Source organism: Stenotrophomonas sp. STEN083, assembly GCF_056759195.1.
The window spans coordinates 62672-112558 of sequence record NZ_JBRRCU010000006.1; the positions used below are offsets into that span (position 1 = coordinate 62672).

At 62.8% G+C, this 49887-nt stretch carries 36 protein-coding genes; 25 read left to right on the top strand and 11 right to left on the bottom strand.

The annotated features are described in order from the left end of the window. Positions 1-34: 34 nt before the first annotated feature. Positions 35-175, bottom strand: coding sequence for a 50S ribosomal protein L34 (gene rpmH / locus ACVOK8_RS03505; RefSeq protein ID WP_006404565.1), 141 nt, complete (start codon positions 173-175; stop codon positions 35-37). Between the two features lie 252 nt (positions 176-427). Here rpmH and dnaA point away from each other — a divergent pair, with 252 nt between their 5' ends. The 11 genes from dnaA to ACVOK8_RS03560 all read left to right on the top strand — a co-directional run bounded on the left by dnaA (position 428) and on the right by ACVOK8_RS03560 (position 13732). Continuing rightward, on the top strand, positions 428-1756 hold the full coding sequence (gene dnaA / locus ACVOK8_RS03510; RefSeq protein ID WP_481565595.1) for a chromosomal replication initiator protein DnaA: 1329 nt from the start codon (positions 428-430) through the stop codon (positions 1754-1756). Positions 1757-2123: 367 nt separating this feature from the next. Further along, positions 2124-3224 (top strand): DNA polymerase III subunit beta, encoded by a 1101-nt coding sequence (gene dnaN, locus ACVOK8_RS03515; protein ID WP_057629944.1) that lies wholly within the window; start codon positions 2124-2126, stop codon positions 3222-3224. Between the two features lie 1200 nt (positions 3225-4424). Further along, positions 4425-5525, top strand: coding sequence for a DNA replication/repair protein RecF (gene recF / locus ACVOK8_RS03520; RefSeq protein WP_481565596.1), 1101 nt, complete (start codon positions 4425-4427; stop codon positions 5523-5525). A gap of 109 nt (positions 5526-5634) precedes the next feature. After that, on the top strand, positions 5635-8094 hold the full coding sequence (gene gyrB / locus ACVOK8_RS03525; RefSeq protein ID WP_481565597.1) for a DNA topoisomerase (ATP-hydrolyzing) subunit B: 2460 nt from the start codon (positions 5635-5637) through the stop codon (positions 8092-8094). Positions 8095-8166: 72 nt separating this feature from the next. Then, on the top strand, positions 8167-9000 hold the full coding sequence (locus ACVOK8_RS03530; RefSeq protein ID WP_481565598.1) for a CPBP family intramembrane glutamic endopeptidase: 834 nt from the start codon (positions 8167-8169) through the stop codon (positions 8998-9000). 71 nt (positions 9001-9071) lie between these two features. Continuing rightward, positions 9072-9878: a M48 family metallopeptidase gene (locus ACVOK8_RS03535; RefSeq protein ID WP_481565599.1), complete on the top strand. Its 807-nt coding sequence runs from the start codon at positions 9072-9074 to the stop codon at positions 9876-9878. A 131-nt stretch (positions 9879-10009) separates the two neighbouring features. Beyond that, positions 10010-11194: a tetratricopeptide repeat protein gene (locus tag ACVOK8_RS03540; RefSeq protein ID WP_481565600.1), complete on the top strand. Its 1185-nt coding sequence runs from the start codon at positions 10010-10012 to the stop codon at positions 11192-11194. A 146-nt stretch (positions 11195-11340) separates the two neighbouring features. Further along, positions 11341-12012 carry an energy transducer TonB gene (locus ACVOK8_RS03545; RefSeq protein ID WP_481565601.1) on the top strand — a complete coding sequence of 224 codons (672 nt, stop codon included), beginning with the start codon at positions 11341-11343 and terminating at the stop codon, positions 12010-12012. Between the two features lie 86 nt (positions 12013-12098). Continuing rightward, complete coding sequence (gene exbB, locus ACVOK8_RS03550) at positions 12099-12842, top strand: TonB-system energizer ExbB (protein WP_057629874.1); 744 nt, start codon at positions 12099-12101, stop codon at positions 12840-12842. 47 nt (positions 12843-12889) lie between these two features. Next, a complete protein-coding gene (locus tag ACVOK8_RS03555; RefSeq protein WP_346497388.1) occupies positions 12890-13318 on the top strand; it encodes an ExbD/TolR family protein in 429 nt (142 codons plus the stop codon). A 3-nt stretch (positions 13319-13321) separates the two neighbouring features. After that, the gene (locus tag ACVOK8_RS03560; RefSeq protein ID WP_481565602.1) at positions 13322-13732 is read left to right on the top strand and encodes an ExbD/TolR family protein; all 411 of its coding nucleotides are present in this window, start codon (positions 13322-13324) and stop codon (positions 13730-13732) included. A gap of 1264 nt (positions 13733-14996) precedes the next feature. Here ACVOK8_RS03560 and ACVOK8_RS03565 read toward each other — a convergent pair. From ACVOK8_RS03565 to cls, 3 genes are all read right to left on the bottom strand, one after another. Beyond that, positions 14997-15764: a pyridoxine 5'-phosphate synthase gene (locus ACVOK8_RS03565; RefSeq protein ID WP_481565603.1), complete on the bottom strand. Its 768-nt coding sequence runs from the start codon at positions 15762-15764 to the stop codon at positions 14997-14999. Beyond that, positions 15761-16075 carry a hypothetical protein gene (locus tag ACVOK8_RS03570; protein WP_481565604.1) on the bottom strand — a complete coding sequence of 105 codons (315 nt, stop codon included), beginning with the start codon at positions 16073-16075 and terminating at the stop codon, positions 15761-15763. The genes ACVOK8_RS03565 and ACVOK8_RS03570 overlap by 4 nt, the downstream gene beginning before the upstream one ends. 180 nt (positions 16076-16255) lie before the next feature. Then, the gene (cls, locus tag ACVOK8_RS03575) at positions 16256-17716 is read right to left on the bottom strand and encodes a cardiolipin synthase (RefSeq protein WP_481565605.1); all 1461 of its coding nucleotides are present in this window, start codon (positions 17714-17716) and stop codon (positions 16256-16258) included. Between the two features lie 232 nt (positions 17717-17948). Between cls and ACVOK8_RS03580 the strand changes: the two genes are divergently transcribed. From ACVOK8_RS03580 to ACVOK8_RS03605, 6 genes are all read left to right on the top strand, one after another. Continuing rightward, positions 17949-18464, top strand: a complete 516-nt coding sequence (locus ACVOK8_RS03580) for a MarR family winged helix-turn-helix transcriptional regulator (protein ID WP_481565606.1) — start codon at positions 17949-17951, stop codon at positions 18462-18464. Continuing rightward, positions 18461-20641 carry an FUSC family protein gene (locus ACVOK8_RS03585; RefSeq protein WP_481565607.1) on the top strand — a complete coding sequence of 727 codons (2181 nt, stop codon included), beginning with the start codon at positions 18461-18463 and terminating at the stop codon, positions 20639-20641. The genes ACVOK8_RS03580 and ACVOK8_RS03585 overlap by 4 nt, the downstream gene beginning before the upstream one ends. After that, on the top strand, positions 20631-20840 hold the full coding sequence (locus tag ACVOK8_RS03590) for a DUF1656 domain-containing protein (RefSeq protein WP_481565608.1): 210 nt from the start codon (positions 20631-20633) through the stop codon (positions 20838-20840). The genes ACVOK8_RS03585 and ACVOK8_RS03590 overlap by 11 nt, the downstream gene beginning before the upstream one ends. A gap of 14 nt (positions 20841-20854) precedes the next feature. Next, positions 20855-21853 carry an HlyD family secretion protein gene (locus tag ACVOK8_RS03595; protein WP_481565609.1) on the top strand — a complete coding sequence of 333 codons (999 nt, stop codon included), beginning with the start codon at positions 20855-20857 and terminating at the stop codon, positions 21851-21853. A gap of 64 nt (positions 21854-21917) precedes the next feature. Further along, positions 21918-23009: a PA0069 family radical SAM protein gene (locus ACVOK8_RS03600; RefSeq protein ID WP_481565610.1), complete on the top strand. Its 1092-nt coding sequence runs from the start codon at positions 21918-21920 to the stop codon at positions 23007-23009. A 237-nt stretch (positions 23010-23246) separates the two neighbouring features. Beyond that, positions 23247-23642, top strand: a complete 396-nt coding sequence (locus tag ACVOK8_RS03605) for a hypothetical protein (protein WP_481565611.1) — start codon at positions 23247-23249, stop codon at positions 23640-23642. A 97-nt stretch (positions 23643-23739) separates the two neighbouring features. Here the strand turns inward: ACVOK8_RS03605 and ACVOK8_RS03610 are convergent, their stop codons facing one another. Then, a complete protein-coding gene (locus ACVOK8_RS03610) occupies positions 23740-24444 on the bottom strand; it encodes a 2OG-Fe(II) oxygenase (protein ID WP_481565612.1) in 705 nt (234 codons plus the stop codon). A gap of 161 nt (positions 24445-24605) precedes the next feature. Further along, the gene (locus ACVOK8_RS03615) at positions 24606-25622 is read right to left on the bottom strand and encodes a class 1 fructose-bisphosphatase (protein WP_481565613.1); all 1017 of its coding nucleotides are present in this window, start codon (positions 25620-25622) and stop codon (positions 24606-24608) included. 287 nt (positions 25623-25909) lie between these two features. On the opposite strand from ACVOK8_RS03615, the gene ACVOK8_RS03620 reads away from it, so the two are divergent. Then, positions 25910-27145 carry an MgtC/SapB family protein gene (locus tag ACVOK8_RS03620; protein WP_481565614.1) on the top strand — a complete coding sequence of 412 codons (1236 nt, stop codon included), beginning with the start codon at positions 25910-25912 and terminating at the stop codon, positions 27143-27145. Positions 27146-27440: 295 nt separating this feature from the next. Here ACVOK8_RS03620 and ACVOK8_RS03625 read toward each other — a convergent pair whose 3' ends face one another. Then, positions 27441-28643, bottom strand: a complete 1203-nt coding sequence (locus ACVOK8_RS03625; RefSeq protein WP_481565615.1) for an amino acid aminotransferase — start codon at positions 28641-28643, stop codon at positions 27441-27443. A 175-nt stretch (positions 28644-28818) separates the two neighbouring features. Between ACVOK8_RS03625 and ACVOK8_RS03630 the strand changes: the two genes are divergently transcribed. Together ACVOK8_RS03630 and ACVOK8_RS03635 are read left to right on the top strand one after the other, a co-directional pair. Continuing rightward, on the top strand, positions 28819-30939 hold the full coding sequence (locus ACVOK8_RS03630) for a TonB-dependent receptor family protein (RefSeq protein WP_481565616.1): 2121 nt from the start codon (positions 28819-28821) through the stop codon (positions 30937-30939). Between the two features lie 144 nt (positions 30940-31083). Then, positions 31084-31407, top strand: a complete 324-nt coding sequence (locus ACVOK8_RS03635) for a hypothetical protein (RefSeq protein WP_481565628.1) — start codon at positions 31084-31086, stop codon at positions 31405-31407. 240 nt (positions 31408-31647) lie between these two features. Here the strand turns inward: ACVOK8_RS03635 and adhP are convergent, their stop codons facing one another. Both adhP and adh read right to left on the bottom strand, forming a co-directional pair. Beyond that, positions 31648-32676, bottom strand: coding sequence for an alcohol dehydrogenase AdhP (gene adhP / locus ACVOK8_RS03640; RefSeq protein WP_481565617.1), 1029 nt, complete (start codon positions 32674-32676; stop codon positions 31648-31650). Between the two features lie 109 nt (positions 32677-32785). Continuing rightward, positions 32786-34315 (bottom strand): aldehyde dehydrogenase, encoded by a 1530-nt coding sequence (adh, locus tag ACVOK8_RS03645; protein WP_481565618.1) that lies wholly within the window; start codon positions 34313-34315, stop codon positions 32786-32788. 243 nt (positions 34316-34558) lie between these two features. On the opposite strand from adh, the gene ACVOK8_RS03650 reads away from it, so the two are divergent. Further along, positions 34559-36418: a sigma-54-dependent Fis family transcriptional regulator gene (locus ACVOK8_RS03650; protein ID WP_481565619.1), complete on the top strand. Its 1860-nt coding sequence runs from the start codon at positions 34559-34561 to the stop codon at positions 36416-36418. 227 nt (positions 36419-36645) lie between these two features. On the opposite strand, the gene eda is transcribed toward ACVOK8_RS03650, so the two are convergent. After that, positions 36646-37284: a bifunctional 4-hydroxy-2-oxoglutarate aldolase/2-dehydro-3-deoxy-phosphogluconate aldolase gene (gene eda / locus ACVOK8_RS03655; protein ID WP_481565620.1), complete on the bottom strand. Its 639-nt coding sequence runs from the start codon at positions 37282-37284 to the stop codon at positions 36646-36648. Then, entirely contained in the window at positions 37271-38293 is a 1023-nt protein-coding gene (locus ACVOK8_RS03660) for a sugar kinase (protein ID WP_481565621.1), read from the bottom strand. Before ACVOK8_RS03660 ends, eda begins: the two co-directional genes overlap by 14 nt. Before the next feature lie 273 nt (positions 38294-38566). Here ACVOK8_RS03660 and ACVOK8_RS03665 point away from each other — a divergent pair, with 273 nt between their 5' ends. The 4 genes from ACVOK8_RS03665 to ACVOK8_RS03680 all read left to right on the top strand — a co-directional run bounded on the left by ACVOK8_RS03665 (position 38567) and on the right by ACVOK8_RS03680 (position 49778). Beyond that, complete coding sequence (locus ACVOK8_RS03665; RefSeq protein WP_481565622.1) at positions 38567-41377, top strand: TonB-dependent receptor; 2811 nt, start codon at positions 38567-38569, stop codon at positions 41375-41377. Between the two features lie 209 nt (positions 41378-41586). After that, the gene (locus ACVOK8_RS03670) at positions 41587-44757 is read left to right on the top strand and encodes a TonB-dependent receptor (RefSeq protein ID WP_481565623.1); all 3171 of its coding nucleotides are present in this window, start codon (positions 41587-41589) and stop codon (positions 44755-44757) included. 78 nt (positions 44758-44835) lie between these two features. Continuing rightward, a complete protein-coding gene (gene pelA, locus ACVOK8_RS03675) occupies positions 44836-45897 on the top strand; it encodes a pectate lyase (protein ID WP_481565624.1) in 1062 nt (353 codons plus the stop codon). A gap of 92 nt (positions 45898-45989) precedes the next feature. Next, positions 45990-49778 carry a LamG-like jellyroll fold domain-containing protein gene (locus ACVOK8_RS03680; RefSeq protein WP_481565625.1) on the top strand — a complete coding sequence of 1263 codons (3789 nt, stop codon included), beginning with the start codon at positions 45990-45992 and terminating at the stop codon, positions 49776-49778. Positions 49779-49887 lie beyond the last annotated feature (109 nt).

Here is a 49887-nt window from a genome sequence, read left to right on the forward strand (position 1 = left end):
GGTGTTGCGATTGCCGCTTCACGCGGCAACGCAATCAAGCGCTGAGGACTTTGCGGCCCTTGGCGCGGCGACGCGACAGGATCTTGCGGCCGTCGGCGGTCTTCATACGAGCACGGAAACCGTGATCGCGCTTGCGCTTGAGGTTGCTGGGCTGGAACGTGCGCTTGGTGGCCATTGGGGCACCTGTATGAAGTGGACGGAAAGAACCGGAAATTCTATAGACCCTGCCGGGGTCACGTCAAGTCTTGCTTGACAAAGCTATCCACAGGCCGGTGTACATCTTGTGGATGAGCCTGTGAATAAATCCGGGACAAGCATTCCCGCATCGGGCCTGCGGTGGTAGTCTGGGCCATCCACTTTCCCCCTTCCGGCCTGTGGCCCGGCGGCTTTCTGCGCCCGGCTGGCAAGCCTTTGACGACTATTGCTGATGGATGCCTGGACACGTTGTCTCGAACGTCTGGAGGCGGAATTTCCGCCCGAAGATGTCCACACCTGGTTGAAGCCGCTGCAGGCCGACCAACGCGCTGACAGCCTTGTGCTGTACGCGCCAAATGCCTTTATCGTCGACCAGGTGCGCGAACGCTACCTGTCGCGCATCGGCGAATTGCTGACCCATTTCGCCGGTTTCGGCGAGGTGATCCTGGAAATCGGCTCGCGTCCGCGTGCGCCGGAACCGGCCCCGCTGGTCGCGCCGAGCGCCAGTTATGTGCCGGCCGCGCCGGTGGTGCCGTTCAACGGCAACCTCGACGCCCACTACACCTTCACCAATTTCGTCGAAGGCCGCAGCAACCAGCTCGGTTTGGCGGCGGCATTCCAGGCGGCGCAAAAGCCGGGTGATCGTGCGCATAACCCCTTGCTGCTGTACGGCGGCACCGGTCTGGGTAAAACCCACCTGATGCTGGCTGCCGGCAATGCCATGCGCCAGGCCAATCCTGCGGCAAAAGTGCTGTATCTGCGTTCGGAACAGTTCTTCAGCGCGATGATCCGTGCGCTGCAGGAAAAGTCCATGGACCAGTTCAAGCGCCAGTTCCAGCAGGTCGATGCGCTGCTGATCGATGACATCCAGTTCTTCGCCGGCAAAGACCGCACCCAGGAAGAGTTTTTCCACACCTTCAACGCGTTGTTTGACGGCAAGCAGCAGATCATCCTGACCTGTGACCGCTACCCGCGCGAAGTGGAAGGCCTGGAAGCCCGCCTGAAATCGCGTCTGGCCTGGGGTTTGTCGGTGGCCATCGAGCCGCCTGACTTTGAAACCCGTGCTGCCATCGTGCTGGCCAAGGCCCGCGAACGCGGCGCCGAGATTCCGGATGACGTGGCGTTCCTGATCGCCAAGAAGATGCGCTCCAATGTGCGCGATCTGGAAGGTGCACTCAATACGCTGACTGCCCGCGCCAACTTCACCGGCCGCGCGATCACCACCGAGTTTGCCCAGGAAACCCTGCGCGATCTTCTACGTGCCCAGCAACAAGCCATCAGCATCCCAAATATCCAGAAAACGGTTGCCGACTACTACGGCCTGCAGATCAAGGATCTGCTGTCCAAGCGGCGCACCCGTTCACTGGCCCGTCCGCGCCAGGTCGCCATGGCGCTGACCAAGGAACTGACCGAACACAGCCTGCCGGAAATCGGCGATGCGTTTGCCGGCCGCGACCACACCACGGTGCTGCACGCCTGCCGCCAGATCCGCACGTTGATGGAAACCGACGGCAAGCTGCGCGAGGACTGGGAAAAGCTGATCCGCAAGCTCAGCGAGTAAGCCCCGGCGCTGCCCTGTGGAAACGCTCATCGATGAAACAGGTGGGAAAACCATTGGGGCAGCAGGGTCTGGGCGGTAAGTGGAGCGAATGATGCACCGACGCCACTGCGGCGTCATCGCACAAAACGGTGCATCATTCGGGGGCAGGCTTGGGAGAAGTTGTGGATAAAATTGGTCGGCAAATCCGCGTCAAAATTATCCACAGGTTCACCCACCAGCTCAGCGTCAGTAATACATGGGTTTCAGCTTCAATAAAACATTTAAAAACAAACACTTAGGTGTGTTTTAAGCCAAATCTGGCTCTACCAGCACCACCAAGCTTTTGATTTAATCCACATCTTTTAAAAGCATAGGGGCACGAAACCACATGCGTTTCACACTGCAGCGCGAAGCCTTTCTCAAGCCGTTGGCCCAGGTTGTCAACGTGGTTGAACGCCGTCAGACCCTGCCGGTTCTGGCCAATTTCCTCGTCCAGGTTCAGGGCGGCCAGCTTTCGCTGACCGGTACCGATCTGGAAGTGGAAATGGTCTCCCGCATCGCGGTCGAAGACGCCCAGGACGGCGAAACCACGATCCCGGCACGCAAGCTGTTCGAAATCATCCGCGCCCTGCCCGATGGCAGCCGCATTACGGTTTCGCAGACCGGCGACAAGATCACCGTCCAGGCCGGACGCAGCCGCTTCACCCTGGCGACCCTGCCGGCGAATGACTTCCCGTCAGTCGACGAAGTTGAAGCCACCGAGCGCGTCGTCGTACCGGAAGCGGCGCTGAAGGAACTGATTGAGCGCACAGCCTTCGCAATGGCGCAGCAGGACGTGCGCTATTACCTCAACGGCCTGCTGTTCGACCTGCGCGACAGCATCCTGCGCTGCGTCGCAACCGATGGCCACCGCCTGGCACTGTGCGAAACCGCGCTGGAAAACGATAACGGCGCCAAGCGCCAGATCATCGTGCCGCGCAAGGGCGTTACCGAATTGCAGCGTCTGCTGGAAGGCGGCGAGCGCGAGGTCGAGCTGGAAGTCGGTCGCAGCCACGTGCGCATGAAGCGCGACGATGTCACCTTCACCTCGAAGCTGATCGACGGCCGTTTCCCGGATTACGAGGCAGTGATTCCGATTGGCGCCGACCGCGAAGTGAAGGTTGAGCGCGAAACCCTGCGTGCTTCGCTGCAGCGTGCGGCAATTCTCTCCAACGAGAAGTACCGCGGCGTTCGCGTCGAAGTGACGCCGGGCCAGCTGAAAATCAGCGCGCACAACCCGGAGCAGGAAGAAGCCCAGGAAGAAATCGAAGCCGATACCGTGGTCAGCGATCTGGCTATCGGCTTCAACGTGAACTACCTGCTCGATGCCCTGTCGGCACTGCGTGATGAGCACGTTGTCATCCAGCTGCGTGATTCGAACTCCTCGGCACTGGTGCGTGAAGCCAGCAGCGAGAAGTCGCGTCACGTGGTGATGCCGCTGCGTCTCTGACCTGCAGGTTCCACGTGGAACACGAAGAAGCCCGGCCTAGTGCCGGGTTTTTTTGTGGCTTGGATTCTGGCTGAGGTTCCACGTGGAACAGCCAGGACGAAGCCCTGGAATTCACTGATTTCTGATTGTTTGGCAGCCCTATCCGCCTGCTTCCTCGGTGGAGCAGCGAAGAGCCGGCAGATCTCCGGCCGATATGAATCTCGAGGCGTTCTCCAGCTACCAGGGCCGGCAACCATTCGACAGCAGCGCCCAGAGACCTGATTCCAGTTCATGCCTATCGGCCTCGCCATTGCCTTGAAGCACATCGAGATTCCTGCACTGGATTTCCTGTCTGATCCGATCGCGTCAGCGCTTACCGGAAGCCTTTGATCCACAGAACCTCTTCCCTGCCTGGCTGCACCAGCCGTCCATGTCCGAGCATGGTTCCGCTGATCCTTCGTGTTGGCTAACGAGATCAAAGATCAGCAATTCGACATTCTCCGTGTTTCAGAGCGTCCAGCCCGATCGGCATCGCTGGGCGAGCAGCCAAATTGGTGAAATCCGGGAGCTGGGACGCTGACCGGTTTCTCAGAATTCAAGAAATCAGCCCCCATTCCGGAGCCGCTCCCAAGGGATGACGAGGCAGACGTGGCAACCGTCGCAGATCGGCCTCGGATTTCTTGAAATCTGAAACCTGTAGCTGAATCCCAGCTCCCAGAATTCAAAGATTCACAGCTCTGGTTTTTCGCCCTTTCTGGCTGCCGGTTTTCTGAGCTCTATGCTTTAAATCTGAGAATAAATCAAAAGCTTGGTGGTGATGGTAGGAGCAGATTTTATGTAAAACTAGCTTAAGTGATTGTTTTACATAAGCTTATTGGCATTGAAACCCCCTGTAAAACAGGGCTTCAAGCCTGTGGATATCTGTGGATAAGGCCGAAGAGGGCTCTCAAGGCCAATCTTATCCACAGATTGCCAAACTTATACACAGGGTTTGTACCCGGACCTATACATGCTCAGAAAACCACTGTGTTTTCTCAAAATCTGCAGGGTTGGTGCCCTGAAGGTCTTTCAGATTTCAAGAAATCTTGTGATGTTCCACGTGGCACAGATCGGCATTGCTCCAGTGAACGCGTCCGGTCTGCTCAAACCTGGTGGATGCTTTAAGCTGCGCATGGCCAGCCACGGCCCTCGTGCTGGCGTCGTGCTTTCTTTCGAGCGTCAATGCATATCGTCCGTGTTGCCTTGAACCGCGTGCGTCGGTTCGATTCGGTGGAACTGGCTCCCCGCCCCGGCATGAACCTGATTACCGGCGCCAATGGCGCGGGCAAGACCAGCGTGCTCGAAGCCCTGCACCTGATGGCCTATGGCCGCAGCTTCCGAGGCCGTGTCCGCGATGGCCTGGTGCAGAAAGGCGCCGAGAATCTGGACGTTTTTGTCGAATGGCAGGAGCGTAGCGACGCAGAACTGGGCGTTTCAACGCGTCGGGCAGGCCTGCGACACAGCGGGCAGACCTGGAAAGGCCGTTTGGATGGCGAAGATGTCGCCCAACTGGGAAATCTTTGCGCCGCACTGGCGGTAGTGACCTTCGAGCCGGGCAGCCATGCCTTGGTCAGCGGTGGCAGCGAACCCCGTCGGCGTTTCATCGATTGGGGATTGTTCCACGTGGAACCTGACTTTCTTCCCCTGTGGCGCCGCTATACGCGGGCTTTGAAGCAACGCAATGCGCTGCTGAAGATGGGCGCCCCTGGCAAACAGCTGGATGCCTGGGATTGGGAGCTGGCCGAAGCTGGCACTCCCCTGACCTCCCGCCGCCAGCATTATCTGGAGCGGCTGCAGGATCGGGCGGTCGCAATCGCTGCGGATCTGGCCCCGGGCCTGCAATTGAGTGCACTGGAACTGCAGCCTGGCTGGCGCCGGCATGAAATGTCATTGGGCGATGCCCTGTTGCTGGCCCGCGATCGCGATCGCAGCGCGGGCTATACCTCGGTTGGCCCACATCGAGCCGATTGGAGTGTTGGTTTCACGCAGATTCCCGGCCGTGATGCGCTATCCCGCGGGCAAGCCAAGCTCACCGCCCTGGCCTGCTTGCTTGGGCAGGCTGATGATTACGCCAGCCAACGTGGCGAATGGCCGGTAATCGCGCTGGATGACCTGGGCTCGGAGCTGGACCGTGATCATCAACACCGCGTTCTGCAGTACCTGGCGGCAACACCTGCGCAGATATTCATCACGGCAACCGAAACGCCGGCTGCGCTGGAAGCCGAACTGAGTCCAGCGGCTGTGTTCCACGTGGAACATGGCACCATCAATGCCGTGATTTGACCCTTCAGGGCGGAAATCCCCCCGGCAGGTATAATCGGAACGTCATCCCCTATCTCTCATGCCCGGTCCACGGAACGGCGCATGACCTGCGGAGCCTACGGCAAGCGCAATGAGCGAAGAACAGAACACCCCGGTCAACAACGGCAATTACGACGCCAACAGCATCACCGCATTGGAAGGCTTGGAGGCTGTTCGCAAGCGTCCCGGTATGTACATCGGCGACGTCCATGACGGCACTGGCCTGCACCACATGGTGTTCGAGGTTGTCGACAACTCCATCGACGAAGCCCTCGCCGGTCATGCCGACAACGTGCTGGTCACCATCCATGCCGATGGCTCGGTATCGGTGGCCGATAACGGCCGTGGTATCCCGGTCGGTAAGCATGCGCAGATGAGCCAGAAGCTCGATCGCGAAGTCTCCGCTGCCGAAGTGGTGATGACCGTCCTGCACGCAGGCGGCAAGTTCGACGACAACAGCTACAAGGTTTCCGGTGGTTTGCACGGCGTGGGCGTCAGCGTGGTCAATGCGCTGTCGCAGAAACTGATGCTGGATATTTTCCAGGGCGGTTTCCATTACCAGCAGGAATACGCTGACGGCGCCGCGGTAACCCCGCTGAAGCAGCTGGAAACCAGCGATCGCCGCGGTACCGTGCTGCGCTTCTGGCCATCGGTTGCGGCGTTCCACGGCAATGTGGAATTCCATTACGAAATCCTGGCTCGCCGCCTGCGCGAGCTGTCGTTCCTGAATTCCGGCGTCAACATCACCTTGGTGGATGAGCGCGGCGAAGGCCGTCGCGACGACTACCATTACGAAGGCGGCATCAAGAGCTTCGTGGAACACCTGGCGCAGGTGAAGACTCCGCTGCATCCGAATGTGATCGCGGTAACCGGCGAAGCCAATGGCATCGTGGTGGAAGTCGCATTGCAGTGGACCGACTCCTACCAGGAAACGATGTACTGCTTCACCAACAATATTCCGCAGAAGGACGGCGGTACCCACCTTGCCGGCTTCCGCGCCGCGCTGACCCGCACGCTCAACAACTACATCGAGCAGAGCGGTATCGCCAAGCAAGCCAAGATCAGCTTCACCGGCGACGACATGCGCGAAGGCATGATCGCGGTGTTGTCGGTGAAGGTTCCGGACCCGAGCTTCTCCAGCCAGACCAAGGAAAAGCTGGTCAGCTCCGATGTGAAGCCGGCGGTGGAAAGCACCTTCGGCGCCAAGCTCGAAGAATTCCTGCAGGAAAACCCGAACGAAGCCAAGGCCATTGCCGGCAAGATCGTTGATGCTGCACGCGCTCGCGAAGCCGCGCGCAAGGCCCGCGATCTGACCCGCCGCAAGGGCGCACTGGATATCGCTGGCCTGCCAGGCAAGCTCGCCGATTGTCAGGAAAAGGATCCTGCGCTGTCCGAACTGTTCATCGTCGAGGGTGACTCGGCAGGTGGCTCGGCCAAGCAGGGCCGCAACCGTAAAAATCAGGCGGTGCTGCCGCTGCGTGGCAAGATCCTCAACGTGGAACGTGCCCGCTTCGATCGCATGTTGGCCTCGGATCAGGTCGGTACGCTGATCACCGCACTGGGCACCGGCATTGGCCGTGACGAGTACAACCCGGACAAGCTGCGTTACCACAAGATCATCATCATGACCGACGCCGACGTCGACGGCGCGCACATCCGTACGCTGCTGTTGACGTTCTTCTACCGTCAGATGCCGGAATTGATCGAGCGCGGCTACGTGTATATCGGCCTGCCGCCGCTGTACAAGATCAAGCAGGGCAAGACCGAGTTGTACCTGAAGGATGACCCGGCGCTGGATGCTTACCTGGCCAATAACGCCGTGGAGAATGCGTCGCTGATTCCTGCAGTTGGCGAGCCGCCGATTGAAGGCGTCGCGCTGGAAAAGCTGTTGATGACCTACGCAGCCGCGCAGGAAACCATCAACCGCAACGCGCATCGCTACGACCGCAGCCTGCTGGAAGCGCTGGTCGATTTCACGCCGATGGACCTGGAACACCTGCGCACCGCTCCCGAAGGCGAAGGTCTGGATGCACTGGCCAAACGTCTGAACCAGGGCAGCCTCGGCACGCCGCGTTTCACGCTGGTTCTGCAGGAACCGAACGAACAGCGCCCGGCTGCGGTGCTGGTCACCCGCCGTCACATGGGCGAGGAACACATCCAGGTGTTGCCGTTGTCTGCATTTGAATCCGGCGAACTGCGTCAGTTGCACCTCGCCTCGCAGTTGTTGCACGGGCTGGTGCGCGAAGGTGCCACCATCAACCGGGGCAACAAGTCTTCGGAAATCACAGGTTTCGCGCAGGCACAGGCCTGGTTGATGGAAGAAGCCAAGCGCGGGCGCATGATCCAGCGCTTCAAGGGCCTGGGTGAAATGAACCCGGAGCAGCTCTGGGATACCACGGTGAATCCGGATACGCGCCGCCTGTTGCAGGTTCGCATCGAAGACGCGGTTGAGGCCGATCAGATATTCAGCACCTTGATGGGTGACGTGGTGGAACCGCGTCGTGACTTCATCGAGAGCAATGCGCTGAAGGTCATGAACCTGGATATCTGATCCAGCGCAACCGTCAGTGTGGGCGCTGGCAACGGCGCCCACCTTCTATCCGAGCCACGCCCCAGGTCCGCGATGTCCACCCTTCCCGACGTACCGCTCCCCTCGTCTTCCCCTGCCCTATCCAAGCCCGGCTCGCCGGTGCGCGGCTTTGCCTTGGATCTATTGATCGGCATTGCCACGCTGCTGTTCCTGAGTGTGCTGGGCGGTCTGGTCTGGGCGTTATGGCGTGGTGTCGAGGTTGGCATGCAGGCTGCGCGCGACGGTGCTGCCCCGCCAGCAGCAGAGCTGGCAACCGCTTTGGGCACACCCGGTGCCTTGCCGCAGATGCTGATTGCACTGGTATCCACTGGTGGTGCGGCGTTGCTGCTGTACTTCCTGCGCCGTCGCGCCAGTCCGGCTGAGCGTGCGCAATCGAATCAGGCCATCCGCCGTCCATCCACCTGGGGGTGGATCGCAGTCGTCGCTACCGGTGTTTTTCTGGGTAGCAGCGGGATTGGCTGGATCGCCAAGCAGATGGGCGTGGAGCCGGTGCCAACCAACCTGTTGCTGATGCAGCAGGCGTGGGCGCAGTACCCACTGTTCCTGATCGTCTTCGCGGTAGTGCTGGCGCCGGCCTACGAAGAACTATTGTTCCGTCGCGTGCTGTTCGGGCGCCTGTGGGCCGCCAACCGTCCCTTGCTGGGCATCGTACTCAGCAGCATGGCGTTTGCACTGGTACATGAAATTCCTGGAACCAGTCCCAACAGCTTCCCGGCGATGCTGCAGCTGTGGTTGATTTACGGTGGCATGGGCGCGGCTTTTGCATGGGTTTATCGCAAGACCGGGACGTTATGGGCAGCGGTAATTGCCCATGCGCTGAATAACGCGGTTGCCTTGGCAGCGATGGTGCTGTTCGGCACGCAATAAAGCTGCCGGCGATTGACGAAAAATTAAGCAAGACACTCGCACACTGCAGGCGTGAACGAGGGGGATCCCGGATGAAAGCTGTTGGACTAGCCGTTGTTGCCGCGCTGCTGCTCAGCGCATGCGCCACCACAACCTCCCCAACCGGGCGGCGTCAGGTCATAGGCGGGGTTTCGCAGCAGCAGCTGGATCAGCTCGGCGCGCAGGCCTTTGCAGAAACCAAGGCCAAGCAGACCCTCAACCGCGATGCCAGACAGAACGCCTACGTGCAATGCGTGGTCAATGCCTTGGTGGCGCAGTTGCCGCAGCAATACCATGGCGTACGGTGGGAAACTGCCGTATTCGTCGACAAGGAACCCAACGCCTTCGCCTTGCCCGGCGGCAAGGTTGGCGTAAATACCGGCATCTTCACTGTAGCCAAGAACCAGGATCAGCTGGCTGCGGTGATCGGTCATGAAATAGGCCACGTTATTTCGCGCCACCACGAAGAGCGGCTGACCCGCCAACAGGGCACGCAGGTGGGGTTAGGCATTCTGGGCGCTCTAGCCGGCGCAGCCTACGGCGATACTGCGGCAAGCGCGGTCAACCAGTTCGGTGGAATGGGTGCGCAAGGCCTGATCCTGCTGCCCGGTTCGCGCACCCAGGAAAGTGAGGCTGATGTGGTGGGGCAAAGGCTGATGGCACAGGCCGGGTTTGACCCCTCACAAGCGGTGAATCTATGGCAGAACATGATGGCAGCCAGCGGAAATCGCTCTCCGCAATGGCTTTCCACCCATCCAGACCCGGCCAATCGTATCCGTGAGTTGCAACGTGATACACCTGCGTTGGAGCCTGTATTTCAGCAGGCCAGGCGTTCTGGTGTAGTCCCACGCTGTGGTTAGTTGTAGGAAAATGCTGCAGTACACCATCAGAAGTGATTTCTCCGTCAAATAATTTCTGATACGTTTGTGTGCTCGGTTTCGTTCCGACAGTTTGAATTTCTACCGCCACGGCGGCCCCTTCGAGGTGAAACATGATCTTCCGCAGCCAAAAGCACGCCGTGCTCTCCATCCTCATCGCCACTGCATTGGGCGGTGTTGTCGTCGCTGATGCTGCTGCGCAGTCGCGCTCGTCCGAGCGTCGTGGAAACAAGGAAAGTGCCAAAGCGGAAGTGCTGTACCCGGAAGCCACCCGCGTGGACCCCAAGGGCAAGGCCTCCTCGAAGATGGGCAGCAAGCTCAACAAGCTGTTCGCGGCTTACAACAAGCAGGAATTCGCGGAAACCCGCACCCTGGCCGATGAAATCCTCGCTTCGCCGGATGCCAACGATTACGACAAGGCCATCGCCAACCAGCTGGCGTCGCAGGGGGCTTACAACCTTGACGACAACGCCGCTGCCAAGCAGTACCTGCAGCAGGCGATCGCGCTCAACCAGCTTGACAACAACGGCCACTTCCAGGCGATGTTGATGCTGGCCCAGCTGCAGCTGCAGGATGACCAGCTGGTCGAAGGTTTGGCCAACCTGGACAAGTACTTCGCCGAATCCAAGTCGAACAAGCCGGAAGAGCTGATCATCAAGGGTCAGGCGCTGTACCAGAGTGAAAAGTATGCCGAGGCAATCCCGGTGCTGAAGGCAGCCATTGCCGCCTCGCCCGAGCCGAAGGACACCTGGAACCAGCTGCTGATGGCGGCCTACTCCGAGGCTGGCCAAACCGGCGAAGCGGTGAAGGAAGCCGAAGCACTGGCAGCCAAGAACCCGGCCGACAAGAAGGCCCAGCTCAACCTGGCCAGCATGTACATGCAGGCCGACCAGATGGACAAGGCTGCTGCAGTGATGGACAAGCTGCGCGCGGCTGGACAGCTCACCGAAGAGCGCGAATACAAGCAGTTGTATTCGATCTACGCCAACACCGACAACAAGGAACGGGACGTCATTGCGGTGATCAACGAGGGTATCTCCAAGGGCATCCTCAAGCCGGACTACCAGACCTATCTGGCGCTGGCGCAGTCGTACTACTACACCGAGCAGGTGCCGCAGGCTATCGAGGCCTGGAGGAACGCGGCCCCGCTGTCCAAGGACGGTGAAACGTACCTGAATCTGGCCCGCGTTTTGCATGCCGAAGGCCGTGTTCCCGAAGCAAAGCAGGCCGCGCGTGATGCACTGGCAAAGGGCATCAAAAACCCTGCCGATGCAAACAAAATCATCAACCTGAAGTAAGCAGGAATAACGCCTGAACGGCTGCATTTTTGATGCGCAGCTGGTCAGGATTGGTATAAGCTTGGAGGTTCCTGCGGTGTCATGCACCGCTGAATCAGGGGTGGCTTCACACCACCACCCCGACCCCACTAAAGAGTTCTTGGCGCATGACGGAACAACTGGTCTTCCACCACAGGTATGACACCCAGAAAGAAACGGGCCTCAGCTGGCCGCGTATCGCGGGTATCGCATTTGTAATCGCACTGCATCTTGCAGCCCTGATGATGCTCCTGATTCCGGCCGTTGCCCCCAAGGCAGCTGCGGAGAAGGAACGCAACGTCATGGTGACGTTGGTCGACGCTCCGCCGCCGCCACCGCCGCCGCCGCCGCCGCCGCCGCCGCAGGACACCCCGCCGCCGCCGGTCAAGAACCTGGCGCCGCCGAAGGCTTCGCCGCTGCCGCCGCCGCCGGAAGCACCGCCGATCGATGTGGCCGAGCCGCGTCCGACCGACGTGGTCACGCCGCCGTCGCCGCCTGCACCGCCGTCACCGCCGGTCAGCATCGAGGCCAGCGTCGACATCTCGTCCAAGGCCATGAACCCGCCGCGTTACCCGCCGGCTGCATTCCGTGCCGGTATTCAAGGCGAGGTCATCCTGATCATTGATGTCGATGCCAGCGGCAACGTCACCAATGTATCTGTCGAGAAGTCCAGCCGTAACCGCGACCTCGACCGAGCTGCAATGGAAGCGGCGCGCAAGTGGAAGTTCAATCCCGCCAAGAGCGGTAACGCGAATGCAGCTGGCCGCGTTCGCGTCCCGGTCAACTTTGCGCTGAGCTGATCCAAGGGGCGGCTTTGATAGCCGCCACCAGGTCAGGTCAACATTAGCTACACCCTTTAACACCACACACAACAAAGGTAAGCGTCATGCTGCAGGAAATTTTCATCGCCGCTGCTGCCGGGGGCAACGCAAACAACGCTCTCTCGCAGATGGGCTTCGAGCATCTGATCCACGAAATGACCACCAAGCCGGGCGACTTTGCCGTCTCCTGGGTTGTTCTGTTGACCCTGGTGATCATGTCGGCCATGTCCTGGTACTGGACCGTCATCAACATCTTCCGTACCGCTCGCCTGAAGTCGGCAGCTGACCGCGTGCCGTCGCAGTTCTGGGATGCCCCGAACGCACAGGACGCCATCCGCGCCATGGAAGAGCAGCCGGCTTCGGAGCCGTTCTCCAAGATCGCTCTGGACGCAGCCCAGGCTGCTGCCCACCACCAGCAGGCTGGTGCTTCGGAAACCCTGAGCCGTTCGGAATTCGTTGACCGCGCCCTGCGTCAGGCCGTGACCCGCGAATCCAACAAGCTGCAGGGCGGCATGATCCTGCTGGCCACCGTCGGTGCAACCGCTCCGTTCGTGGGTCTGCTGGGTACCGTGTGGGGCATCTACGGCGCGCTGATCAAGATCGGTGCAACCGGTTCGGCCTCGATCGACGCCGTTGCCGGCCCGGTGGGTGAAGCACTGATCATGACCGCCATCGGTCTGTTCGTGGCTATCCCGGCCGTGTTCGCCTTCAACTTCTTCAGCAAGATCAACAGCGCGACTGTCAGCAAGTTCGACACCTTCGCTCACGATCTGCACGACTTCTTCGCCACCGGTTCGCGCGTTCGCTAATCCGGTACGTCGAGTAAGTCTTCGCAACGATATAGACGGAGCCCGTTATGGCTTTCAGTAGTGGTAACAGCAGCGGCCCAATGGCCGAGATCAACGTCACTCCCCTCGTGGACGTGATGTTGGTGCTGCTGATCATCTTCATCATCACGGCTCCCCTGATGTCCCATAAGGTCAAGGTGGAGTTGCCGGAAGCCAACCTGATCCAGAACCCGGATACTGCGCCCGATCGCAAGAATCCGATTACGGTGGCGGTCAAGGAAGACGGCAAGCTCTACTGGAACGACGAAGAGGTCTCCAAGGAGACCTTGGAATCACGTTTCGCGACCGCTGCACAGCAGACCCCACAGCCGCCGCTGAATCTGCGTGGTGACAAGACCACCAAGATGAAGGTGATCAACGAGGTCACCAAGATCGCACAGGGTCAGGGCATGCTGGACGTCGGTTTTGTTGCCACCAAAGACAAACAGGGGCAATAAGACATGGCATTCAGTAGTGGTGGAAACAAGGGCCCAATGGCCGACATCAACGTCACGCCCCTCGTGGACGTGATGCTGGTGCTGCTGATCATCTTCATCGTTACCGCGCCGATCATGACGTATCCGATCGCCGTGGATCTGCCGCAGCGGGTTATCAATCCGCCGCCGCAGCTGCGTGAGCCGCCGCCGCCGATCGACCTCCGCGTCGACGCCAGCAACCAGGTTTACTGGAACAGCAGTCCGGTGAACGTGGGCGACCTGCAGCAGAAGATGGAAGAAGAAGTACAGAAGGATCCGACCAACCAGCCGGAACTTCGCATCGAAGCAAGCCCGGATTCGGAGTACGACGTCATGGCCAAGATCCTGGCCCAGGCGAAGAACGCTCAGATGAAGAAGATTGGCTTCGTGCAGTAAGCAAGACTGCAATACCAAGTCATGACGCGACTGGAAAAACGCCCTCCTTGTGGGGGCGTTTTTTTTTGCACTGCTGTTCTGTCTGTGCGCACCGAGGATCAAGCGAGCATATCAAGCCCCTCCCTCGTTTACGGGGTAATGGGGGCAGCTTGCAAACCATAGGTTTGCTGTGCGTCGAACACTTTGCGCCAGCGCAAGGGCTGGCGTAGGGAGGAAGGCTAGATAGGAGCCGATATAGCTGCTGGGCAGCTGCTTATTCCGAGGCTTTTCCGAATCAGTTGCAGAAACTCAAGGATCTATCGTCCACTGCCGCGCGTATTCCTGTTTGGCGCTGAGGGTGCCCAAGGCAATCCGGCGCAGTTCTTCAACAGGCTTCTGGCAGCGGCAAGTAGCCGGAGTCTTATCCACGGCAGTGGCTTATCCACAGCATCCTGTGGAAAGCTTTGCAGTATTGAAAGATCTGAGGAAAAACCAGGATCAGCCTGTGGATTACTGTCGACGGATTCACGTGGAAACTTTTTGCGTTTGATTCCGTGACAGGGCTGGGCGCCGGCGTTGCACTGTGGATATCTCATGCGAAAGGCATGCCCTCCGCTCAGGTGAGCCCTCCCTACCCTTTTGCTTGGGTCATGTGGATAACTACTGCCGCTGATATCGATGCCGCGCAACCCTGACGGGCCATGCGCTGATTGCGTGGGCGTAACCAACGGCACAATGCATCCTCCAAGACGGCGGTACTACCGTACTCAAGCGTGGGTTCGCGAGTGCCAGTAATAGGGCTGTATTCGTAGATCGACCCAAATCGGCCGATTAGTTGACCGATTGGACGATTTTATTGGGTAACCTGAAACCGCGAGACGGGCGCGGAAACCGGCAATCGGCGCGGATGGATTGATCCAGCGGCAACCAGCAGCGGCGCACGCCAACCGAGAAAGCCCGTTACACCAGACCGTGCCGCACCAGCTCAAATGCAGATCCTGTCTGTGGATAAGTCCGAAGCAAGCAAGCGGCCGCAGTCAACGAAGCAAGCCGTGAGCTGTTGGCCAACTACGGCAAATAGCTTAACCACAACGCTGAGCGGTTCAGGCATATCCCTACGAAACGCTGTGAAAACGTATGTGGATAAGTGTGTGGATGTAATTTCACCTCCCCCTCCGAAAGCGGGTTCGGCGCCTTGCAGGGGCATTCGCCAGACGGGCTGGTAAAGCTTGCTGGCCAACAAGCAGCGTGCGGTTGCTGCCAGCCGCTTGAGCCGTCGCTTGGTTTAACCGTGCAGGCTCTCGGCTTCGGCAATGGCTGCCAGATAGCCTGTCACGCTTGCTTCCAGCCCGGTATACAAGGCTTCGCTGATCAAGGCGTGGCCGATGGAGACTTCCAGCACAGTGGGCACGTGGGCCAGGAACGCGGCCAGATTGGCCTGCGAGAGGTCATGGCCGGCGTTGACGCCCAAGCCTGCCGCCTGCGCGCGGCGGGCAGCGTCAGCAAACAGCGCCAGTGACTGCCATGGGTCACCCGCCGCATGCGCTTCGGCGTAGGGGCCTGTGTATAACTCGACGCGATCGGCACCGAGCACGGCGGCCTGGGCGATATCGGGATTGCCGGCATCCACGAACAGACTGACCCGGCACCCATAGGACTTCAGTGTGGCGATCAAGGGCCGCAGGCGCTCGCCATCACGGCCGAAGTCGAAACCGTGATCAGAGGTGAGCTGGCCATCGCTATCCGGTACCAGTGTCGCCTGCGCCGGGCGGGTCTGCTCGCATAGTTCAAGCAGGCCGGGGTAACCCTCGCGTGCCGGTGCGAATGGGTTGCCTTCGATATTGAATTCCACCCCATGCTGTTGGGTGAGCGCAGACAGCAGCAGCACGTCTGCAGCGCGGATGTGGCGTTGGTCCGGTCGCGGGTGCACGGTAATGCCATGGGCGCCGGCGCGCAGGCAGGTCATCGCCGCCCGCACCACATCCGGATCATTGCCGCCGCGCGAATTACGCAGCACAGCAATCTTGTTGACGTTGACGCTGAGCAAGGTCATGACTGCGGCTGCTCGCGGTCGTCGGCAGCGACTGAGGGACCTGTGGGTGTTTGCACAGTTGGGGCGCTCGCTGCGGCAGCGACGGGATCCGTCTTGGGCTGCAGCTGCGCGCGCAGCGCCTGTAGCTCGGCGGCATGCAGGGGACGCGGAACCGAGTTCACGCCACCAAAGCGGGAGACGTACAGGCCCTTTGCCCACAGCAGCAGAAACACCAATGCAGCCAGCAGGGCCAGTACCAGCAGCCAGCTGTGGGTGGTGGAGAAGGCAAGCAGGAACGCGCCTAGCGCGAGCAATAGAAACAGCCAGTACATGACGATCTCCCTATCAGAGGCGTGCAGTGTAACGGCGCTGGCAGCGCTGATTCCATGCTTGGACAGGGGTTTGCGAGCTGTACCGGACAGCCGGTAGGTTCAGCGAAACAAGCGGGCTTTGTGCAAGACCCTCTGGTTGGAATCAAACCAATGCGGACTGCTGGCCTGCAGCCCCCTGCCCTATAGCAGCGGTGAAGCCAGTCGCGCGAATGCTTCCGGCAGACGCTTGCGCCACAGCGAGCGGTCGCGGACCAGCTGCACCTCCTCGGCGCTGTCGAATTCAGCCCGCAGGATGACTTCCAGTTCACCGGTGAGCTTGTGGTCGGTGTACATCATCGACAACTCGAAATTGAGCCGGAAACTGCGGTGATCGAAGTTGGCGGTGCCGACGATGCAGGTGTCCTCATCGGCGATGAAGGCCTTGCTGTGCAGCATGCGCGGACCGTATTCGAAGATGCGTACACCGGCCTCCAGCAGCTCATCGAAATAGGAGCGCGCGGCCAGGGTCACAAATCTGGAATCGCTTTGTTTCGGAACCATCAGGCGCACATCCAGGCCACCGAGAGCGGCCGAGGTCAGCGCCATGCGCGCGGCCTCGCCAGGCACGAAATACGGCGTCACCAACCAGACACGGCGCTTGGCTTCCTGGATGGCGGCCACATGCAGGCGATGGATGGGTTCCCAGGCCGAATCCGGACCGGACACCAGCACCTGTGCATCGATGCTGCCCTGCGCGCGGGTAGGCACATCGGCCGGGAACAGGTCCTCGCGCTCGAACAACTCCGGGCCCTGCTCGGTGGCATAGATCCAGTCTTCCAGGAACACCAGCTGCAGGCTGTGGACAACTTGTCCGCGTATGCGCATATGCAGGTCGCGGTAGGCATTGGGATTGCGGCTGTCGTCTTCCTCGTCGGTGACGTTGATGCCGCCGGTGAAGGCCACCTCGCCATCGACCACCACCAGCTTGCGATGGGTGCGCATGTTCAACCATGGCCGTTTCAAGGGCTTGAGCAGCTGGCGCGGGTGGAACCAGGCCACTTCGGCGCCGGCATCGAGCAACGGTCGCAGGAACTTCCTGCCGACTTTCGACGAACCCACCGCATCCAGCAGCAGCCGGACCTTGATGCCGGCGCGGGCGCGTTCCACCAGCGCATCGCGCATGGCGGTACCGGCATGGTCCGGTTCGAAGATGTAGTACTCCAGGTTGACGTGGCGGCGCGCCTTGCTGATGGCATCGATGATGGCGGCATAGGTCGCCGCACCATCCAGCAACCAGTCGACATCGGTGGCGGTGCTTGGTGACAGCCCGGTGGTGGCCTGCCCTACCCGCGCCAGCTCGGTGCAGTTGGCATCGGGCGGACACACCGCGTCATAAGTGCTCATCCCCTCGCGCGAACGCCCGCGGCGCAAGCGTTGGCGCACGATCTTCTGCGGGCCGAACAGGTAGAACACGAACAAACCGATATACGGCAGTGCTGCCAGCGAGAGGATCCAGCTCAGCGTGGCGACCGGCTCGCGCTTCTGCAGCACGATGTAGCAGGCCAGCACCAACAGATAGGTGACATAGGCGGCGGCCAGGATCTGGGCGGCGTGGGGAATGCTGGACAGACTTGTCCACAGGTCTTGGAGGGCTTCGCGCATCCGCCGATTCTAGCTATGGCCGATGACGACAGGGGCCGCCTGTTTTTTTTGTAGGAGCGGCGTAAGCCGCGAAGCCACTGCTGGATTCGGCGCCGAAAGCGCTCGGCGACCGTGGAAACGGGTATCCGCTTTGCGCGGCGGGATTGTCAGCTTCGCGGCTTACGCCGCTCCTACAAAGGCGAGGTTCGGTTTGTGCATTGCATCATTTAATACATAAGTGTAATATACCGGGATGGACAAACCCATCCCCGCCGCCGGCGGCTACGCCAGCATCGACCAGAAGCTAGCGATCAGCAGCGCCCGCCACCCCGGTTTTCCGCGCGACCAGGCCATGCTGGCGCGGCTGATCAAGCTGGTGCATAAGCTGTTCTGCGACCACGGCAACCAGCTGATGCGCGAGTACGGGATCTCCCACCCGGAGTACAACGTGCTGATGATGCTGGACGGCTCCGAGCAGGGCCTGAGCCCGTCGGAGATCAGCGAGGCCGCCAGCGAAAAATCCTCCAACGTCACCCGCCTGATCGACCAGCTGCTGGCCAAGGGCCTGGTCAGCCGCGAACCCAGTGCCGAGGACCGGCGCAAGCTGGTTGTGCGGTTGAGCCCGGCCGGCGAGCAGCTGATCGAGCAGGTGATGCCGGCGGTGATCCAGCAGCTGCAGCGCTTCTTCAGCGGCGTCGAGCCGGCCGAACTGCGTCACACCGAAACCGTGCTGACCCGCATCCTGATGGGCTTGGAACAACAACCATGAGCGCCCGACCGGCTGAGTACGCGCCGGGCGCGCAGCAGTCCCCTGACACCAAGTCCCCCGACAACTGGCTACAAATGTTCGCCCAGGCCATGAGCGGCGAACGCGCGGTGTGGGCCTACATCGGCAAGGTGCTGGTGGCCTTGTACCTGTCCGGCTGGATCGCGATGCGGCTGGGCATGAGCTCGCCCGGCACGGCGATGATCACCGTGCTGGTGGTGATGAACCGCAATACCGGCATGGTGCTGGCCAAGGCCTTCTATCGCGGCGTCGGTACCGTGGTCGGCTGTGCGATGGCGGTGCTGATGGTGTCGCTGTTCCCACAAAGCCCGGTTGCCCTGGTGACGGTGATGGCCTTATGGGCCGGCTTCTGTGCTGGTGGCTCGGTGTGGAGCCGCGGCATGGCCTCGTACGGTTTCGTGCTGTCCGGCTACACGGTGGCGATGATCGTGTTCCCGGTGCTCAACCATCCGCAGAACATCCTCAACAGCGCGCTGGAGCGCACCGGTGAAGTGCTGCTGGGCATGGCGGTGACCAGCGTGGTGTTCGACGTGCTGTGGCCCAACCGCCTGCGCGCCGGACTGCGTGCGGCCGATGACGGCAACCTCAATGATTTCCTTGGCTTTGTCGCCGATGCGATCGGCGGCCGCCTGCATGGCTTTGAAGTGATCGAACGTACCCAGAGCCGGGTGGTGCAAGGCGCGATCAACTTCGAAGACCTGCGTGCCATGGCCTACTTCGATGACCCGATCCTGCGCAGCAACAACGGCCAGCTGAAGCTGATCAACCAGCATTTCATGGCAGCCACCTCACGTTTCCAGGCGCTGCATCACCATATCGACCGCCTGCGCCGCAGCAAGAACGAGGCTTTGGTCGCGGCAATACGGGCAAGTCTGAAGCCGCTGTCGCAGTTGCTCGACGACAGCGCGCTCCGCGATGACGTCCCTGCCCTGGCCAAGGCCCTGCAGCACTGGTGTGGACAACTCGACGGTGTGTTTGCCCGCGAAAGGCGCGCATTGCCGATAGACCTGCAACCCGGCTTCGACGCCAGCACGCTACTGGTGCGCCGTTTCGCCGAGGAGCTGCAGGCCTATCTCAGCGCCAAGGCGCGGATGGAAACCGGCAACGGACGCCTGCGCGCACGCGCGCCGCGCTTGAGCAAAGTGCGCTTCACCCGTGCCAATGACTGGTATGCCATTGCCTTGGCTGCAGTGCGCTGCTTCGTGGTGATGCTGGCCTTGTCGCTGCTGTGGTTGAGCAGCAGCTGGAACCAGGGCGGCTTGGCGGTGTTCGGCATGGCCGCGCTGGTGGCGATGTCTTCGGCTGCACCAGACCCGTTGTGGGTAGTGCGTCGGGCCACCATCGGCCATGTCATAGCGCCGTTCTTTGCGGTACCCGGCTTCATCGCGATGGCATTGGGATCGGACTTCCCGATGCTGGTGTTGCTGACCCTGCCGTCGATGATCGCCTCGCTGTACATCTCCACCCGGCCGCGTTTTGCGGTGACCGGCATGGCCTTGAACGTCGGCACCCTGGTCTCGTGGAACATGGGCCCACATTTCCACCCCAGCGCCCAGACCTATCTGGACAACTCGCTGACGCTGGCAGTTGGCGCCTTCATCGCCACCGGTGTGTTCATGCTGGTGCCGGGCCTGCCCGGCAGCAAGCAACGCCAGCGACGCCTGCTGGAGCGCCTGCGTGCGCAGGTGCAGCTGGCTGTGACCGCACCGCTGCAAGGCCTGCTGCCGAAGTTCGAAAGCGTCAGCCGCGAACTTTTCCAGCAAGTGGCCAGCCGCACTGCGCCGGGCAGCCGGCCGTCACGGCAATTGTTCGAGTGGGCCTTGCTGGTGCATGAAGCCGGGCATTGCGCGATCGACCTGCGCCACGATCTGGCTGAGCAACAACTGCCAGCAACCTTGCATGCGCAGATTGAGAAGGCACTGGCGCTGCTTGGCCAGCTCTACCGCGAACCGCAGGCACGCACGCTGCGCGATGCCAAGGCCAGCGTGCAGGCCGCACTGAGCGAGCTGACCGGTCCACAACCGCAGGCGCGGCGCGTTGTGCGCGATCACCTCTACCTGCTGCAGATGAGCCTGGACGACAGCGCCTCGGTGCTGGCCGCCTATGTGCAGCGTTCCCGCCGCCAGCAGCGCCTGAAGGAGGCCCGCCATGCCGTTTGAAGTATCCATCGGCGATATCTATTTCCCCGGCTCGCTGGTGCTGGTGGTGCTGTTGCTACCGGTGTTCGGCCTGCTTGACTACGGCCTGGGCCGGGTTGGCCTGTACCGCCGCGCGCTGCACCCCTCGCTGGTGCGCGTTGCCCTGTTTGCCTGCGTTTACTGCCTGGCCTTGTTGTTGTTCCTGCCGCACTTTTCCTGATTGAGGATGTACCGATGAAAACCGCCAGCCTGATACGAGGCGGTGTCACCACGGTGGTGGTACTGCTGGCCGCAGTGCTTGCCTACGTGGTCTGGCACCAATACATGCTTAGCCCGTGGACGCGTGATGCGCGGCTGCGTGCCGAGGTGGTGCGCATTGCTCCGGATGTGTCCGGCCTGGTCACCGAAGTGGCCGTGCACGACAACCAACTGGTAAAAAAAGGCGAGCTGCTGTTCGTCATCGACTGCGACCGCTATGCGCTGGCGGTCGCCAAGGCTGAAGCCGATCTGCAGGCTGCCGAAGCCGCTGCGCGCGCCGCCGGTGCAGCGATTTCAGCCGCCAGTGCCGGCGCCAGCGCCAGCCAGGCCGAATTCCAGATGCGACAGGAACAGGCGCAACGCCGCGCCCAGCTCGACGGTATCGTCTCGCGCGAATCGCAGGCCGACGCACGCGCCGTGGCGCAGGCAGCACAGGCCAGCTGGAAGCAGGCACAGGCCAGCGCGCACGCCGCCAGCGCCGGCAGCCAGCAAGCCAGCGCCGCCCTGCAACAGGCGCGGGTGACGCTGCAGCAGGCGCAGCTGGAGCTGGCACGCACCGAAGTGCGCGCAAGCGCCGACGGCACCATCACCAACCTCGACGTACGTGTGGGCGACTACGCCGCCGCCGGCCAGGCACGGATGGCGCTGGTCGCCAGCGAAGGCATGTGGGTCTACGGCTACTTCGAGGAAACCAAGCTGCCGAAGATCCATCGCGGTGATGCCGTGGATATCCGCCTGATGGCCGGCGGCCTGCACCTGCAGGGCAAGGTCGAAGGCATTGCCACCGGCATCGCCGATGCCGCCGGACCGACCAGCAGCAACCTGCTGGCCGAGGTCGAGCCCACCTTCAACTGGGTGCGGCTGGCACAGCGCGTGCCGGTGCGGGTCAGCATCGATCCGCAGTCGGTACCGGCCGATGCGGTGCTGAGCGCCGGCATGAGCGCCACCTTGGTGATCAAGCCCAAGGCCGGCTGAAGCAGGCGTCAGGTGAATACGGCTTGTCGCACATCCTGCGACAAGCCGGCGCTAGGGTAGGCGCATGCCTACCCCGATCAAGGGCCGCGGTGCCAGTACCTACCTGCCCGGCCGTTTCGAAACCCAGACCAGCGAAGCCGTCGATGACGGTTGGGCGGTCGATGAGAGCGAGGAATTCGCCGCCGCAAGGCTGCGCACCGATGTGCGACCGGAAACCGCGCGCAGCATCATCAGTCGCAACAATTCGCCGGACGTGGGCTTCAGCCAATCGGTCAATCCGTATCGCGGTTGTGAGCACGGGTGCTCCTACTGTTTCGCGCGACCGACGCATGCTTATCTGAACCTGTCGCCGGGGCTGGATTTCGAAACCAAGATCTTCGCCAAGACCAATGCTGCCGAAGTGTTGCGGCGTGAGTTGTCCAAGCCCGGCTATGTGCCGCAGCCGATTGCCCTGGGTATCAACACCGATGCGTATCAGCCAATCGAGCGCAAGCTTGGCATCACCCGCCAGCTGATCGAGGTGATGCAGGAAACCCGGCATCCGTTCTCGCTGATCACCAAGAACGCGCTGGTCGAGCGCGACATGGATCTGCTCGCGCCGTTGGCAGAGCAGCAACTGGTCAGCGTGCATTTCTCGGTGACCTCACTGGATCCGCATCTGTCGGCCAAGCTCGAGCCGCGCGCCTCGGCACCGCATGCACGGCTACGGGCGATGCGCAGGTTGAGTGATGCAGGTATTCCGGTCGGCGTGATGGTTGCTCCGGTTATTCCGTGGATCAATGACGCCGAACTGGAATCGGTGCTGGAAGCCTCACGCGATGCCGGCGCCAGCAGCGCCGGTTACGTGTTGCTGCGCCTGCCCTACGAAGTAGCACCGCTGTTCCGCGATTGGCTGGATGCGCATTATCCACAGCGCGCGGAGCATGTGATGAGCACCATCAACCAACTGCGCGGCGGCAAGGATTACGACAGCCAGTTCGGCAAGCGCATGCGCGGCGATGGCGTGTATGCGGACCTTTTGGCAAATCGCTTCAAGCTGGCCAGCAAGCGCCTGGGTTTCAACGCATCGCGCCAGCAATGGCCGTGGTTGGACTGCAGCAAGTTCATTGCACCGCTGCCGCCGAAGAAGCCATCGCTGCAGGGCGAGTTGTTCTAGGCCCCACCTGTAGTGCCGAGTCATGCTCGGCAGCGCGCGGTGTCGATTGTGGGAGCGGCGTAAGCCGCGAAGCCGGCAGCAATGAAATTGCAGGTATCCACATCGCGGATCGATTGTCAGCTTCACGGCTGACGTCGCTCCCACAAGGAATTCTTCTGGCAACGCCCCAGCGGAACACTGCTCCGCCCTACAAGTTGTGCGTTACGCTGTCGCCTGAATTTCGTTGGCGAAGAAACCATGCGCAGGCAATACCACTTCCGTCAAAGCGAGGCAGGTTTGTTGGCCTGGGACGTGCATCGTTTGATCGCACTGAGCGGTGACCTTCCGGTTTCCTGCATCGCACTATCAGCGGTCGCCGAGATGGACGAAGCCTATTGGTGGGACGCCGATTCGCCGCCCCCGACATGCAGGCAGGTAATCGAGCATATGCAGCTGGTGGAAGCTGCGGAACTGCAATACCCGATCATCCTCTGCCCACAGGGCCGGGTGATGGATGGCATGCATCGCGTGGCCAAGGCGGTGCTGTTGGGGAAGAGCGAAATCGCGGCAGTACGCTTGCCAGAGCTGCCTTCGCCAGATCATGTTGGCGTTGATCCGGACGATCTCTGCTACGACGACGTTTGCTCGCTGTAGTGCCGAGCCATGCTCGGCAGAGGTCTTACCGGTAAAGCCCCAGCGGAGCAGGGCTCCGCTCTACCCAAGAACGAGCTTTCCGCAGGAACACCTGCAACTAGCCTTCCTCGCCATACAAGCGCTGCGCCGACTGGAACAAGATCCAACTCGTCGCAATGAACTTGTCCCCTCCCTGCGGCCGATTGCCACGATGGGTATGGGTGAATGCCGTAGGTGCAATCAACAAGCTGCCAGTACGCGGCACCACCTTGCGCTTCTGGAACAGGAATTCGGTTTCGCCCTCTTCAAAGCCGTCGTTGAGGTACAGCGTCCACAGCAGATGCCGGTGCAGGGTTTCGCCGCCGGGATCGCGCGGGAACAGCTCGCAGTGCCAGTAGGGATAGCCGCCCTCGCCTGCTGTGTACCACTGCAGGTTGATCGCGCCAGGACGCAGGCAGGTGCGCGCGAGTTCGGATAGCGCGGCATCGTCCATACCCTGGAAATCATCTGCGCTGAGTCGTCGCGCCTGCCCCTCTGCATCAGGTACCTGCAGCATCAACGGTGAAATCAGCACCTGTGGATAACGCCGCAGGTAATGCAGCATGCCGTTGAACACCGCCTGCTGCAGGCGCTGCTCGACATCGCGCCAGCCCTCGTTGCCGCTGATGCGCAGGTCGTGGCTGCGTTTGAGTTCGGGGAACACGCCGCTGCCGACCTGGCCGGGTTTGAGCTGGGTGCTGTGGCGCAGGCGTTCGACGATGACCGCGCAGTCGGCTGCGGACAGGGCGTTGTCGTAGACCTCGATGAAATCAACAGCAGTCATCAGCAGCCTCGCAGTGAGTGTCCGCCGATGGTGGCCTGAAGCGCCCCGCTTGTGTAGTGCCGAGCCATGCTCGGCAGGGGCTTTCCAAGCAATGCCCAGCTGCGGGGCTGTACCGGTAGTGCCTCTGCCGAGCATGGCTCGGCACTACGGTGAAGCGCGGCTCAGCCCTCCTGCAGGTCGTGCTCGCGGTGGTAGCGGGTGGCTTCGGCTACTTCGTTCTTCGAGCCGAGGAACACCGGCACGCGCTGGTGCAGCTGGGTCGGGGCGATGTCGAGGATGCGCTCACGGCCATCGGTGGCGGCGCCGCCGGCTTGTTCGACCAGCAGCGACATGGGGTTGGCTTCGTACATCAGGCGCAGCTTGCCGGCCTTGGTCGGGTCCTTCTTGTCCCACGGGTAGATGAAGATGCCGCCACGGGTCAGGATGCGGTGCACGTCGGCCACCATCGAGGCGATCCAGCGCATGTTGAAGTCCTTGCCGCGCACGCCGTCCTTGCCGGCCAGCAGATCGGCCACATAGCCCTGCATCGGCGCTTCCCAGTGGCGCTGGTTGGACATGTTGATGGCGAACTCCTTGGTGTCCGCTGGTACCTGCATGCCGCGCTGGGTCAGCACGAACTCGCCGGTTTCGCGGTCCAGGGTGAAGGCGTGGGTGCCATGGCCCACGGTCAGGACCAACATGGTGCTGGGCCCGTAGATGCAGTAACCGGCGGCGACCTGCTGGGTGCCCGGCTGCAGGAAGTGCTCGTCGCCCGGCTTATCCACACCCTTGGGCGAGCGCAGCACCGAGAAGATGGTGCCGACCGAGACGTTCACATCGATGTTGGAGCTGCCATCGAGGGGATCGAACAGCAGCAGGAAGTCGCCCAGCGGGTATTCCGACGGTACCGGCTGGCTGTGGTCCATTTCCTCGGAGGCGCAGGCGGCCAGGTGGCCACCCCAGGCATTGGCTTCGAGCAGGATCTCGTTGGAGATCACGTCGAGCTTCTTCTGCGCCTCGCCCTGCACGTTGCCGGTGCCGGCATCGCCCAGCACGCCGCCCAGGGCGCCCTTGCTGACGGCGATCGAGATGCTGGTGCAGGCGCGGGCGACCACGGCCACCAGCTGGCGCAGGTCGGCGTTGATGCGCTTGGCGTGCTGTTCTTCGATCAGGAAACGGGTCAGCGACGTACGGGACATGGACGGCAACTACCTTCAGACGAAAGGGGCGCTATTGTCGCGGCTGGCTCCACTTTTAGCGAGCCGTGGCCAGACTTTGTCTTCCTGTGGACAAATCTGGACAGCGCCTGCCAGTCGATGCGTTGTGCAGTTGCCGTGGCGGGTAAAAGCCCCGTCATGGCGGGCGAAGGCAGGTTATCCACAAGCGGTTGGGGATAATTCCATGATGGAATGAGATGTGGATAAGTCCGTGGGTATTGGCTTTATCCACAGGCCTCGTACCATTCAGGGCCTTGCTGGAGAACACGATGGATTGGAACCAGGCCACACACGGCTTGCTGACTGCGTTGGGCATCGGCTTGCTGATCGGCGCGGTGCGTGAGCGTCAGCACGGCGGTCGCAAAAGCCTGCAGGCCGGCGTTCGGACGCATGCGCTGTCGGCCTTGCTGGGTGCGGCGGCCTTGATGCTGGGCCAGGCGGTATTCGTGGTGGCGCTGCTGGCAGTGGCGGCGTTGGCGTGGACCAGCTACCGCGTCACCTCGCGTGAAGATCCCGGCCTGACCGGCGAGATCGCCCTGTTGATAACTGTGCTGCTGGGCGGCTTGGGCATGCAGCAACAGGCGCTGTCGGCGGCGCTGGGCGTGGTGGTGGCGATCCTGCTGTGGGCCAAGGCGCCATTGGCACGCCTGAGCCGGGAAGTGATCAGCGACCAGGAGGTGCGTGACGCCTTGCTGCTGGCCGCCTGTGCGCTGGTGGTGCTGCCGATGCTGCCGGATAGCGCAGTCGATCGCTGGGGCGTGCTGGTGCCGTCCAAGCTATGGCAGATCGTGGTGCTGGTGATGGGCGTGGGCATGCTCGGCCACATCGCGCTGCGGGCGGTGGGCGCGCGCTGGGGCTTGCCGGTAGCCGGGTTCTTTTCTGGCTTCGCCTCCTCGACCGCGGCAGTGGCCGGGTTTGGCCGCAGCAGTCGCGCCGCACCGGCCTTGGTGATGCCTTCGGTAGCGGCGGCGTTATTGGCGAATCTTGCCTCGTTGCTGCTGTTTGCCGCCGTTATCGGCACAAGTTCGGCGACGTTGTTGAAGGCTACGGCATGGCCGCTGGCGGCGGCGTGCCTGGTTTTGTTGCTGTGCTCGGCGTTGGGGCTGCGCCATGTTGCCGATGAAGCGGTGCCGCAGGGGCCGGCCAGCAAGGCCTTCCAGCTGAAGCATGCCCTGCTGATCGCATTGGTGATTGCGCTGGTGCTGCTGTTGTCCGAAGGGCTGCGGCAGTTGTTCGGGCAGGCCGGTGCCTTGGCCGGGGCGACGATTGCCGCCTTGGGTGAGTTGCATGCGGCGGCGGCGAGTATCGCCGGGCTTACGGCCTCCGGTGGCCTGGAGTTGGCGCAGGCGCGCTGGGGTGTGGTGGCGCTGCTGGCCTCGGCGTCATTGGCCAAGTCGGTGTTCGCGTTCGCCAGTGGTGGTGGGCGCTATGGCGCCGGTGTGGCGATTGGGCTTGGGGCGATGGTGGCGACTGCGGTGGTGGTTACCTGGGTGGTGCCGGGGTAGCTGCGGGATATCCACAGGGGGTTGTGGATAAGGCTTTGGAAAAGCAGGAGCTGGAGCAACAGCCCCCTCCCCAACCCTCCCCCGCGCTTTGCGCAAGGGAGGGCTAAGCTGCAGTTCGCGAAATGGCGTGGGCTGCAGCCATTGCCCCCTCCCTTTGCCGCAGGCAAGGGGAGGGTTGGGGGAGGAGTGCTTTAAAGCTTTATAGCTTTTGCTCCACAGCCTTATCCACAAGCTTCAAACCACAAAAAAGCCCGGGTTTCTCCGGGCTTTTCATTACATCATCAGCAACGATGCATCAGCCGCGGCTGACTTCGTAGACTGCCTTTGCGACGTAGTCCAGGTTGTTCTGGCTCAACGCGGCAACGCAGATGCGGCCGGTGCCGACGGCGTAGATGCCGTAGTCGTCACGCAGCTTGTCCACCTGTGCCTTGCTCAGCCCCGAGTACGAGAACATGCCGGCCTGCTGCTGGATGAAGCCGAATTCCGGCGCGCCCAGGGCGGCCAGCTTCTGCACCATGCCGGCACGCAGGGCGTGGATGCGCTCGCGCATTTCAGTCAGCTCGGCTTCCCACACGCCACGCAGCTCGCCACTGTTCAGCACGCCAGCGACAAGCGCGGCGCCGTGGGTGGACGGACTGGAGTAGATGGTGCGGATGATGCGCTTGACCTGCGACTGCACGGCCTTGGTCGAGGCCGCGTCCGGGCCCACCACCGACAACGCGCCGACGCGCTCGCCGTACAGCGAGAACGACTTGGAGTACGAGTTGGCGACGATGAAGCTGTCGATACCGGCGTCGGCGACGATGCGCACGGCCTGGCCGTCCTGCGCGATGCCCTTGTCGAAGCCCTGGTAGGCCATGTCGATGAAGGGGAACAGCTGGCGGTCCTTCATCAGCGCCGCAACCTGCTTCCACTGCTCGGTGCTCAGGTCGGCGCCGGTCGGGTTGTGGCAGCAGGCGTGCAGCAGCACCACGGTGCCCGGCTGCAGCTTCTGCAGGTCGGCCAGCATGCCGGCGAAGTCCAGGCCGTGCGCGGCGTTGTCGTAATAGGTGTAATCGACCACGTCGAAACCGGCGGCGCCGAACACGGCGCGGTGGTTTTCCCAGCTCGGGTTGCTGATGGCGATGGTGGCGTGTGGCAGCAGGCGCTTCAGCAGGTCGGCGCCGACGCGCAGCGCACCGCTGCCGCCAACGGTCTGCGAGGTCGCGACGCGGCCAGCGGCCAGCAGATCCGAACCTTCACCGAACACCAGCTTCTGGGTGGCCTGGGTGTAGGCCGGCAGGCCGTCGATGGGCAGGTAACCGCGCGGTTTGGCCTCGGCGGCCAGCGTCTGCTCGATCTGCTTGACGGCGCGCAGCAGCGGAATGCGGCCGCTCTCGTCGTAGTAGATGCCCACGCCAAGATTGACCTTGGTGGTACGGCTGTCAGCGTTGTAAGCCTCGGTCAGACCCAGAATCGGGTCACCAGGAACCTGTTCGACGTTTGCAAAGAAGGACACGGCGATACTCGTATCAGTGGCGGGGAGTGGGGGTATTCGGCGCGGGATGCAGCAACGGCGCGCTCAGAACCGCATCATCGTAACAGGGCTGGAGCCCGCTGGCCGTAGGGTTTCAGCTGGAACTTCAGCGCGCAGGGCGATGACGCGGCCGCTGCGGATCAGGGATGATGGCCGGATGCGGATTTGTAATCGGTTTTTTGCGTTCTCCGGGCTGTTGCTGGCAGTGCCAGCCGTGGCCGAGGAGCTACCCGCCACTTCGCTGGATCGGGTGCAGGTACAGGCAGCCAAGGTCCACGCAGTGGACGACTTCGACCTGCCCGCCTCCAGCACCACGCTGGCGCTGGACACGGACGGCAATGGCCGTGGCGCACAGGTATCCGAAGTGTTGGGCGCGGTACCCGGGCTGCTGGCACGCGATCGACAGAATTACGCACAGGACACCCAGCTGTCGCTGCGCGGCTTTGGCGCGCGCTCCACCTTCGGCGTGCGCGGGGTGCGGCTGCTGGTCGACGGGGTGCCGGCGACCATGCCCGATGGCCAGGGCCAGCTCTCCCACTTCAACGTATTCGGCGGCGACCGGGTGGAGGTGCTGCGCGGGCCGTTCTCGGCGCTGTACGGCAATTCCTCCGGCGGCGTGCTGCAGCTGTGGAGCGCGGACGGGCAGGACGGCGATCCGTGGCGGCTGCGCAGCAGCCATGGCAGCAACAACACTTCCAGCACCGGCGTGCAGCTCAAGGGCCTGGCCGGGGCAATGCACTACAACGTGGCGGCCAACCATTTCCGTACCGATGGCTGGCGCGAACACAGCGCGGCCCGCCGCGAATCGGTGAATGCGCGGCTGGGCTTTGATCTGGCGGCCGGCCAGCGGCTGGAATTGCTGTTCAACGGTTTCGATGCACCGCATGCGCAGGACCCGTTGGGGCTGAGCCGGGAGCAGGTGCGCGAGAACCCACGTCAGGCCACCGCCGTCGCCAGCCAGTACAACACCCGCAAGTCGGTGCGGCAGACCCAGCTGGGCGCGGTCTACAGCGTCGAGCGTGATCAACAGACCTGGCGGCTGATGGGCTATGCGGGGCAGCGTGCGGTGGAGCAGTTCCTGGCGATCCCGCCGGGGCCGCAGAACAGTCCCCTGCACTCCGGCGGGGGGATTGATCTGGACAGCGACTACGGCGGCGTGGACGCGCGCTGGGCCTGGCATGGGCAGCTGGCCGGCAAGCCGTTGGAGTTGGTGGTCGGCGCAAATGCAGACCGCCAGCAGCAGCACCGGACCGGCTACGAGAACTTCATTGGCAGCACGCTGGGCATCAAGGGCCGGCTGCGCCGCGATCAACAGGACCGGGTGCAGAACATCGATCAGTTCGCGCAGGCATGGTGGCAGTTCAGCCCGCGCTGGTCGGCATTGCTGGGTGCGCGGCACAGTGAGGTGCAGTTCCGTTCGCGCGACCGCTATATCACCGCCAGCAACCCCGATGACAGCGGCCGCCGTGATTACTCGGCGACCACGCCAGTGGCCGGCGTGGTGTTCCGCGCCAGCGACGAGCTGCGCCTGTACGCCTCGGCTGGCCGCGGTTTTGAAACGCCGACCTTCAATGAGCTGGGCTATCGTGCTGATGGCGGCGCCGGCCTGGCGCTGGACCTGGCGGCCGGCAGCACCCGCAACTACGAGATCGGCAGCAAATGGCGGGCGCAGAGCGGTGCACGGCTTGAGCTGGCGCTGTTCCGTGCCGACAGCGAGGACGAGCTGGCGGTGGCGACCAACAGCGGCGGCCGCAGCAGCTACCGCAACATCGGCGCGACCCGGCGCCAGGGGGCGGAACTGAGCTGGCAGCAGCCTATTGCCGCCGACCAGCAACTGCAGCTGGCCTATACCTGGTTGCAGGCCAGCGTGCGTCAGGCCTACCTGACCTGCACCGGCCTGCCCTCGCCGTGCAACAAGCCCAGCAACGTGGTGGCTGCAGGGACGCGTCTGCCGGGCGTGCCGCGCCAGCAATTGTTCGCGCGCTGGCAATGGCAGCCGGGGTCGTGGCAGTGGGCGGCCGAAGTGGTGGCCGCCAGCGCTATCGGCGTGAACGATCTGGGCAGCGCCAACGCAGCCGGTTATGGGCTGCTGAACATGGAGATGGCGCGGCAATGGCGCACATCACGCGGGCCGCTGCGCGCCTTCGCCCGTGTGGATAACTTGCTGGACCAGCGTTATATCGGCTCGGTGATCGTCAACGACGGCAACCAGCGCTATTACGAACCGGGCCCGGACCGCGGTTTCACCGTGGGCTTGCAGTGGCAATGGGCGCGCTAGCAGCGTTGAAACGCCCCGCTCACTCCTAGCTAACGGCACCGGGCGTAACTGTTAGCGCCCAACAGGGAGGGTTGTGCCATGTACCGCCCCGATCGCATTGAACACCCCGTTGCACCAACCTTGTTTGGTGCCGACCCCAAGGTGATGCGGCGTGGCCGGCTAAGGCGCAGCCAGCATACCGCCGACGAAGTGGCGCAGGATTTCGTGCAGTACAGTCTTGACGACTATGCGCGGAGGCGGCGTGGCGCGCGCGGGTGGCTGGATCTGCAACCGGCCTATGCATTTGCACTTGCCACGCATGCGGCAGATTGGCCGCGTGGCAGTGGCGATACCGACGTGGAACTGGCCGAGCATTGGGAGCAGGCACGCGGCGGCTCGCGGCTGCGCTGGGAGCAGGTTCGGGATCTTGTTGAAGACGCATGGTTGGCGCTGGACCGCATGCCGGTGGCTGCGGTGCACGCACGCTAGGCAAGAAGGCGGGGAGGCTTTTGTGGGAGCGGCGTAAGCCGCGAAGCTGGCAAAGCCTCGCTACCGATTGGTATGCAACCTGACTGTGCGTGAGTCTAGCGGCTTCGCCGCTCCCCTCTCCTGCCTTCGGCATCCTCTCCCGCAAGGGGAGAGGAGAAGATCAAAAGCCAAAAGCCAAAAGCCAAAAGCAATCCAACCAGCACACCCCGGGGGAGGTGCGGATGTGCTGGCCGGTTGCGGTCAGGCGTTGAAGTCCAACACCACGCGGCCTTCAATCGCACCTGCATGCATGCGCTTGAACACGTCGTTGATGTTCTCCAGCTTGTCGGTGCTCACCGTCGCTGCAACCTTGCCTTCGGCAGCGAACTGCAGTGATTCCTGCAGGTCCAGGCGGGTGCCGACGATCGAGCCACGCACGGTGATGCCGTTGAGCACCATGCCGAAGATATCCAGCGGGAAGTCACCCGGCGGCAGGCCGTTCAAGGACACCGTGCCACCACGGCGCACCATGCCCAACGCCTGTTCGAAGGCCTTGGGCGATACCGCCGTCACCAGCGCGCCATGCGCGCCGCCTATTTCCTTCTTCAGGAAGGCGGCCGGATCAGTGTTGCGGGCATTGACGGTGATGCTGGCGCCCAAGCGCTTGGCCAGGGCCAGCTTGTTGTCGTCGATGTCCACCGCGGCTACGTTCAAGCCCATCGCCTTGGCGTACTGCACCGCCATGTGACCGAGGCCGCCGATACCTGAGATCGCCACCCAGTCGCCGGGCTTGGTGTCGGTGACCTTCAAGCCTTTGTAGACGGTGACACCTGCGCACAGGATCGGCGCGATCTCGACGAAGCCCACTTCCTTGGGTAGCAGGCCGACGTAGTTGGCATTGGCCAAGGCGTATTCGGCGAAACCGCCGTTCACCGAATAGCCGCTGTTCTGCTGCGCTTCGCACAGGGTTTCCCAGCCGCCCAGACAGTGCTCGCAGTAACCGCAAGCCGAGTACAGCCACGGAATGCCGACGCGGTCGCCTTCCTTGATGTGGGTGACGCCTGCGCCTACCGCAACCACATGGCCGACGCCTTCATGGCCGGGAATGAACGGAGGGTTGGGCTTCACCGGCCAGTCGCCTTCGGCGGCATGCAGGTCGGTGTGGCAGACGCCACAGGCCTCGATCTTGACCAGGATGTCGCCTGTGGCTGGACGCGGCACGGTTACTTCTTCAATCACCAGCGGCTTGCCGAATTCGCGGACCACGGCCGCCTTCATCGTCTTGTTCATCGATCAATCTCCTTTGCGGGGAATATCCATACCTTCGCGCCAGGCGAAGGCCACTGCCTTGATCCAGATCAGGCCCGGCCAGTCCCGGCCGGGCGGATCCGGGCTTGGTTCAGAAGAAGCCCAGCTTCTTCGGCGAATAGCTGACCAGCAGATTCTTGGTCTGCTGGTAATGGTCGAGCATCATCTTGTGGTTCTCGCGGCCGATGCCCGACTGCTTGTAGCCACCGAACGCCGCGTGTGCCGGATAGGCGTGGTAGCAGTTGGTCCACACCCGCCCGGCCTGTATCGCACGGCCCATGCGGTACAGGCGTGAAGCATCGCGGCTCCACAGGCCGGCACCGAGGCCGTACAAAGTGTCGTTGGCGATCTCCAGCGCTTCCTCTTCGGTCTTGAAGGTGGTCACCGACACCACCGGTCCGAAGATTTCTTCCTGGAACACACGCATCTTGTTGTGGCCCTTGAACACCGTGGGCTTCACATAGAAACCATCGGCCAGATCACCGCCGAGCTGGTTCTGCTCGCCACCGATCAGCACTTCGGCGCCCTCTGCCTTGCCGATTTCGATGTAGGACAGGATCTTCTGCAGCTGCTCCTGCGAGGCCTGCGCACCGACCATGGTGTTGGGGTCCAGCGGATTGCCCTGCTTGATTGCCGCTACCCGTGCCACCGCACGCTCCATGAACTTCTCGTAGATCGATTCCTGGATCAGCACCCGCGACGGACAGGTGCAGACTTCGCCCTGGTTGAAGGCGAACATCACGAAGCCTTCCACCGCCTTGTCGAGGAAATCATCGTCCTCGGCCATCACGTCGGCGAAGAAGATGTTCGGTGACTTGCCACCCAGCTCCAGCGTCACCGGGATCAGGTTCTGGCTGGCGTACTGCATGATCAGCCGGCCGGTGCTGGTCTCGCCGGTGAAGGCGATCTTGGCAATGCGCGGGCTGCTGGCCAGCGGCTTGCCTGCTTCCAGGCCGAAGCCGTTGACGATGTTGAGTACGCCAGGCGGCAGCAGGTCGCCAATCACTTCCATCAACACCAGGATCGAGGCCGGGGTTTGCTCGGCCGGCTTCAGCACCACGCAGTTGCCGGCGGCCAGTGCCGGTGCCAGCTTCCATGCCGCCATCAGCAGCGGGAAGTTCCACGGGATGATCTGCCCGACCACGCCCAGCGGCTCGTGGAAGTGATAGGCCACGGTGTCGTTGTCGATCTGCGACAGGCTGCCTTCCTGCGCGCGCAGCGCACCGGCGAAGTAGCGGAAGTGGTCGGCCATCAACGGCACGTCGGCGTTGAGGGTCTCGCGGATGGGCTTGCCGTTGTCCCAGGTTTCGGCGTGGGCAATCAGCTCAAGGTTTTCCTCGATGCGATCAGCGATGCGGTTGAGGATGTTGGCGCGCTCGGTGGTGGAACGCTTGCCCCAAGCGTCCTTGGCGGCGTGCGCGGCGTCCAGCGCCAGCTCTACGTCTTCGGCGTTTGAGCGCGCCACCTGGGTGAACACCTTGCCGGTGACCGGCGTGGTGTTGTCGAAATACTGGCCACTGCGCGGCGCTACCCATTGGCCGCCGATGTAGTTGCCATAGCGGGCTTTGAACAGGGATTGCGGATCGGTGGCATGCGGTTTGGCGGACAGGACTGCGTTCATCTGTGGAATCTCCGGTTCAGCGGTGTGTGGGCCGCGTGTGTGGCGGTGGCTACAACACGCGCAAGAGCGATGCCAAGTTCCGCCTGTTGCGTTGCGGCACGATGAAACGCCATTGATTGCGAAGACTCGCGGGCAGATTTGCTGCGCTGCGAAACGGCAGGTGATTGCAGCGCCCGCCCGGCTGTGGTGTTAATCGGAACAGTGGTTTGAACAGCTGTCGCAAAATGCGACACAGGAGCGCTCATGGCACTGGCACTGCAACATCGCGTGGGCAACGCCCGCCGCTCGTTCTTCGAGCGCGGCACCACGCCCGTGGGCACCGTGCCCGACACCATCCTGCAGTCATGGCGGCGCTGCCAGCGCAGCGGCCTGCTGGTGGATGCTGAACCTGCCTTGGAGCCCCTGCCCGGCCAAAACCTGCGTGAACTGCGCGAACGCCATGAGCGCTTGTGGCGGCTGGCGCGCGCTGAGCTGGATGGGCTGGCCGCACACACCGCCAGCACCGGCAGCATCGTGCTGCTGACCGACGAAAGCGGCTGGATCCTCAATGCCGAAGGCAGCGCCGGCTTCCTCGACAAGGCAGGCCGCGTGGCCTTGATGCCGGGCGTTTGCTGGAGTGAATCGGCGGTCGGCACCAATGCCATCGGCACCGCGATCGTCGAGGGCCGCGCTGTGGAAGTGCGCGGCGGCGAACACTTCTACGCACCGCACGGCATCCTCAGCTGCTCGGCCATGCCGATCCACGATCCGCATGGGCAACTGGCCGGTGTGCTCGACATCAGCGGCCCTGCCAGCGTGCAGCAGATGCACGCGATGGGCCTGGCACGGCTGGCCGCCAACCGCATCGAGCACCGATTCTTCGAGAACGGCCTGGGCGACTGCGAACTATTGCGCCTGCACCACGACCGCACCTTGCTGGGCACCGCAGGCGAAGCCGTGCTCGGCTTCCGCAACGGCCGTCTGGTGGCCGCCAATGGCGTCGGCCTGCATCTGTTCGGTCTGGAGCGCGGCGATATCGGCCGCGCGTCGTATGAGGCCCTGTTCGAGATGCCGTTGTCGCGGATGCGCGATGAAGGCATGTTGCAGGATCGCAGCGGTCGCGTGCTGCATGGCCAACTGGATGCACCAGCACCCGCAGCGCGCACGCGGACCACCGGCGCAGCACAACCGCTGGCGCGACCATTGCCAACGACCGTCGCCGCACCCGCCGTGGTATTCGATACCAGCCAGCGCGAACAGCTGCTGCGTGCCGGTCGCGTATTGGAGGCCGGCCTGCCGGTACTGCTGCAGGGAGAAACCGGCACCGGCAAGGAAGTTGCGGCACGCGCGCTGCATGCGCAGGGTAGCCGCAGCAGCAAGCCGTTTGTCGCGGTGAACTGTGCGGCCTTGCCGGAAGGCCTGATCGAAGCCGAACTGTTCGGTTACGAAGAAGGCGCCTTCACCGGTGCGCGCCGGCAAGGCAGTGAGGGCCTGCTGCGGCAGGCGCAGGGCGGTGTGCTGTTCCTCGACGAAATCGGCGATATGCCGTTGGCCTTGCAGCCGCGTTTGCTGCGCGTGTTGCAGGACCGCGAGTTGTCACCGTTGGGCGGCGGCAAACCGGTCAAGCTGGATTTCATGCTGATCTGCGCCACCCACTGCGATCTGCAGCAGGCGATGGACGAAGGGCGTTTTCGTTCCGATCTGTATTACCGCATTGCCGATCACGTGATGGGCTTATTGCCGTTGCGTGAGGCGCAGGATCGCGCGCAGCTGCTGCAGGCGATGTGGCAACCCTTGGCGCAGGGACGTGTATTGAGTATTGAGGCAGAGCGTTTGCTGGTTGCGTATGACTGGCCTGGCAATCTGCGCCAACTTGCGGCCTGCCTGCGCACCCTGGTGGCGCTGACCGAGCCGGGTGCGGTGATTGATCGGGAACTGCTGCCGGAGTATCTGCATCAGGCGGCGCGACGTGTTGCTGCTGCGCCGGTGGTGGATGGCAGCCTGCAGGAACTGGCTTTGGATGTGATGCGGCAGACCTTGGCGGCCTGCGATGGGAATGTGAGTCTGGCGGCAAAAAGGCTGGGGGTTAACCGCAGTACCTTGTATCGGCGGTTGAAGCTCTGAAGCCGAGCAACAGCAACAGCAACAGCAACAGCAACAGCAACAGCAACAGCAACAGCAACAGCACCCCTCCCCGGCCCTCCCCTTCGCTGCGCGAAAAGGAGGGGGTATTTCCGGCGACTTGCAACACCCTGCGTCTGCTCCCTCCCTTTGCCGAAGGCAAGGGGAGGGTTGGGGAGGGGTGAGCTTTTGACGTTGACTTTGATCTGGAGCCAACCCAAAACCCAGCATCAACCCGGCAAAACAGCCGCAGCCCGCGCCAGCTTCTCAATCCCGGTCCAATCGCGCGCCTGCAACAGCTCACGCGTGGTCAACCACGAACCACCCACGCACAGCACATTCGGCAGATGCAGGAACTGCGAGGCGGTCTGCGCGCTGATGCCACCGGTCGGACAGAACCGAACATCACCGAACGGACCATTCCACGCCGACAACATGCCCACGCCACCAGCCTGCACTGCCGGGAAGAACTTGAACGTATCCAGCCCGTGCTCGAGACCACGCATCAACTCTGACGAGGTCGCAACACCCGGCAGGAACGGCAGATCGGTATCGCGCGCCGCCGCATACAGCGTGTCGGTAGCGCCCGGGGAAACCGCAAAGCGACCGCCAACCGATTTCAGCTTCTCCATCTGCGCCGGGGTCAGCACGGTACCGGCGCCGACGACTGCGTCCGGCACGGCCTCGACCATGGCCTTGATCGCATCCATCGCGTTTGCGGTGCGCAGAGTGACTTCGATCACCGGCAGTCCGCCGTTGAACAGGGCCTGCGCGACCTGCACCGCATCGTCGACATTGTCAGGAGTGAACACCGGAATCACCGGGGCCAGTTTGAGCACTGCGCGTACGCGCGGATCAGCGCCGGACATCGAACTTTCCTTCGCCCATCAGGGCCATGACGTCGGCAACGCCGACTGGGTTGAAATCACCGGGAATGGAATGCTTCAGGCAGCCAGCGGCCAGTCCGAAGCGGATCGTGGTTTCCGCATCCATGCCTTCGATCAGGCCATGCAGCACGCCAGCCGCGAACGCGTCACCACCGCCGATGCGGTCGACGATATCGGTCAGCTCTTCGGCCGGTGCCAATGCACGGGTGCCATCACGGCCGAGCAGCATCGCACCCAGCGAGTGGTGGCCGACGCTATGCGCGGTGCGCTGCGTGCAGGCCATGTATTGCAGGCGCGGGAAGGCTGCGAACGCCATTGCTGCAGCAGCGTCCACGCGCGCCTGTGGTTCGGTCTGGTTGAACCCGCCGCCCAACACCACGCCGATGTCGCGGTAGTCGGCAAACACGATATGTGCGCAGTCGAACAGGTCACGCAGGATCGCCTTGGCATCGCCGCCCCAGCGTTCCCACAGCTTGGGCCGGAAGTTGCCGTCGAAGGAGACCTTGATGCCGCGCTCGTTGGCGGCGCGTGCGGCGGCCAGGGTGGCCTGCGCGGCTTCCAGGCCGAGGGCCGGGCTGACCCCGGACAGGTGCAGCCACTGCGCGCCCTGCAGCAGTGCCGGCCAGTCATAGCTGTCGGCACGGGCGCTGGCGAAGGCCGAGTCGGCACGGTCATAGACCACTTCGCTGGGCCGGTGGCCGGCGCCGGTGGTCAGGAAGTACAGGCCCATGCGGCCGTCGCTGCGGCGCACGCGCGAGGTGTCCACGCCGTGGCGGCGCAGTTCACCGGCCACTGCCGCACCCAGCGGGTTGTCGGCAACAACGCTGATCATCGCCACGTCGTGGCCGAAGTGCGCCAGCGACACGCCGACATTGGCCTCGGCACCGCCGGCATGCACGTCCAGCGTGGGCGACTGCAGCAGCAGTTGATTGCCGGGCGCGCCCAGGCGCAGCAGCAGCTCACCAAAACACACAACACGGGGGGAAATCATCGCCATTCCTGTCTCCTCGTCGATCGGCGCGCATCATGGCATGGTTGATTGACTATCGGTGTCATTCGCCCGCGGCTGTCCCCTTGTCTGCCCCCATAACCGTCCGCCAATGTCCATCAGACAAAGGTTTTTGCCCTGTTTCCGTCCTGCTGCAGTGCAAGATGCTCCCTCCTCACACAGCTGTTACTTTCCGTTTTGACCAGCGGTGTCATCCGGCGCTGGACACAAGCCGGAGCCACTGTATCGAATGCAAACCTTGGAGAGGGGAAGCACATGAATCCACGTAATTCGCAGAAAAAGACACCGGTTACCTTGCTCGCCTTGGGGATCAGTTTGGCCCTGCAGGCAGGCGTTGCCATGGCCCAGGATGCGGCTGCGCCGGCAACCGCGGGTACCGCCGCCACCGAGCTGGATGCAGTGACCGTCACCGGCTACCGCGCCAGCGTGGAGAAGGCGCTGGACATCAAGCGCGGCGAAGCCGGCGTGGTGGATGCCATCGTCGCCGAGGACATCGGCAAGTTCCCCGACAGCAACCTGGCCGAGTCGTTGCAGCGCATTCCCGGCGTGGTGATCACCCGTGATGGCGGCGAAGGCCGCAACATCTCGGTGCGTGGCCTGGGCCCGGACTTCACCCGCGTGCGCATCAACGGCCTGGAAGCACTGAGCACCGTCGGCAGCACCGACGGCCAAGGCGGTACCAACCGCGGCCGTGGCTTCGATTTCAACGTATTCGCGGCGGACCTTTTCACCCAGTTGATCGCGCGCAAGACCGCCTCGGCGGATGTGGATGAAGGCTCGCTGGGCGCCACCGTCGACCTGCGCACCGGCCGTCCGTTCGACTATGACGGGCTGACCATCGTCAGCAACGTGCAGGCGTCCTACAACGATGCCTCGCAGTCGGCGATGCCGCGCTTTGCCGGTTTGATCGCCAACAGCTGGGCTGATGGCAAGTTCGGCGCGCTGTTCTCGGTGGCCTACTCCGAACGTGAAACCGTTGAAGAAGGCAGTGGCACCGTGCGCTGGGCCAATGCGCTGGCGAACACGCCCACCAACACCGCCAACCCGAATGGTGTCGGCTTCGCTGGTTGCTCCACCGGCACCGCGCCCTTCCCCGGTGTCTGCAGCGACAAGGTGTACACGCCGCGCTTCCCGCGCTACACGCTGATCGAGCATGACCAGAAGCGCCTGGGTGTTACCGGTGCGCTGCAGTTCAAGCCCAGCGACCGCACCAGTTTCAACCTGGACATGCTGTACTCCAAGATCGACGCCAAGCGCGACGAGAAGTACATCGAAGCCAATGGTCTGAGCAAGACCGGTGCGGCTGGCAAGGCGCAGGCCGTGGTCACCGATGGCGTGATCGAGAACGGCGCGTTGGTGTACGCAAAGATGGACAACGTGGACATCCGCGCGGAAAACCGCCACGACGAATGGACCACCGATTTCTACCAGCTCAGCCTCGATGGTGAGCACCGACTGACCGACAACTTCACCATCACCGGCAAGATCGGTACGTCCAAGTCCAAGCATGAGAACCCGATCCAGGCGACCATCATGATGGACAAGCTGGATGTGGACGGCTACAGCTACGACTATCGCGGCAATGCCAACAAGCCGGTATTCAATTACGGCGTAAGCCCTACCGATCCCAACGGTTGGACGCTGTCCACCATTCGCCTGCGCCAGAACTACGTGACCAACGAGTTCCACAATGGCCAGCTCGAATTCTCCTGGGTGATGGGCCCGTCCTTCACCTTGGACGGTGGCATCCAGGCCAAGAACTACAGCTTCGATTCGATGGAACGTCGCCGCAAGGAGACCGAATCGAACGTCCCCAATTTCAGCACCGGCAACAAACTGGTACCTGCTGACATGACGGAGCTCGCCAGCCTCGGTGGCATGTCGGGCTCGCCCGGCAAGTGGGTAGTTCCGAACTTCGGCGCGATCGCTGACCAGTTCGGCATCTTCAGCAATCAAGGCACCTTCGCCGTCGCCGACTACGCACCCAGCATCCGCGGTGTGGAGGAGCAGGACCGTAGTGGCTGGTTGATGGGTCGTTTCTCCACCGAGCTGGGCTCGATTCCTGTGTCCGGCAACATCGGTGCCCGCTACGTCAAGACCAAGCAGACCTCGCACGGTATTGCTACCGGCAGCGGAACGCCGGTCGTTGCCACGGCAACGCGTGAATACAACGATTTCCTGCCGTCGCTGAATCTGGTTGCGGAAATCACACCGGACTTCCTGATCCGCTTCGGTGCGGCAAAGGTCATGTCGCGTCCGGGTCTGGGCAGCCTGACTCCGGGCGTCACGGTCAGCGTCAGTGGTAGTGCCAAGACGGTAAGCGCGGGTAACCCGGACCTGGAGCCGATCCGTGCCAAGACCATGGATCTGGGCTTCGAGTGGTACTTCAACGAAGGTGCCATGCTCGGTGTCGGCCTGTTCTACAAGGATATCGACAGCTTCATCCAGAACACCCGTGAGAGTCGCATCTATTCGGAAAGTGGCCTGCCGGCCAGCTTGCTGGCAGGTACCGACGCCAGCCCGGATGACACCTTCGTGTTCTCGCTTCCGGTCAATACTCCGGGTGGTGATCTGACCGGTGTCGAGTTCAACTACACCCAGCCCTTCACCTTCCTGCCGGGCAAGTGGTCCAACCTTGGTGCGCAGTTCAACTACACCTATGTTGAATCGAAGGTGCAGTACATCACCAGCAGCGGCGCGCTTGCACAGAAGACTGATCTGACGGGCCTGTCGCGCAATTCCTGGAACGCCACCCTGTTCTACGAAGGGACCAACTGGTCGGGCCGCGTGTCGGCGACCAACCGCGATGATTACCTGATCCAGGTGCCGGGCACCGAGAAGGGCTTCGACAGCGCAGGCCTCGGCGTGCACGGCCAGAGCGGCACCACCTTCCTCGATGCGTCGATCCACTACCGCATCAGCGACCAGCTGGAAATCAGCCTGGAAGGCGCCAACCTGACCAACGAAGCACAGGAGTCGTGGGTGTCCAACCCGTCGGTATCGCTGCCGCTGGAATACAGCGAGACCGGTCGCCAGTTCACCCTGGGTCTGCGTTACAAGTTCTGATAGCCGCCGTTTGGCAGGGACCGGAGCGCACTCTCTCCGCAGCTCCGGCCCTGCCCTTTCATCCTCCGCAGGCCATGGTCATGCCATGGCCTGACGGCTGTCCACGCGCGGCCGCAACGGCCCGACAGCACCTCTGAAGTACTCGCCAGGGACAACCCCACACCCTTCCCAGTCCGCTTGATTCCCCGCCCGGGGAAGGAGCCAACCGCATGGATCGTAAGCGCCGTTTTGGAAAGACACCGGTTACCTTGTTGGCAACCGCCATTGCTTCGGTATTGACCGCTCCCCTTGCCTTCGCCCAGTCCGCACCTGCGGCCGCCGAGGCCACCCAGCTGGATGCAGTGAACGTCACTGGCTACCGCCAGAGCCTGCAGAAATCGCTGGACGAAAAGCGTTACACCACCGAACAGGTGGACGCGATCTTCGCCGAGGACATCGGCAAGTTCCCCGACCAGAATCTTGCCGAGTCGCTGCAGCGCATCGCCGGCGTATCGATTGATCGCGAAGGAGGCGAAGGCCAGCGCATCTCGATCCGAGGCTTGGGCGCGGACTTCACCCGCGTGCGCCTCAACGGCCTGGAAGCATTGGCTACCGCCGGCAACGGCAGCAGCGGCGTCAACCGCAGCCGCGGCTTCGATTTCAATACCTTCGCCTCCGAACTCTTCAGCCAGGTCAAGGTCAACAAGACCCAGTCAGCGCAGATGGATGAAGGCTCGCTGGGTTCGACGGTGGACCTGCGAGGTTCGCGGCCGTTCGACTTTGCCGGTTTCCAGGCCTCGGCATCGGCACAGGCCGGCTATGGCGAGCTGGCGGAAAAGTATGACCCGCGCTTCTCCGGCCTGATCAGCAACACCTGGGCCGATGGCCGCTTTGGTGCCTTGTTGTCTGGCTCGTACAGCAAGCGCAACGTGTACGAGGAAGGCTACAACCCGGTGCGATGGGAGCACGGCAACCACCGCAACTCGAACCAGTCCAACGCCGCCAACAACGGCACCTACGGCTTCTGCTCGCCGGTGGGTTATGACCCGCAGACACCGCGCAACCCGGCATCGAATGAAACCCCGGCTGGCAGCGGAAGCCAGGCCAACCAGGACCGCAACAACGGCTGGGGCAGCTACGGCATCAGCGCCACCCATTGCGGTACCGGCCTGCCGCGGCCGGACAATACGCCGGAAAACATCGCCGCCTACGAGACCGCGACCAATGCCTGGATCCCGCGCTACCCGCGCTACATCCGCACCGCGCATGAGATTGAGCGGCTGGGTGTAACCGGTGCGTTCCAGTTCCGCGTTTCCGATGACACCCTGCTCAGTTTCGATGCGATGTACTCGAAGCTGGACAAGGAACAACGTGAAGACTCCATTGGCGCCAACCTGCATCGTGCCGCCAACCTCGGCGGCAAGACCCAGATCGTGGTGCGCGAGGCCGAGGTGGACGCGCAGAACCGGCTGATCTACGGCGTATTCGACAACGTTGACTTCCGCACCGAGTCCAGCCTGATCGAGGAATCGACCACCTTCCAGCAGTACAGCCTGAACCTGGAACATCACTTCAACGATGCGGTGAAGATGGAGGCCGTGCTCGGCCACTCCAGTTCGGACTACGAGCGCCCGGTGTTCTCGCTGGTGAGCTTCGACAACAGCAATGTCGATGGCTTCGTGATGGACATGCGCAACGGCGGCGACATGCCCAACATGACCCTGCCCTTCGCCTTGAACGACCCGGCGGCATGGTCGTGGCTGGGTTACGGTGCGGTGCCGGTCAACAGCAACGGCACCGCGCGCGGCAGCAACATCAGCGAAGTGCGCTTGAACCCGAGTTACGTCAACAACGCCTTCGACACTGCCAAGGTCGACCTGCAGTTCAACATCAATCCAACCTTCACCCTGCGTACCGGCCTTGCCTACAAGGACTACGACATGGAGTCGGAGGAGTACCGCCACATCAGCTACGGCCGCCTGGCCCAGGCCCTGCCGGCGGGCGTTACCGTCGGTGACCTGAGCACCACGCTGACCGGTTTCGGCAAGAACCTGTCCGGCAATGTGCCGAACGGTTGGCTGGTCCCGGATTTCGGCAAGATCGCCGAACTGCTCAACATCAACTGCAACTGTGACACGGGCGTGCAGGGCGGTGATTACCGTCTGGCCGGCGTCGGCCACTTCGGCGCGTCCAACAACAACTTCGAGGTCAACGAACGCAGCCTCGGCGGCTACCTGCAGTTGGATTTCAACACCGAACTGTGGAACCGCGCCTTCCGCGGCAATCTCGGCGTGCGCGTGGTCAATACCCAGATCAGTTCTTCGGGCTGGGCACCGTGCAACGCAGCCACATCGGGCAACAACTCGGCCAACTGCGAATCGTTCTTTGGTGTGGCCAGCGCGACGGCTGCAGCCGGTGAACGCTCGCTGGTGCGCTCGGTGGTCAACCACAGCTATCAGGACGTGCTGCCGTCGCTGAACCTGGCCTGGGACGTGGCCGAGAACGTGGTGCTGCGTTTCGGCGCGGCCAAGACCATGGCACGACCGACGCTTGCCTACCTGTCACCCAGCGTCAGCGGCGGCCCTACTGGCTACTTCGATGATGGGCGCGTGTTTGCGATCAACCTTGGCAACCCCAAGCTCGACCCGTTCCGCTCGACCAACTACGACCTGAGTGCGGAGTGGTACTTCGGTGATGGTGGCCTGCTGTCGGCGGCACTGTTCTACAAGGACATCGACAGCTATGTGCAGCGCACCCGCCTGCTGACCACCTGGGGTGACATGGGCTACGCGCTGGACCTGTTGCCGGCTGGCTTCACCGCCGACACCATGTTCAACGTGCAGAGCTACTACAACACCCCGGGCGGCCCGCTGAAGGGCTACGAGTTGAGCTACCAGCAACCGTTTACCTTCCTGCCCGGCATCTGGAGCAAGTTCGGCATCCAGCTCAACTACACGCATGTCGAGTCGAGCATCAAGTACATGTTCAGCTCGGCCGGCAACAGCAATACCAGCATCACCACCACCTTCACCGACAACGACCTGGTCAACCTGTCGCCGAATTCGTACAACGCCACTTTGTACTACGACGATGGCAAGTTCAGCGCCCGTGTTTCCACCAGCTACCGCGACGGCTACATCGGCGAGATCCTCAGCCAGGAAAGCGTCTGGGACCTGGACGGCAACCAGTTCGCAACGCCGGATGTCACCGGCAAGAACAGCGTGCGCAACGTCGACTTCAACATGTCGTACAAGGTCAACAAGAAGCTGTCGCTGACCTTCGAGGCGATCAACCTGCTCGACACGCCGGACCATCGCTATGTGGATTCGTCGCTGCAGATGGCCGATCGCTACACCGTTACCGGCCGCCAGTACTACGTCGGCGCGCGCTACAAGTTCTGAGATGGCGCGCGCGCAAGGCCAATGCAGCACCACCGGGATGCCGGCACGCTGGTGTCCCGGTGCACGCAGGAGGATGCGATGAGGCATTTGTGGTTGTCGGCTGCGCTGTTGATCAGCACGGGCTGGAGCTCCTCGGCGGTGCAGGCAGCGCTGCAGCGCACCGAGCCCGAAGCCGAGAACATGTTGCTGCTGCAGACTGCATCCGGCGGTTGGTCCAAGCAGTACCTGGGCAAGGCGGTGGATTACCAGCACGTGTTCAGCGCCAGCGAGCGCGCAGCGTTGCAGGACCCGGATCGGCTGGATGACGCCAATATCGATAACAAGGCGACCACGCGCGAGATCCGCCATCTGCTGCAGGCCTGGAAAGACACCGGCAACGCCGCCTACCTGATCGCCGCACGGCGCGGCGTGGATTATCTGCTGGCCGCGCAGTACGCCAATGGCGGCTGGCCGCAGTACTACCCCGAGCGTTCGCTGTACCGCCACCAGATCACCTTCAACGACGACGCGATGACCCGCGTGCTGGACCTGTTGCAGGACATCGCCGAAGGTGCGCCCGCAGTTGCGGGCCTGCCGCCGGACTATGCAGGCAAGGCCAACGCCGCCTTGCAGCGCGGCCTGCAGAATGTGCTGGCCACGCAGGTGCGAATGGATGGGCGACTGTCCATCTGGGCCGCGCAATACGACGAGGTCAGCCTGCAACCGGCCAAGGCGCGCTCCTACGAGCTGCCATCGTTGGCGGTATCCGAGTCGGTGGGCGTACTGCGGCTGTTGATGCGCCAGCCTGAGCCGAGCCCGCAGACCATCGAAGCCATCGAAGCCGGCCTGCAGTGGCTGCAGGCCAATGCCTTGCTGGACCTGGCGATGCGCAAGGTCGAGGCACCGGAGCAGCCCAGTGGCAAGGACGTGCTTGTAGAACCTTTGGCAGGCGCACGGCTGTGGGCACGCTTCTACGATCTGGAACAGGGGCGGCCGATGTTCGTCAATCGCGAGGGTGAGCGTGTGGCGCGCTTCGCGGATATTCCGAACGAGCGCCGGGTAGGTTATGCCTGGTATGGCGTGTGGCCGGAGCAGTTGCTGGAACGGGAGTGGCCGAAATGGGCGCAGCGGCATGGGCGGAAGATGCCGGAGCGAACGTGAAGCCAGGCCCTTCTCCCTCCGGGAGAAGGTGGCCCGAAGGGCCGGATGAGGGTAAGGCAGTTGCAGTCAACCGATTTGGAACGAGTTAGACAATGAACCAGAAAACCGTGTTGCGTCCCACCCACCTCGCCTGCGTGCTGGGCCTGCTGTTGGCACCGCTGAGCGCAGTCGCGCAGTCGCCTGAGCTGTTGTTCCGCGTATCCGCGGACAAGGGCTTCGTCGCCGACAGCGCAGGTGGCGATGCCACGCCGAACTTCCAGGACAAGGTCAGCCTTGTCGATGACGGCGCACATGGCCGTGCCATCCAATGGCAGGACGACGGCGTGCTGTCGTGGAATGCGCCGGGCAACATCCAGGCCGAGCGCGGCACTTTGTCGTTCTTCTGGCGCTCGCGCTATGCGGTGGGCGAAACCCCGTTCGTGATCTTCCGCGTCGGCTATGCCGACCACAGCAGCTGGGACATGGCGTGGCTGCGCATCGACTGGAACGGGCACGGCTTCGATGCCTTCGTCACCGATGCCAACCTGGCCCGCACCCGCGTCTCGTTCAAGCTCGACAAGAATCCATCGCCCGAGCAATGGCAGCACATCGCCTTTGCCTGGGACGAGGACAAGGGCGTCAAGCTGTTCGTCGATGGCCGTGAAGTCGCGCAGGCGGCAACCACCGGCGACTACGACGCAGCGCTGGACCAGCTCGGCCTCGCTGGCCGGGTGATGGCGCCCTACCAGGTGCAGAGCCGCTACAACTTCCTGCGTGGCAGCGACTTCGACGAGATCCGCGTCTATGACCGCATGCTCGATGGCGCCGGTGTGGCCGCGCTTGCGCGCAATGCCGAGCCGCGCAGCGCCGAGAGCGGCAGCGCCTCGCAGCGCGCCTGGTGGCACCGTTATGGCTGGGAAGGTGCCGCACCGCCGGCACTGAGCGCAGCGACGACAAGCATTCGCAAGGTCGAGTTTGCTGACGTAAAAGACAAGCTGCAGTGGATGTGGAAGGGCACCGACGGCATCGCCGAAACCACCTGGCCCGGCGTCTATAACCGCTCGCGCTTGCCTGGCCGCAACGACTACATGCAGCTGCCGGACTGGAACACCTATGTTGAAGGTGGCCAGCAACTCGACCTGACGGTTCCCGAAGGCGAGCACATCAACCGCATCGAGATCCGCGGCGCCGCCTACGGCGAGCTTAAAGGCACGGCCGGCACCCTGTTCAATCGTCCGCAGGGCGTGGTGCGCAGCGTCGACAGCTTCGCTGACCAGGTCGGCGGCACGCTGCACTTCCACAACACCGCGCAGGAAACGCCGATCCAGGAGATCTGGGGTTATCAGGTCAGCGACGCGGCCGAGCCGGAAGGAACGGTCACGCAGCGCTATCAGATCAACAGCAGCGTGTTGCCGGATTACACCAACATCGCCAGCCTGCGCGATTACATCGACGGCCGCTTTGCGCCGGATGAGCGCAGCACGGTGATGGCGCTGCCCAAGGGTGCAGGTTCGCGCAAGCGTGCTGCCGACAGCTTACCGGCCAAGCCGATGCCGATCGTGCACGTGCTGGTTCCGTCCGGGGTCGGCGATGCACCGGCCGCGCAGTCGCTGATCCGCAGCTGGGCGCACAGCTGGGAAAACATGTATGACGGCCTGGATGGTGTGGCGATCGATATCCCCGCACTGGATCTGCCGGCGACGCATGATGGTTTGATACCGCTGAACATCCGCATCAAGGATCCGATCTGGCCGGCGCGCGACATGATCGATGTCTCGGTGTCGGTGAAGCCGGGTGAAGCACGCACGCTGTGGCTGGACCTGCGCGACCGCATCCTCACCGCCGACAGCCTGTGGATCTCGGTGGCCTCGGCTGCGCCCGGCTTCAATGCCGCATCGCTGGACGGCGCCGAAGTGCGGCTGGTGTTCAAGGACCGCAAGGAGGCGATCAAGCAGCACGTCGCCGACCGCTTCAACCAGGTGCGCGACAACTGGGGCTTCCTGGTCGAGGAGCACACAACCTCCAAACGCCAGCGGCTGTATTCGCGCGTCTACGCCGATCTGAGTGATCTGCTGCGGGTCGACCCGGACCATGAGCTTGGGCGCCTGTATTGGAACTACATCAGCTACAACAGCCAGGGCAAGCCGGCGTTTGAGCAACCGCAGGCGCCGAAGGGTGTGCCGTTGTGGGCGTTCCGCCAGGTTGAAGACCTGAAGTACGTGCGCCACTTTGTCGACTGGTGGATCGAGAACCGGCAGGTCGCCTATGGCGATTTCGGCGGCGGCATTTCCGACGACAGCGACCTGACCCAGCAGTGGCCGGGACTGGCACTGATGGGCGTGGAGCCCGAGCGCCTGAACCGCTCGCTGACGGCACTCTCCGATGCGGTTTACCGCAACGGCATGTTCTCCAACGGCCTGAGCACCATCGAGACCGATGAGCTGCACGCCTACGAGGAGGGCATCAATACCAACAGCGCGATGCTCTACCTCAACTGGGGCGATCCGCTCACCGTCGAGCGCCTGATGGAGACGGTGAAGGCCTTCGACGAACGCATCATCCTGCGCAACCCGCAGGGCAACCTGCTGTTCTCCAGCAACTGGTTTGGCGGCAACAAGGTTTACCGCGAGCCGAACTGGCAATGGCAGAAGCCATACTCGTTCCCGGCGCTGCACCCGGCTTTCCTGATGGGTGAGTACAACGCCGATCCCACCGGTCGCAAACTGGTCACCGGTCTGGCTGACGGCTATCTGGCCCACGCCTACAAGGACGACAAGGGCCGCTTCACCCTGCCCAACGAGATCAACTGGGCCACGGGCAAGACCCGCGGTGGCGAGCTGAACCAGGGCTCGGGTAGTGGCGATCTGATGCACACCTTCTGGGCCGCGTGGCGCTGGACCGGCGATGCCAAGTACCTGCAGGCGCTGGATTACCGCGTGGTGCGTGGTGGGCCGGGCGTGCTCTCCAACCTCGGCGAGAACTACGTCGATGTGCTGGGCAGGCAGCAGGACTGGGGCAAGCAGCTGGTGGCCGATGCCGACAAGGGCGGCAGTGGTTTTGCTGCGATCAGCGCCTGGCAGCAGACCGGTGACAAGAAGTACCTGGAAACGCTGCACGCCGACGGCATCCAGGCCAAGGCGCAGCGTGAGTACATGAACACCGAAGGCCACTGGTGGAGCGACCGCGTCGAAGCCCCGAGTGAGTTCCTGCAGCGCCTGCGGCTGGGTGGCATCGGCCTGAAGCGCAACCAGAGCTGGCCGGGGCATACGGTGAGCTGGCAGTTCGCCCAGCCTGACGGTGCCGAACAGGTCGCCTTGCTGGTGCATGCGCCGTCACGTGAGCGCTTCAAGGTGATTGCCTACAACCTTGGCAATACGCCGCTCGATGCGACCATGACTGGCTGGAACATCGCCGCCGGTACCTGGCGTGTGCGTAGCGGTGTGGATCGCGATGGTGACGATGTGATCGACGGCAAGGCGGAGGTCCACGAGGTGCTGCTGGAGAAGAGCGTCGGTACGCCGCTGCGGTTTGCACCGAAGCAGAACCAGGTATTCGAGTTCGAGCTGGTGACGCCGGGGACGCCGGTGGAGACACGCGCGGACCTGGGCATTGGCCGTGGCGATCTGAAGATCGAGGGTGAGCGCGTGCTGCTGACCGTGCACAGCCTGGGGCATGTCGGGACTGGCGCTGGTTATGCGGTGCTGGAAGATGCGCGCGGTCGTGAGGTCGCTCGGATTGCGGTGCCTGCATTGGAAGCGCCGCTGGATCTGTCGCCGCGGACGGCGACGGTGGAGCTGCAGATGCCGGCCGGGTTCAAGCGTGAGGGAGCGAGCGTGCGGGTTGGTCTGGAAGGGGATGTGGCTGAGGTGACGAAGCTCAATAACCGGCTGCCCTTGCGGTGATTGCTGGGGCGCCCCTCCCTTCGAGAGAGGCGCTTTGCTTGCGGTAGTGGGGCGCCACGCAAGGAAGAGGACATGAAGAGAAATAAAAAAAAAAAAAAAAAGAAGGCCC

Bases quoted from the DNA above. Each gene is read 5' to 3' on its own strand.
- rpmH (WP_006404565.1), bottom strand. From the start codon at position 175: ATGGCCACCAAGCGCACGTTCCAGCCCAGCAACCTCAAGCGCAAGCGC.
- dnaA (WP_481565595.1), top strand. From the start codon at position 428: ATGGATGCCTGGACACGTTGTCTCGAACGTCTGGAGGCGGAATTTCCG.
- dnaN (WP_057629944.1), top strand. From the start codon at position 2,124: ATGCGTTTCACACTGCAGCGCGAAGCCTTTCTCAAGCCGTTGGCCCAG.
- recF (WP_481565596.1), top strand. From the start codon at position 4,425: ATGCATATCGTCCGTGTTGCCTTGAACCGCGTGCGTCGGTTCGATTCG.
- gyrB (WP_481565597.1), top strand. From the start codon at position 5,635: ATGAGCGAAGAACAGAACACCCCGGTCAACAACGGCAATTACGACGCC.
- ACVOK8_RS03530 (WP_481565598.1), top strand. From the start codon at position 8,167: ATGTCCACCCTTCCCGACGTACCGCTCCCCTCGTCTTCCCCTGCCCTA.
- ACVOK8_RS03535 (WP_481565599.1), top strand. From the start codon at position 9,072: ATGAAAGCTGTTGGACTAGCCGTTGTTGCCGCGCTGCTGCTCAGCGCA.
- ACVOK8_RS03540 (WP_481565600.1), top strand. From the start codon at position 10,010: ATGATCTTCCGCAGCCAAAAGCACGCCGTGCTCTCCATCCTCATCGCC.
- ACVOK8_RS03545 (WP_481565601.1), top strand. From the start codon at position 11,341: ATGACGGAACAACTGGTCTTCCACCACAGGTATGACACCCAGAAAGAA.
- exbB (WP_057629874.1), top strand. From the start codon at position 12,099: ATGCTGCAGGAAATTTTCATCGCCGCTGCTGCCGGGGGCAACGCAAAC.
- ACVOK8_RS03555 (WP_346497388.1), top strand. From the start codon at position 12,890: ATGGCTTTCAGTAGTGGTAACAGCAGCGGCCCAATGGCCGAGATCAAC.
- ACVOK8_RS03560 (WP_481565602.1), top strand. From the start codon at position 13,322: ATGGCATTCAGTAGTGGTGGAAACAAGGGCCCAATGGCCGACATCAAC.
- ACVOK8_RS03565 (WP_481565603.1), bottom strand. From the start codon at position 15,764: ATGACCTTGCTCAGCGTCAACGTCAACAAGATTGCTGTGCTGCGTAAT.
- ACVOK8_RS03570 (WP_481565604.1), bottom strand. From the start codon at position 16,075: ATGTACTGGCTGTTTCTATTGCTCGCGCTAGGCGCGTTCCTGCTTGCC.
- cls (WP_481565605.1), bottom strand. From the start codon at position 17,716: ATGCGCGAAGCCCTCCAAGACCTGTGGACAAGTCTGTCCAGCATTCCC.
- ACVOK8_RS03580 (WP_481565606.1), top strand. From the start codon at position 17,949: ATGGACAAACCCATCCCCGCCGCCGGCGGCTACGCCAGCATCGACCAG.
- ACVOK8_RS03585 (WP_481565607.1), top strand. From the start codon at position 18,461: ATGAGCGCCCGACCGGCTGAGTACGCGCCGGGCGCGCAGCAGTCCCCT.
- ACVOK8_RS03590 (WP_481565608.1), top strand. From the start codon at position 20,631: ATGCCGTTTGAAGTATCCATCGGCGATATCTATTTCCCCGGCTCGCTG.
- ACVOK8_RS03595 (WP_481565609.1), top strand. From the start codon at position 20,855: ATGAAAACCGCCAGCCTGATACGAGGCGGTGTCACCACGGTGGTGGTA.
- ACVOK8_RS03600 (WP_481565610.1), top strand. From the start codon at position 21,918: ATGCCTACCCCGATCAAGGGCCGCGGTGCCAGTACCTACCTGCCCGGC.
- ACVOK8_RS03605 (WP_481565611.1), top strand. From the start codon at position 23,247: ATGCGCAGGCAATACCACTTCCGTCAAAGCGAGGCAGGTTTGTTGGCC.
- ACVOK8_RS03610 (WP_481565612.1), bottom strand. From the start codon at position 24,444: ATGACTGCTGTTGATTTCATCGAGGTCTACGACAACGCCCTGTCCGCA.
- ACVOK8_RS03615 (WP_481565613.1), bottom strand. From the start codon at position 25,622: ATGTCCCGTACGTCGCTGACCCGTTTCCTGATCGAAGAACAGCACGCC.
- ACVOK8_RS03620 (WP_481565614.1), top strand. From the start codon at position 25,910: ATGGATTGGAACCAGGCCACACACGGCTTGCTGACTGCGTTGGGCATC.
- ACVOK8_RS03630 (WP_481565616.1), top strand. From the start codon at position 28,819: ATGCGGATTTGTAATCGGTTTTTTGCGTTCTCCGGGCTGTTGCTGGCA.
- ACVOK8_RS03635 (WP_481565628.1), top strand. From the start codon at position 31,084: ATGCGGCGTGGCCGGCTAAGGCGCAGCCAGCATACCGCCGACGAAGTG.
- adhP (WP_481565617.1), bottom strand. From the start codon at position 32,676: ATGAACAAGACGATGAAGGCGGCCGTGGTCCGCGAATTCGGCAAGCCG.
- adh (WP_481565618.1), bottom strand. From the start codon at position 34,315: ATGAACGCAGTCCTGTCCGCCAAACCGCATGCCACCGATCCGCAATCC.
- ACVOK8_RS03650 (WP_481565619.1), top strand. From the start codon at position 34,559: ATGGCACTGGCACTGCAACATCGCGTGGGCAACGCCCGCCGCTCGTTC.
- eda (WP_481565620.1), bottom strand. From the start codon at position 37,284: ATGTCCGGCGCTGATCCGCGCGTACGCGCAGTGCTCAAACTGGCCCCG.
- ACVOK8_RS03660 (WP_481565621.1), bottom strand. From the start codon at position 38,293: ATGATTTCCCCCCGTGTTGTGTGTTTTGGTGAGCTGCTGCTGCGCCTG.
- ACVOK8_RS03665 (WP_481565622.1), top strand. From the start codon at position 38,567: ATGAATCCACGTAATTCGCAGAAAAAGACACCGGTTACCTTGCTCGCC.
- ACVOK8_RS03670 (WP_481565623.1), top strand. From the start codon at position 41,587: ATGGATCGTAAGCGCCGTTTTGGAAAGACACCGGTTACCTTGTTGGCA.
- pelA (WP_481565624.1), top strand. From the start codon at position 44,836: ATGAGGCATTTGTGGTTGTCGGCTGCGCTGTTGATCAGCACGGGCTGG.
- ACVOK8_RS03680 (WP_481565625.1), top strand. From the start codon at position 45,990: ATGAACCAGAAAACCGTGTTGCGTCCCACCCACCTCGCCTGCGTGCTG.